Genomic DNA, 56695 nt, shown 5'->3' with positions numbered 1-56695 from the left:
ATGCTGGTGACGCCAGAATCCGAGTTGGTGGTTGCACCAGCCGGGTACAACTTGGCGGCGTGCACAAAACCGCTGGCCTTGGCTTCACGAATTTCTTCGGGCTGGGTGCGGTCGGTGAGGTAAAGCACCATCAACGGTTCGAAACGGCTGCCGGCCGGACGTGCAGCGAGAATCCGCTGGCGATAGCCGTCGGCTTCAGCGGCGTTGCGCACCGGAGGTACCAGGTTGGGCATGATGATGGCGCGACCAAAGGTGCGCGCGACATCCGCAACGGTATTGGTCAACACGGCACCATCGCGAAGATGAATATGCCAGTCGTCGGGACGCAGCAGGGTCAGGCGGTCGGACATGAGGGGATTCCAGGCGGGTCAAACTGAGGGGAATGCTACCGGAAAAGACTCTCTCAGGCACTCGCTATCAAGTTTTGCAGGAAGCTTCCGATATCCAACAGGTATGCCGTAAACATGTGTGTGTCGGTCTTTTTGTTGTAGAAGCCAGTGGAGCCTCCCGTGCGCCAGCGTTATTTAGCCTTGCTCAGCGTGTTTGCCAGCCTTCCCGCGATGGCGCTCACTTTCCAGACCCGTCTGGAGAGCATCGAGTGGACGGTCGAAGGGGACAAGTTCGAGTGCCGCCTGATTCAACCGATCACCGATTTCGGTTCGGGTGAGTTCGTGCGCCGCGCCGGCGAGCAGGCGACGTTTCGTCTGAAAGCCTACAACTCGATGGTTGGCGGCGGCTCGGCGACCTTATTGGCGGCCGCTGCACCCTGGCAGCCGGGGCGTGGCGACATCAACCTGGGTTCCGTGCGGATCGGCAGCGGCAACGTTCTGTTCAACAGCTCACAAGTTCAGGCCGGACGCCTGATCAGTGGTCTGATGGATGGGCGCAGCCCGGTTGTCCGACATTCTTCGGGCGATGGCCGGGTCTCGGAAGTGCGGCTGTTGCCGGTCAAGTTCAGCAAGGCGTTCAACGATTATCAGGGCTGCGTGGCGAAACTGCTGCCGAAGAATTTCGAGCAGGTTAAACAGACGCAGATCGGCTTTCCCGGTGACGGCCTGGATCTCGACGCGCAGGCCAAGTCTCAGTTGCAGGTGATGCTGGAGTTCATGAAGGCCGATCCGACGGTCAATCACATCGAGCTCGACGGCCACTCCGACAACAGCGGCAATCGCCTGACCAATCGTGACCTGTCACGACGTCGAGCCCTGGCGGTCATGGAGTTCTTCAAGGCCAACGGTGTGCAGGAGTCGCAGATTACCGTGCGCTTTCACGGCGAGCGTTATCCGTTGGCACCCAACACCAATGCGGCCAATCGGGCGAAGAACCGTCGGGTCAATGTGCACCTCGCACGGGTCGCGCCCACCGAGCAACCGGCGCCCCAATCAACAGCATCGGCGAGCGCGGCGAAGACTTCCTGACCCGTCGGTCATCGTCGCGCGCTCGACATAATCTGTCGCTTCGTCGTCATAAGCTGTCGCGCCTCTGTAAATTATTCTGCATGACCGGTAGACTTGACGGCTTTCCGTAGAACCCCGTGGAGTGATGGCATGGCGGACGTAAACAAGGTCGTTCTGGCGTATTCCGGCGGCCTGGACACTTCGGTGATCCTCAAGTGGCTGCAGGATACTTATAACTGTGAAGTGGTGACCTTCACCGCTGACCTGGGGCAGGGCGAAGAGGTCGAGCCGGCCCGCGCCAAGGCTCAGGCCATGGGCGTAAAAGAAATCTACATCGACGATCTGCGCGAAGAAGTCGTGCGTGACTTCGTGTTCCCGATGTTCCGCGCCAACACCGTTTACGAAGGCGAGTACCTGTTGGGTACTTCCATCGCTCGTCCGTTGATCGCCAAACGCCTGATCGAAATCGCCAACGAAACCGGCGCTGACGCCATTTCCCACGGCGCCACCGGCAAGGGCAACGACCAGGTTCGTTTCGAACTGGGTGCGTACGCCTTGAAGCCAGGTGTGAAAGTGATCGCTCCGTGGCGCGAATGGGACCTGCTCTCCCGTGAAAAGCTGATGGATTACGCTGAAAAGCACAACATCCCGATCGAGCGTCACGGCAAGAAAAAATCCCCGTACTCGATGGATGCCAACCTGCTGCACATCTCCTATGAAGGCGGCGTGCTGGAAGACACCTGGACCGAGCACGAAGAAGACATGTGGAAGTGGACCGTCTCCCCGGAGAAGGCTCCAGACAAGGCCCAGTACCTGGAACTGACCTACCGTAACGGCGACATCGTTGCACTGGATGGCGTCGAAATGACTCCGGCCACTGTGCTGGCGACCCTGAACCGTATCGGTGGCGAGCACGGTATCGGCCGTCTCGACATCGTCGAGAACCGTTACGTGGGCATGAAGTCCCGTGGCTGCTACGAAACCCCTGGCGGCACCATCATGCTGCGCGCCCACCGTGCAATCGAATCGATCACGCTGGACCGTGAAGTGGCTCACCTCAAAGACGAGCTGATGCCTAAATACGCCAGTCTGATCTACACCGGTTACTGGTGGAGCCCTGAGCGTCTGATGCTGCAACAGATGATCGATGCGTCCCAGGCTCACGTGAATGGCGTTGTGCGCCTGAAGCTGTACAAGGGCAACGTGATCGTCACCGGTCGCAAGTCCGACGAATCGTTGTTCGATGCCAACATCGCGACCTTCGAGGAAGATGGCGGCGCCTACAACCAGGCCGATGCGGCGGGCTTCATCAAGCTCAACGCGTTGCGCATGCGTATCGCAGCAAACAAAGGCCGCAAGCTGTTCTGAGCCCTTTGACACGCTGATGGAATGTGTGGCCTTGTCCTGGACAAGGCCACACATTTGAAAACAGGGATTTTCTGTCTGACATTGCGATTCAACATTCTTGTTGTTTTGAAGATCTTCCTGTCTGCTTCTCTCCCATTGATCTTAAAGAGCGACTGCCTGCTGTGTGTCAGCCCGGCAACGTTGATCAATGACCGTCACGTCATGTGAACTCAAATTGTAAGCAATACAGAACGTTGCGCTGCTGCGTTTTTTCGCGTTTCTGCAAACCTTGAGTGCGCTTTCTTTCAGTAATGTCTCCGATTCGCCAACAACGAGAAACACGACAACGTGTGCCTGATTCCCCTTGGGCTGGCGAAGCTTTTCCAGAAGGGCGCGGAACTCATTTTTTTTGTTCATCCATCGCGCATCAACGATGTGCAGGTCCTTGATCAACTCTGGCAGCCGAATAGGGTTTTGAGTCGAGAGATTTGGCTGCAGGCCGATCTTGTCGGGCTGATCTTGTGCGTGACCTGAACGCTCTGCCTTGTCCATGACCTTTATGAAGTGCTTCCCCTTTTCAAAATCGGATGGCGCATAAAGCGATCGATAGTTGAAATTAAGTGTGGCGAAGAAAAGAAGAAGCAAATAAAAGGGAAAGCTGATCAAGAACCATATATAGATCTCTTTATCTTTGTCGTCGAGGAAGGGCAGTGAGATGGCAGCCGACGTTTCAGACAGTGTTGCGAATATCGCGATGACTGTCATGGGGGTGGTGATTCTTTGTTTTGGTTTTATCATAATTATTGCTCATATTGATTTGTCTTTTCTCATTGGATTAGCGAGTTGTTTTTTGGGGTGTGAAGTTAATAGGGTGGCGGTGGATTTATAATTCGGATGTGTCTGTTTTGCTATTCATTTGTTGTTAATTGACTTTTGCTGCAAGGCTTTATGTTTGATATTTATGGTGCAAGGGCCAAGCCGAAAATATCGGTTATCTTCACAAGGGTAGCTCAATCGTTGAGGTGTGTCGGATCATCTTGGTCAACTGTTATTGTGGGACGCGCCGGTTGTAAGTCGAAACAAAAAACTGTTGAAAGTTGAAATATCATGAGACAGATAAAGTTTCTGGTTCGCTGTTTTTCAAGATTTTTTGTAAGAATATTCCGCGTTGTTTGTAGGGAATGTCTCTCGGTGCGGGTGGCCGGGGGGGGCGGCATGCCATGGGTGAAACGACTAGGCTATTGTGCGGGCTCTAAAAATTCGAACAGCGAAAATTGGACTTGCCCATGAATAAAGTGCTGATCGTGGATGATCACCCCGTCATTCGTCTTGCGGTACGTATGCTGATGGAGCGTCATGGCTACGAGGTCATTGCAGAAACAGATAATGGCGTGGATGCCTTGCAACTGGCGCGTGAACATATGCCGGATATTGTCATACTGGATATTGGAATACCAAAACTGGATGGGCTGGAAGTCATTGCACGTTTGGCATCGGCAGCGATGCCAATGAAAGTACTGATATTGACCTCACAGGCGCCCGGCCATTTTTCGATGCGTTGCATGCAATCCGGTGCTGCCGGATATGTTTGCAAACAACAGGACCTCACTGAGTTGCTCAGTGCAATAAAGGCTGTATTGTCAGGCTACAGTTACTTTCCCAATCAAGCCTTGCATACCGTGCGCTCCAGTCTGGGGAATGCCAGTGAAGCCGATATGGTGGATCGCCTTTCGGGGCGGGAGATGATGGTTTTGCAGCAGTTGGCCCGTGGCAAGACCAACAAGGAAATTGCTGATGGAATGTTCCTCAGCAATAAAACCGTGAGTACTTACAAGACTCGGTTGTTGTTGAAACTTAATGCGCGGTCCCTGGTAGACCTGATCGAACTGGCTCAACGCAATGGGCTGGTATGACGGGGCCAGGGATTGACGGGGCGTAAAGAGTGGGCGTTTTCAAGGTTTCGCACCTAGTAAAAAGCCTCCGTTTAGGGAGGCTTTCAGGGGTCACAGGTCAAAATCGTAATCAGCCAACTGCTTTTGCAATCGGCGCTCCTCGAGCAGATTGTCGATGGTGCGGCGTTTGCTCAGGTTGGTCTTTGCCACTTCAACCACCGGTTCCACGTCATCGGCCTCAACGGGTGTGAAGTCGTCTTCTACGTCCAATTGCTCTTTGCCAGTGCTCATAAGGTTAACTCCAGGCTAAGACTGCCTTTGGCGCCCCTTATATCGACAATCGCCTCGCGGGTAAAAAAGATTTTTTCAATCGATATATCAAAAAACCTAATAGTGCCTCAATCGTCCGAAGTCTTTTGCTTGTATTCACACAGGTCTTCTATCCTGCAACTGCCGCAGCGAGGCTTGCGGGCCAGGCAAACGTAACGTCCATGAAGAATCAGCCAGTGATGGGAGTCGAGCAGATATTCCTTCGGCACGAACTTCATCAGTTTTTTCTCGACCTCGACCACATTCTTGCCGGGAGCGATACCGGTACGGTTACTGACCCGGAAAATATGGGTGTCCACGGCCATGGTCAGTTGGCGAAAAGCAGTATTGAGCACCACGTTGGCAGTCTTGCGGCCGACACCGGGTAACGCTTCCAGTTCTTCACGGGTTTGCGGCACTTCCCCGCCATGGCGTTCCACCAGCAAGCGGCAGGTCTCGATCACGTTTTTTGCCTTGCTGTTGAACAGGCCGATGGTCTTGATGTACTCGGACAGACCTTCCACGCCCAGCGCGTAAATCGCCTGCGGCGTATTGGCCACCGGGTAGAGTTTGGCGGTGGCTTTATTGACGCCGACATCGGTCGATTGTGCCGAGAGGATCACCGAGATCAGCAATTCGAATGGCGAGGAGTAGGCCAGTTCGGTCTTCGGCTCGGGGTTGTCTTCATGCAGCCTGCGGAATATTTCCAGACGTTTTGCGGCATTCATGGGCAGTGCGTTTCCTCGAAAGCGATCAATGTGAGGGCGTCGGGCGGGGCCAGGCCTGCCAGGCGGCGATCAGCAGTCCCAGCAAAATGAATCCGCCAGATGCCAACGTGGCCAGGCGCACGCCTGCGTCGCCGAGGAGCTCGCGCAGCAGGCCCAGGCCGACCATCAACACGCCGAACAGGACACACAGGCGCAGGCGCTCACGCCATGCACTCTGGAAAAAACCGGTGTGTTCCAGCACGACGCATTGCAAAGCGATCAGTCCTGCATAAAGCCCCGAATGTTGGTGCCATTGAAGTGACCAGACCTGGGCGACGAGTTCCACACAACTGGTCAGCGTGGCCGCCAACAGGACGCCGGCGAGCAAGCGGGATGCCGGGATCAGTCGGGATCGCAAGACCGCCATGCTCGCACCAAATGCACTGATCACCACGATGAACATCAACCACACACCCAGCGCGGTCATTAACGAGTCTGTGGCGCCGATCAATGGTGCGAGCATCAGCGAGTTCTGTAAATTTGCAGACTTACTCATGGAGACTGCTCCCGATCAACTGGCGCGAGTGTTCATCGAAGTAGCGCAATGCCTCGTGGATCGCGTTGATCACGGCTCTGGAGGTTATCGTCGCGCCAGCGATTTGATCGAATTGACCCTGATCCTTTTTCAAGGCCCAGCCGCTGTCGGCGGGCTCGTTCAAGGATCTGCCGGTGAAACCCTGAAGCCAGGCATTGGGCCATTCGGCGATTCGCGCACCCAAGCCCGGAGTTTCCGATTGTTTCAGGGTTTTGACCCCCAGCAGTTTGCCGTTCGTGTCGATGGCAATCAGTAAATCGATGGCGCCCGCATACCCGATGGTCTGGCTGCGCAGCAGGACAGCAGCGGGTTGGCCGGCCCTGGTAGCGAGGTAGCCGCCCAGCAAGGTGCTGTTGGTCAATGCCGTGTTGTCGACGTGCAGCGGCTGCTCCAGCGGTTGATTGTCGTAACTGTCTGAGGGCAGCAGATCCAGCAGGTTGCGGCTGTCGATCCGTCGCTGTTCGGCTGCGATACGTGGCGCGCTGCTGTACTGCACAAGCCAGGTCGCGCCAATCCCCAGGCCTGCCAGTAACAGCAGAATCAAAGCGCTCGATGTCCGGCTCATGACGAAATCTGCTCCTGCCTGGCCGCGACAAACCGCTCCAGCGCCGGCACGCAGAGGTTCATCAACAGCACCGCGAACGCCACGCCGTCGGGATAGCCGCCCCACGTGCGAATCAGATAGGTCAGCAGTCCCACGCCCGCGCCGAACAGCAGTCGGGCGCCGGGGCTCTTTGCGCCGGACACCGGTTCCGTAACGATAAAGAATGCTCCGAGCATGCTCGCGCCACTGAGCAGATGAAACAACGGCGAGCCATGGGAATCGGAGCCCGAGCCGTTCCAGCACAGCAGGCTGATGACGAACAGGCTGGTAAGCATGCCCACCGGCGCATGCCAGCTGAATACTTTCCGTTGCAGCAGAAACAAACCGCCCGCCAGAAACGCCAGGTTGACCCATTCCACACCACGCGCGCCGTAGTGACCGAACGCCGGATTGCCGGCGAAGAGTTCGTCCATGGTCAGGCTTTTGTTGATTCGCAGGCTATCCAGCGCCGTGGCCTGGACCCACGCATCCGGCGTCTGGCTGAGGCTGAAACCGAACACTTGCTGCAGACCCCCGAGCAGGTCCATGCCGTGCGACGAAGGCCAGTGAGTCATTGGTTGGGGAAAGGTCACCAGCACCAGAGCGAAACCAAGCATCGCCGGGTTGAACGGGTTTTTCCCCACGCCGCCATACAGCTGTTTACCGAACATCGCGAATGCCACGGCGCAGACGGTCAACCACCACGGGCAATACGGTGGCAAGGCCAGGGCCAGCAGCGTTGCACTGACCAGCGCGCTGCCGTCGCTCAAGGTCGGTTTGAGCGGGCGTTTGCGCAGCCACAACACCGCCGCTTCAACGGCCAGCGCGGTAATGCCGGCCAGCATCAGATTGATCAACACGCCCCAGCCATACAACCAGAACAACACCAGCATCCCCGGCACGGTGGCCAGCAATACCAGCTTCATGGCCTGTTGAAGGCGCTCGTCGACCGATTCAAGGGGTGACATAGGCCTCCACCTGACGCTCGGCTTCTTGCAAGCGGGCGCGCGCCTTGTCCATTAACTCGGCGGGGGTGTCGGTGCGACGTTCGAGTTTGCTGACATCGGCGCGAGCGTAGGCCAATTCGGTTTTCAGCTGTCGAAGCTGGCTGTCGATGGGGCGTTTTTCGACACGCGTCAGGGCAGGTAACGGCTGCTCGCTTGCAGTTTCTGCCGCGTGCAGGGCTTTTTCAGCGTCGCCCAAGGCCTGCTCCAGGGCTTCGATCTGCTCGGCTGGCGCGTCACTGGTTTGCGCTTTCTTGAGTTCGGCGCGGCGCATGGCTAACTGGATTTTCGCCCGTTTCAGCTCGGCATCCTTCATGGGCGCCGCAGGCGCAGCGGCAGGTGGTGCGCTGCTTTCCAACTGCGCCAAGGAGTGTTCGGCGGCGTCGAATTGCTGTTGCAGGACGATCAGTTGCGACTGCTGTTCGAAGGTTGGCGGATGGCCGAACGCCTTGAGCGATTTGTTCAGTTGCGCGCGGCTCATCGCCAGATCGATTTTGGCTTTTTTCAACGCTGCGTCGGCATTGGCCGCTTTCTGCGCACGAACTCTCTCCAGCGCGGCTTGAACCGGGTCAAGCGTTGTCACTTCACTTTGCTGCTGTGCAGTGCGATGTGCCCGGGCCTGACGTTCGACGAGTTTCTGTTCTTCTTCGCGGTGCAAGCGCGCGTTGCGTTGTTCAAAGCGACGTCGCGCGTGATTGCGTTTGGCGGCGCGCGCCTGTTGTTCTTCAGGGCTGGCCGCCAGGCCACCGACAATCGGCAGCACCGAGGCCAGCGGCAATGGCCGCATTTCAATGCAGTCCACCGGGCAGGGGGCAACGCAGAGGTCGCAACCGGTGCATTCGTCGATGATGACCGTGTGCATCAATTTCGCTGCGCCGACAATGGCGTCTACCGGGCAGGCCTGAATGCACTTGGTGCAACCGATGCACTCGGCTTCGCGGATGTAGGCGATTTGCGCCGGGGCCGAACCACGACTGACGTCCAGCTCCAGCACCGGTATTTTCAGCAATTCAGCCAAGGCCGCGATAGTTTCGCTGCCCCCAGGCGGGCACTTGTTGATTGGCTCGCCGCTGGCGATGCCTTCGGCGTACGGCTTGCACCCGGGATGACCGCATTTGCCGCACTGGGTCTGCGGCAAGAGGGCGTCGATGCGTTGAATCAGACTCATGTTTTGATCAGTCCGCTGAATCCGAGAAAAGCCACTGCGATCAGTCCGGCGCCGATCAGGTCGATCGGCAGGCCGCGAAAGGGCAGGGGAACATCGTTATCGAGGGTGCGCTGGCGCAAGTCGCTGAACAGACTCAGCACCAGCCAGAACCCCAGCCCGGCGCCGAGACTCAGGGCTGTGGCGTGGAAAAACCCCTGGTTTTCCTGGGTGTTGATCAGCGCCAGACCGAGCACTCCAGCATTACCGAGCAGCAGCGGCCAGAGCCCTTCGAACGAAAGCGTCGAAAACACTTTCGGCAGCAGCTTCAGCAGTGGCGTGATCAACAACACGCTCAGTGGCAGGAACACGAACAACCGCAGCGAAGTCAGCTCCAGCGGCGCCAGTAGCCAGTGATAGAGCGCATAGCCGAGTATTGCGACGATCAGCATCAGGCATGTCGTCGCAATGCCCAGCGCATGCACCTGACGGCGTTCGGTGCCCAGCAGCGGATCGACGCCCAGCGGCCAGTGCAACACGACGTTGTTGATCAGGGCAGCACTGATAAGCGTAAGAAGCATCTCGGTCATGATCGTGCCGGAAGAAAGAAGGCTCTTTAACGGGGTGGTCTAAAAAGCTTAGGCATTATCCGGCAAGGAAGGAGGGGGGGCCAGACATGAAAATCCCACAGTCGCGCCGGGCACGACTGTGGGATCGGTTTACCGCTGGCGCTTACTTGATGCGCTGACCCGGTTTGGCACCGCTATCAGGGCTGAGCAGGTAGATTTCTTCGCCGCCAGGGCCGGCCGCCATCACCATGCCTTCGGATATACCGAACTTCATTTTCCGTGGCTTGAGGTTGGCGATCATCATGGTCAGGCGACCATCGAGCTTGGACGGATCCGGATAAGCGCTCTTGATGCCGGAAAACACGTTGCGTTGCTCATCACCGATGTCGAGGGTCAGGCGCAGCAGCTTGTCGGCACCTTCCACGTGTTCGGCCTTGACGATCAGGGCGACGCGCAGGTCGACGGCGGCAAACGCATCGAACTCGATTTCCGGCGACAGCGGATCCTTCGCCAGTTCGCCGTTGCCGGCAGGTGCAGCTTCGCCGGTGTCGGTCTGGCTCGCGGTCAGGTCTTCTTTCGAAGCATCGGTCATGGCTTGCACTTTCACCGGGTCGATACGGGTCATCAGCGGTTTGAACTCGTTCAGCTGATGGTTGCTGAGCAAGGTCGCATGATCGTTCCAGGTCAGCGGCGCGACGTTGAGGAATGCCTCTGCGTCGGCGGCCAGCAGTGGCAGCACCGGTTTGAGGAAGATCACCAGCTGGCGGAACAGGTTGATGCCCAGCGCGCAGATCGCCTGGACTTCGTCGTGCTTGCCTTCCTGTTTGTTCAGCGACCACGGGGCCTTGTCGGCGATCCAGGCGTTGGCGCGGTCGGCCAGGCCCATGATTTCGCGCATGGCGCGGGCAAAGTCGCGAGCCTCGTAGGCTTCGGCGATGCTTGGCGCTGCGGCGAGGAAGGCTTCGGTCAGTTCCGGTGCGGCGTTACCGGCCACCAGCACACCGGCGTTGCCTTTCTGGATGAAGCCGGCGCAACGGCTGGCGATGTTGACGACTTTGCCGACCAGGTCGGAGTTGACCTTCTGCACGAAGTCTTCGAGGTTCAGGTCCAGATCGTCGACGCCACGGCCCAGTTTGGCCGCGTAGTAGTAGCGCAAGTATTCCGGCGACAGGTGATCGAGGTAAGTCCGGGCCTTGATGAACGTGCCACGGGACTTGGACATTTTCTGACCGTTGACGGTCAGGTAGCCGTGCACGTTGATGCCGGTCGGTTTCCGGAAACCGGCGCCTTCGAGCATCGCGGGCCAGAACAGCGCGTGGAAGTTGACGATGTCCTTGCCGATGAAGTGGTACAGCTCGGCGGTGGAATCCTTGTTCCAGAACGCGTCGAAATCCAGCTCCGGCGTGCGGTCGCAAAGGTTCTTGAAGCTGGCCATGTAGCCGATCGGCGCGTCCAGCCAGACGTAGAAGTATTTGCCTGGCTCGCCTGGAATCTCGAAACCGAAGTACGGCGCATCGCGGGAGATGTCCCACTGTTGCAGGCCGGCATCCAGCCATTCGGCGATCTTGTTGGCGACGGCGTCTTGCAATGTGCCGCTGCGGGTCCAGGTTTGCAGCATCTCCTGGAAGTCCGGCAGCTTGAAGAAGAAGTGCTGGGAATCCTTGAGCACCGGGGTGGCGCCAGAGATCGCCGACTTCGGATCTTTAAGGTCGGTCGGTGCGTAGGTTGCACCGCATTTTTCGCAGTTGTCGCCGTACTGGTCTTCAGTGCCGCATTTCGGGCAGGTGCCCTTGATGAAGCGGTCGGCCAGGAACATTTTCTTTTCCGGGTCGAAATACTGCGTGATCGAGCGCGTGGCGATGTGCCCGGCGTCGCGCAGCTTCAGGTAGATCTGGCTCGACAGCTCACGGTTTTCTTCGGCGTGAGTGGAATGGAAGTTGTCGAAGTCCACCAGGAACTCGGCAAAGTCGGCGCTGTGTTCAGCCTGGACGTTGGCGATCAGTTGTTCCGGGGTGATGCCTTCCTTTTCCGCGCGCAGCATGATGGCCGAACCGTGGGCGTCGTCGGCGCAGACATAGATGCATTGGTTGCCGCGGTGCTTCTGGAAGCGCACCCACATATCGGTCTGGATGTATTCCAGCATGTGGCCAAGATGGATCGAACCATTGGCATAGGGCAGGGCGCTGGTGACGAGGATCTTGCGTGGCTCGGACATGGGGCTCGGCTACTTGATGAAACGGAGGTCGGCCACTATAAAGCGCCGGCGCATATTTTTCACCCCGTGCGCCTGTTTCATTGGATGAGTAACAGGGATTCGCGCAACGGCACATGTCCCTGCAGGAGCCCGGCTTGCCGGCGATGGCTGACGTGAGGACACCATCGCCGGCAAACCGGACTCCTGCAAATCTTTTCGGCATCCCGCCAAACCATCAGAACAGGTACGATACCCGCCTGATTTTCCAGTCTTGCTATCGGAGTTGCCCATGAGCGCCGTCAATCGCGCAGCGGTGGAAGCCGTCCTTCGCCAATACACCGACCCTTACCTGAACCAGGACCCGGTCAGCGCCGGGTGTGTGCGCAATATCGAGATCCAGGGCGATCGCGTCAGCGTCCAGCTGGAACTGGGTTACGCCGCCGGCCTGTTCAAGAGTGGCTGGGCGCAGATGCTGCAAATGGCCATCGAAGGCCTCGACGGCGTCAGCAGCGCCCGCGTTGACATCACCAGCGTGATTGCCGCGCACAAGGCTCAGGCACAGATTCCGGGCCTGGCCAACGTCAAGAACGTCGTCGCCGTAGCGTCCGGCAAAGGGGGCGTGGGCAAATCCACCACCGCCGCCAACCTCGCGCTGGCCCTGGCCCGCGAAGGCGCCAAGGTCGGGATTCTGGACGCGGACATTTACGGTCCGAGCCAGGGCATCATGTTCGGCATTCCCGAAGGCACCCGACCAAAGGTCAAGGATCAGAAGTGGTTTGTGCCGATTGAATCCCATGGCGTCGAAGTGATGTCCATGGCGTTCCTGACCGACGACAACACGCCGATGGTCTGGCGCGGGCCGATGGTCTCCGGCGCGCTGTTGCAACTGGTGACACAAACCGCCTGGGGCGATCTGGATTACCTGGTCATCGATATGCCGCCCGGCACTGGCGACATCCAGCTCACCCTGGCGCAGAAAGTCCCGGTGGCCGGCGCGGTCATTGTCACCACCCCGCAAGACCTGGCGTTGCTGGACGCGCGCAAAGGCGTGGAGATGTTCCGCAAGGTCAACATCCCGGTGCTGGGCGTGGTGGAAAACATGGCCGTACACATCTGCTCGAACTGCGGGCATGCCGAGCATCTGTTCGGTGAGGGCGGGGGTGTGAAGCTGGCCAGCCAGTACGGCGTCGAACTGCTGGCCTCGTTGCCGCTGGCAATGGCCATTCGCGAACAGGCCGACGGTGGCAAGCCAACGGTGATCGCCGAGCCGGACAGCCCGATTGCGATGGTGTATCAGGAACTGGCCCGTCATGTCGGCGCGCGGATCGTGTTGCAGGAAGCGGTGTCGCCGGCGATGCCGAACATCACCATCAGCGACGATTGATGATCTGAAACACAATCAACTGTGGGAGCTAGCCTGCTAGCGATAGCGGATTTACATGCAACAAATATGTTGGCTGAACCACCGCAATCGCTAGCAGGCTAGCTCCCACATTGATCTATGGGGGCTTCAGATCCGCAACCCGCCATCCATTTCCAGTATCCGGCCGGTGTAGTAGTCGTTCTCGAAAATGTACGCCGCCGAATGCGCGATCTCTTCCGGTTTGCCCATGCGTTTGAGCGGAATTCCGGAGGTCATTTTCTCCAGCGCTTCCGGCTTCATGCCCAGCGTCATCTCGGTTTCGATAAAGCCCGGCGCAATACCCGCCACACGAATGCCATAGCGCGCCAGTTCCTTGGCCCAGGTCACGGTCGCCGCAGCGACACCGGCCTTGGCCGCGGAGTAGTTGGTCTGGCCGACGTTGCCGGCACGGGAAATCGAGGAGATATTGATGATCGCGCCGCTGTTGTTCAGCTCGACCATTTTCGCCGCCACTTCCCGGGTGCACAGGAACACGCCGGTCAGGTTGACGTCGATGACCGCCTGCCATTGGGCCAGGCTCATCTTGGTCATCTCGCCGTCCTTGACCTTCAACAGCAGCCCGTCGCGCAGGATGCCGGCGTTGTTGATCAAGCCATGGATCGCGCCAAAATCGTCGGCCACCTGAGCGACCATGTGCGTCACTTGCTCTTCATTGGCGACGTTGCACAGATAGGCGCGGGCCTCGACACCCTTGGCTTTGCACGCGGCAACGGCGTCGTCGAGTTTTTCCTGGTTCAGGTCAACCAGCGCAAGCTTCGCGCCTTTGCCGGCGAAATACTCGGCCATGGAACGGCCTAAACCCTGGCAACCGCCAGTGATAATGATTACTTTGTCAGTGAGTTGCATTCGCATGCCCCGGTAACAGGTTGGAGTGGTCTTCCTTCAAGAGAGCCTCTCGATCTGCACCGGATGTGCACATGAGAACTGCCCGATGGCGGACTGGAACTTTCACCAGTCGCCTGTCCGTTTTTTCGACGGATTCTATATAAGGAGTCATAAATTGAGCGTTGAAGCGGCCAAGAATGCCCGAGAATTGCTTCTCAAGGAATACCGCGCAGTGCTGTCGACGCACTCCAAGGCGATGCCCGGTTTCCCGTTTGGCTCCGTGGTTCCGTACTGCCTGGACGAGCAGGGCCGGCCGCTGATCCTGATCAGTCGCATCGCCCAGCACACCCACAATCTGCAGAAAGATCCGAAATGTTCGCTGTTCGTCGGTGAGCGCGGGGCTGAAGACGTGCAAGCGGTCGGCCGCCTGACGTACCTCGCCGAAGCAGAGCAACTCGAGGACGCGGCTGCGATTGAAGCGGCCGCCGAGCGCTACTACCGTTACTTCCCTGATTCGCAGAATTATCACAAGGCCCACGATTTCGATTTCTGGGTGCTCAAACCCGTGCGGCACCGTTACATCGGTGGCTTCGGCGCGATTCATTGGGTTGATCAACTGACGTTGGCCAATCCGTTCGCCGGCAAGGCTGAGGTGAGCATGGTCGAGCACATGAACGCCGATCACGCCAAAGCCATCGCCCACTACGTCGAACTGGCGGGCCTGCCGAACACCGAGCCGGCACAACTGGTCGGGATCGACGCCGAAGGCATGCACCTGCGCATTGGTCAGGCGCTGTACTGGCTGCCGTTTCAAGCGCCATGTAATACGCCGACACAAGTCCGCGAAGCCTTGGTTTTTCTGGCTCACGCCGAACATTGGCCGAAAAATGAAGTGGCCGACGCTTGAATTCACGAAAGGGCGACGTCATCTAGGGAAGACTGGCAAGGCATTCTTGCGTTGAGGAACCATTTGATGCGCCCTTTTTTATTGCTCTTTGTACTGTTTCCGGTGTTGGAGCTGTTCGTATTCGTCAAGGTGAGCGGAGCGATCGGGTTTTTCCCGGCGCTGCTGCTGGTCATTCTCGGCTCGATGCTCGGCGTGTTTGTGCTGCGCATCGCCGGCCTGGCAACCGCGCTGCGTGCGCGTGAAAGTCTGAACCGCGGCGAGCTGCCGGCTCAGACCATGCTCGAAGGCCTGATGCTGGCCCTGGCCGGTGGTCTGTTGATTCTGCCGGGCTTTGTCACCGACGTGCTGGGCCTGATCATGTTGCTGCCGATCTCCCGTCGACTGCTGGCCAATAAAATGCGCCAGCGTGCCGAAGAGGCGGCGATCCGTCAGCGTGCGTTCGCCGATGATCTTCAGCCACGTGGCGGCCCTGCTCCGCGCGAGCCGCTGGGCCGTGAGCCGAACGTGATCGAAGGTGAGTTCGAACACCGCGATTCCAAATAAATCGTTTCACCTGCGCGGCACCTTCGGGTGCCGTGTTTGTTTTCGGGGTATCAACGCAAAAAATTTCGATCCCCGCCCTTGTAATAAGCTTATGCGCCCTTATGTAACGGTCACCGCAAGGTTTCTGGCAATCACGCCAGACAGACTTCCGCGTCTCGCTTGTCGAGTCGCACCCGGCACCGCCGGATTTGTTAAACCCGCCGGGAATACACCGGCCGATGAAAACCACAATTAGGAGAGATCGACAATGAAGCTTCGTCCTCTGCATGACCGCGTCGTCGTCCGTCGCAGCGAAGAAGAAAAGAAAACCGCTGGCGGTATCGTCCTGCCAGGTTCGGCTGCTGAAAAGCCAAACCAGGGCGAAGTCCTCGCTGTAGGCCCAGGCAAAGTTCTGGAAAACGGTGAAGTGCGTGCGCTGTCCGTGAAAGTGGGTGACAAGGTTGTTTTCGGCCCTTACTCCGGCAGCAACACTGTGAAAGTTGACGGCGAAGACCTGCTGGTTATCGGCGAGAGCGAAATCCTCGCTGTAGTCGAAGGCTGATTCCCCGCTCATTTTCCCGCTACTACAAAGTATTTAAGGAATATCGATCATGGCTGCTAAAGAAGTAAAATTCGGCGACTCCGCCCGCAAAAAAATGCTCGCCGGTGTAAACGTCCTGGCTGACGCAGTAAAAGCGACCCTGGGCCCTAAAGGCCGTAACGTGATCATCGAGAAGAGCTTCGGCGCTCCGACCATCACCAAGGACGGCGTTTCCGTAGCCAAAGAAATCGAGCTGAAAGATCGCTTCGAAAACATGGGCGCGCAGCTGGTCAAAGACGTTGCCTCCCGTGCCAACGATGACGCAGGCGACGGCACCACCACCGCTACCGTTCTGGCTCAATCGATCGTCAACGAAGGCCTGAAAGCCGTCGCTGCCGGCATGAACCCGATGGACCTGAAGCGCGGTATCGACAAAGCGACCATCGCGATCGTCAAAGAGCTCAAAGCCCTGTCCAAGCCTTGCGCTGACACCAAGGCCATCGCTCAGGTCGGCACCATCTCCGCCAACTCCGACAACTCCATCGGCGACATCATTGCCGAAGCCATGGAAAAAGTCGGTAAAGAAGGCGTGATCACCGTTGAAGAAGGCTCGGGCCTGGAAAACGAACTGTCGGTTGTTGAAGGCATGCAGTTCGACCGCGGCTACCTGTCCCCGTACTTCGTCAACAAGCCAGAGACCATGACTGCCGAGCTCGACGGTCCGCTGATCCTGCTGGTCGACAAAAAAATCTCCAACATCCGCGAAATGTTGCCAGTACTGGAAGCCGTTGCCAAAGCCGGCCGTCCACTGCTGATCGTGGCCGAAGACGTTGAAGGCGAAGCCCTGGCGACTCTGGTTGTGAACAACATGCGTGGCATCGTCAAAGTCGCAGCCGTCAAGGCTCCAGGCTTCGGCGACCGTCGCAAGGCCATGCTGCAGGACATCGCTGTTCTTACTGGCGGTACCGTTATCTCCGAAGAGATCGGTCTGAGCCTGGAAAGCACTACCCTGGAACACCTGGGTAATGCCAAGCGCGTGATCCTGTCCAAAGAAAACACCACCGTGATCGACGGTGCCGGCGTTGAGGCTGACATCCAGGCTCGCGTTCTGCAGATCCGTCAGCAAGTGGCTGACACTTCGTCCGACTACGACCGTGAAAAACTGCAAGAGCGTCTGGCCAAGCTGTCCGGCGGCGTTGCAGTGATCAAGGTTGGCGCTGGTTCCGAAGTTGAAATGAAAGAGAAGAAAGCCCGCGTTGAAGACGCCCTGCACGCTACCCGTGCAGCCGTTGAAGAAGGCGTGGTACCTGGCGGTGGCGTGGCACTGGTTCGCGCTCTGCAGGCTATCTCCGAGCTGAAAGGCGACAACGATGACCAGAACGTTGGCATCCAGTTGCTGCGTCGCGCTGTTGAAGCGCCACTGCGCCAGATCGTTGCCAACTCCGGCGACGAGCCAAGCGTAGTTGTCGACAAGGTCAAGCAGGGTTCGGGTAACTACGGTTACAACGCTGCCACCGGCGAATACGGCGACATGATCGAAATGGGTATCCTGGACCCGGCCAAAGTGACTCGTTCGGCTCTGCAAGCGGCTTCGTCGATTGCCAGCCTGATGATCACCACCGAAGCCATGATCGCCGAGATCAAGGACGACGCACCAGCTGGCGGCGGCATGCCAGACATGGGCGGTATGGGCGGCATGGGCGGCATGATGTAAGCCAGCCTTACCCTGCACATAAAAACCCCGCCTGCGAAAGCAGGCGGGGTTTTTTATTGCCGTCGATTTGCTGGATCTTGAAATTGCATCGGACCACTGTGGGAGCGAAACCGGCTTGCCGGCGATAGCGGTCTATCAATCACCATCAACAGTGAATGTCATGGCCTCATCGCGAGCAAGCTCGCTCCCACATTGGTTTTGTATTTCAGGCGCTGACCGGCTGTGCTGCGGACTCTCTCTCAGCCTTGGAGGCCGGTCGATACAGGATGTAGTAATACGACCCCAGACAAATCAGCCAGCAGAAAATCGCTGTCCACACGTTGTGCGAGAAAAAGTGCGCGCCCTGCAGCATCCGGCCCACGGAAAACACCGTGCCCAGCGCGAAGGCAAAGATAAAGGCTTTACGCGCCAGACGCGGACGCCGATCCCGCAGGACAAAGAACAACGCAAACAACGTGAACCCGGTCGCGGCATGCCCGCCGGGCCAGCAACGACCGGGTTTATCGGTAGGGGGGCGTGGGCTGAGCAGTTCGCTATACGTCTCGTGCCCGCCGAATTGTTCAAGACTCCATGGGCATTGAACTGCCGTCACTGCTTTGACCGGCGTGACGAAGGATGTCGCCAGGCCCAGGGACAGCACCAGACAGCCCAGTTCCCGTTTGAACGGTTTGAGCCGGTCGATGAAAAAGGCACCGATGAAACCGAAGATGGAGAACACCGAAAAGGCGATAACTAATTGCTTGGCACGGTCATGCAGGATGTCTTCGAGGAAAAAACTGTGGCGTCCGATGAAGTCTCCGGCCACCGGGTCATAGAACAGCCGGGCCAGGTCCATGTCCACGGATGTCAGTTCCAGCAGCAACAAAATGATCGCGGCAACGGCGGGAACACCCAGGCACACCCAAAGGTTGAGAGGGCGAGAGGCGGGGCGGGCAGTGGTCGAAACCATGGCAGTTCCTTGGTCGGTTAAATGTTCTTGAGAGCGCAGCCGCGCGGAGTTTGGGCCTGTTTCTGTCACCGTCGTGTGAACCGATAGTGAAAAAATCGTCAACTTCACACCGGTTTATCAATGGGTTTGGCCACTGCACACAGTTCTGGCTCTGCGCCCCGCCAGGCCTTAAGCTGCGCGGGCCAAGACGGCCGTTACTGTGTACGGAGGAGGTGCCCATGCGAATTCTATTGGTTGAAGACAACCGCGATATCCTGGCCAATCTGGCCGATTATCTGGGGCTCAAAGGCTACACCGTGGATTGCGCGCAGGACGGTTTGTCAGGCCTGCACCTGGCGGCCACCGAGCATTACGACTTGATCGTGCTCGACATCATGTTGCCCGGCATCGATGGCTATACCCTGTGCAAACGCCTGCGCGAAGACGCTCGTCGCGACACCCCGGTGATCATGCTCACTGCCCGCGATCAACTGGACGATCGCCTGCAAGGCTTCAAGTCAGGGGCTGATGATTACCTGGTCAAACCCTTTGCCCTCTCTGAACTGGCCGCGCGGATCGAAGCGGTGATGCGCCGGGCCCAGGGTGGCGGTCGTCGCACCTTGCAGGTCGGCGACCTGAGCTACGACCTCGATACCCTGGAAGTCACTCGCGAAGGGCGCTTGCTGAAACTCAACCCGGTCGGCCTGAAACTGTTGGCGGTGCTGATGCAGAAAAGCCCGCACGTCTTGCGCCGGGAAATTCTCGAAGAGGCCCTGTGGGGCGATGACTGCCCGGACAGCGACAGCCTGCGCAGCCACGTCCACCAATTGCGCCAGGTGATCGACAAACCGTTCGCCAAGCCATTGCTGCAAACCGTGCACGGTGTGGGTTATCGCTTGGCCGAGGGCCGTGATGGAGTTTAAGCAGAGCCTTGCTCAACGGATCATCATTGCCTTTGCACTGATGAGCGCATTGGTGGCAGGCGCCTTCGCCATGGGCATTGTGGCGACCGTGCACCTGGTGGAGGAAAAACTGATATCGGCAGGTCTGGGCGGCGATCTGCAACGTCTGTTGTTGATGGACAGTGTCTCGGACTGGAGCCATCGCCCTGAGCCAGATCAGCTGTTTTATTTCAGCGGCGGGCCGGGCGATTTCGAGTTACCCAAGGATTTGCGTCATCTTGAGCCGGGTTTTCACGAGGTGTTCCGCGAGCAGCTGTCGTATCACGCGATGGTCGAAGTCGTCGACGGCCGGCGTTATGTGCTGCTGCAGGATCAGAGTGATTTCGAAGAGCGTGAGCGGGTGTTGTTCGCCGTGGTGCTGGTGGGCTTCGTCCTGAGTCTGGCGTTGGCGGTGTTCCTCGGCTGGATCCTCGCGCGCAAAGTGATGGCACCCGTGGTGCGTCTCGCCCGGCAGGTACGTCACCGCGATCAGCTCTTGGGGCTGGCGCCCCCGTTGGCACCGGACTACGCGGCTGATGAAGTGGGCGAGCTGGCGGTGGCGTTCGACGCCACCCTCGGCCGCCTGCGCCAGGCGTTGACCCGGGAGCGCTTGTTCACCAGCGACGTCAGTCACGAATTGCGCACCCCGTTGATGGTGCTGGCCAGTTCCTGTGAGCTGCTGCTGGAAAACCCCGGTATCGACCAGCGCGGTCGGGCTCAAGTCGAGCGAATCGCCCGTGCCTGCGAAGAGATGCGCGAGCTGGTGCAGACCTTCCTGATGTTGGCCCGCGCCCAACGTGAAGACGCCAGCATGGCGCCGCAGCAGTCCTTGAGCCAGGTCGCCGATGGGCTGCTCAATTTATGGCGAGAACCGATCGAGGCGAAAGGCTTGTCGCTGATGTTTGAACCGGGCAATCCGGCCAGCACCTGCTACAACGCCACCCTGCTGCACGCGGTCATGGGCAACTTGCTGCGCAATGCGCTGCATTACACCGAACGGGGCTTCATCCGTTTGACGCTGACGTCCACCGGTTTCACGGTCGAGGACAGCGGTGTGGGCATTCCCGAGGAAAAACGCGAGGCGATGTTCGAGCCGTTCGTGCGTGGCAACGAGAAACGCGGTGAAGGCCTGGGGTTGGGTCTGTCGTTGGTGCAGCGGATTTGCGAAAACCAGGGGTGGAGTGTCAGCCTGACGAACATGGAGCCCAATGGCTGCCGTTTTCAGGTGGAGTTGAGTCAGCGCGACAGTTGATTTCGTTGGTGGCCCTCGGCCACTGTTGTCCCCCTGTAAAACCTCGAAATACATCGGGGTTTTACACCACGATTTTTTCACGAAGGCATGACCTGACGCTGACACGCCACTCCCTAGGGTAGTGGTCAGCAGATGCTCAGGAGTTCTTCATGATGGCTGGCCCGATCAAACTTGATTTCTCCGAAAAATACGACGATCAACACGCACAGAAATACCTGCGCAAACATCAGGACGGAATCGGCCGCCGACTGTCCCACTGGCGTGACGAGCAACTGGCGCGCAAGGCGTTGACGCTGGCCGGCGAGCCTGGCCTGGTTCTCGATTTACCCTGCGGTGCCGGGCGCTTCTGGCCAGTACTGGCGGAAAAAACCAACCGGGTGATTGTCGGAGCGGACAACTCCGAGTCGATGTTGAGGATCGCTTTGAAAGCGCAACCGGCCGATGTGGTGAAACGGGTACAACCCTTGCACACTTCTGTGTTCGACATCGCCTTGCCTGATAACGCCGTCGACAGTATTTTTTGTATGCGCCTGATGCACCACATTGGTGAAGCCGAGCATCGACAGGCCATTCTGCGTGAATTCGAGCGCGTCACGCGTGACAGCGTGATCCTTTCGTTGTGGGTGGACGGCAACTTCAAAGCCTGGAAACGCAGGCGGCTTGAAACAACACGTGTGCATGTCGGTTACCAAAACCGATATGTGTTACCGGCTGCTACGATCGAAAAGGAGTTCGAACAGGTCGGGTTTCGTATTCAGGAACAACTGGATTTTCTACCGCTCTATGCCATGTGGCGGGTTTACGTTTTACGCAAGAGGTAACTTAATGGCAGTGCAATGTGCAGCAGAAAATGACGTTGCTTCCCAAGACCGTTTTGACTATTTCTGGAATCAACACGGTGAATGGGTTGAAGAACCCAACGTTCGTCGCGGTGGCGAAAGTGGTGTGCAGCGTATCAAGAGCAGCAATGGACAACTGCTCTACGCCAAACGTCAGACCGGACATATCTATCGTAGTTGGTTGCATCCTTTCGGTCGGCCGACGGTGTTGCGTGAGCGAGATGCGCTCATGGGAATGCGCCTGATCGACGTACGCGTTCCGGAAATCGTTTTCTGCGGTGCGCAGCACGACCCTGTTCACACGTGGCGTGCATTGCTGGTGACCAAGGCACTGGACGGTTTCGAAGAAATCGAACACTGGTATGCAGGCGGTGGTCGCGAGCGTCATGGCGAGGCAGTGCATGATCGGGTCCTGAAGGATCTGGCCGAGAATCTGGCCCGCATGCACAAGGGCCGGTGGCAGCACGGCTGTCTTTATCCCAAGCACATATTCGTGCGAATCACAGGCGAAGGCGAGGCCGCCAACGTCGAGGTTGCGTTGATCGATCTGGAGAAGTGTCGGCAGCGATTGACCGCCCGTCGCGCCGCTGCCCATGACATGAGGCAATTGCGTCGCCACTCGTCGTTCAGCGATACGGACTGGAAGAACCTCGTCTACCTTTATGAGACGGCGTTTGGCAGCGCTATCAAAGGTTTATAGCAATGAAACTCGAAATTGCACGAGGTTTGTTTTTGATAGGAGCCTTGGCAGTTGCTTCACTGGCGGTGGCGGCTTGGGAGCAGCCCCGCACGCAAGTCCTCGGTTCGGTGAACGGGGATGCGCGTTGTCCGATGCCGCGGGTCGCGAAGGCGACCGTTGCAACCCAACCGGATCATGATTTATTGCTGTTCATGTTCGGACTTTCTCAAGGACTGAGGCCGCAGAGTTGACCAGATTGAAGCCCAAATAAAAGGCCTCGCAAATGCGAGGCCTTTTTTGTGCCCGATGCCTCACGGCTTGCACCAATCCCTATAGGAGCCGGCTTGCTGAGGGCGGCTCCTACAGGAGTTAAGCGTTTACAGGCTTATCGGGTTTAGCCAGCAGCGTGTACACGCACGGCAACACAAACAACGTAAACAACGTCCCGATCGACATGCCCGTGGCAATCACCGTACCGATGTCGAACCGGCTGACAGCGCCCGCCCCCGTGGCGATGATCAACGGCACCATGCCGAACACCATTGCGGCGGTGGTCATCAGCACTGGTCGCAGGCGAATGGCCGCCGCTTCTTCCACCGCTTCGCGCGGCGTCAGGCCCTTGTCCTTGCGCAACTGGTTGGCGAACTCCACGATCAGGATCCCGTGCTTGCTGATCAATCCGATCAACGTCACCAACCCGACCTGGGTATAGATGTTCATGCTCGACCAGCCGAGGAACAGCGGAATCAACGCGCCGCAGATCGACAGCGGCACCGTCACCAGAATCACCAGCGGGTCGCGGAAGCTTTCGAACTGGGCGGCCAGCACCAGGAAAATGATCGCCAGCGCCAAGGCGAAAGTGACCCATAGCGCGCTGCCTTCCTGAACGTACTGCCGTGATGCCCCTGCGTAGTCGACGGCAAAACCCGCAGGCGCTTCTTCCCCGGCAATCTGACGCACGGCATCGAGTGCTTCACCCATACTCACCAGCGGAACCCCGGACAGGATGGCCGAATTGAGCTGTTGGAACTGATTCAGTTGTCGTGGTCGTGCCCGGTCGGTCACGGTAATCAGGGTCGACAGGGCCAGCAGTTCACCCTTGGAGTTCTTCACGTAATAGTTGTTCAGCCAGTCGGGGTTGTCCCGGAAGGGCCGTTCGACCTGCGCGATGACTTTGTAACTACGACCTTCAATGGTGAAGCGGTTGATCTCCGCCTCGCCCAGCAGCGTCGCCAGCGTGCCGCCCAGATCCTGCATCGACACGCCCATTTGCGCGGCCTTTGCCCGATCGATATCGACCACCACTTCAGGTTTGTCGAAGGCCAGATCAACGTCGACGAACGCAAACTTTCCGGACTCCATCGCACGCTTTTTCACCCGGTCCATCACTTGCAGCAACGACTCGTAATCGTTGGCGGTATTGACGACGAACTGAAACGGCAGCCCCTCACCGGTGCCCGGCAGGGAGGGCAGGTTGAAGCCGAACACCTGCAACCCTGGAATGCTTTCGAGTTTGCTCTGGACCGCGGGCAGGATTTCCATTTGCGTGCGGTCGCGCTCGTTCCACGGTTTGAGCAGGAAACCGCCAATCCCCGATTGCACGCCGTTGAAGCCGTTGATCTGGAACGAGGAGTAGTACTCGGGAAATGCCTTGAAGATGCCGATGAATTCGTCGGTGTAGGTGTTCAGGTAATCAAGGTTGGTCGGCTGCGGGGCGTTGGCCAGCATGAAAATGATGCCCTGATCCTCGTCCGGTGCCAGTTCCGACTTGGTGAAGGTGAGGAGCACCGGAATCAGGCACAGTACGATCACCGCGAACACCAGCACCACCGGCCGCGTGTTGAGCGTGCCGTGCAACAGGCGCTGGTAGCGGCGCTTGAGGCCTTCGAAAATCAGGTCCAGCCGGTGAGCGAGGCCGCTGGGGTTTTCGTCGTGGCGCAGCAGGAAGGCGCACATCATTGGCGACAGCGTCAGGGCGACAATGCCGGAGATCACCACCGCCCCGGCCAGGGTCAGGGCGAACTCCTTGAACAGCGCCCCGGTGAGGCCTGTCAGGAAGCCGATCGGTGCGTAGACGGCCGCCAGGGTGATGGTCATCGAAACCACCGGCATGGCGATTTCCCGGGCACCTTCGATGGCTGCATCCAGCGGGGTTTTACCTTCCTCGATGTGCCGGTGGATGTTTTCCACCACCACGATGGCGTCGTCCACCACCAGGCCGATGGCCAATACCATTGCGAGCAGAGTCAGCAGGTTGATCGAGTAGCCCATCATCTGCATGAAGAACATCACGCCGATCATCGACAACGGAATCGTCACCACCGGGATCACCACGGAACGCAGCGCCCCGAGGAACAGAAACACCACGACGATAACGATCAACACCGCCTCAAACAGGGTTTTCACCACTTCGTCGATCGAGGCCTGGATGAACAGCGTGGCGTCGTAGGCAATTTCACCCTTGAGGTTTGGCGGCAGCTGGGCCTCCAGGTCCGGCATGATCTTGCGCACTTCCTTGATCACGTCCAGCGGGTTGGCGCCGGGCGTGGCCTTGATGCCGATGTACACCGAGGGCGTGCCACCGAAGGAGCTGATCGTGTCGTAGTTTTCCGCGCCCATCTCGACCCGCGCGACATCGCTGAGCAGCACCCGACTGTCGCCCTCGACCTTGAGTGGAATCGCGGCGAAGGCTTCGGCGGATTTGAGCTCGGTGTTGGCGTTGATGCTGGTGACCACGTACTCGCCTTTCACTTCGCCGGCGGCGGAGAGGAAGTTGTACTTGCGCACGGCATCGGTCACATCGCTGGCGCTCAGGCCGAAACCGGCCAGTTTCACCGGGTCCAGCCACAGGCGCATGGCGAACACCTGGTTGCCGAGAATCTCGGCCTCGGCCATGCCCGGCAGGGTCGCCAGTTTTGGCTGGATGACCCGTGACAGGTAATCGGTAATCTGCGGGTTGCTCAGCTCCTTGCTGAAGAAACTGATGTACATCAGCGCCGACGCATCGGCGGCCTCTTTGCTCAGCACCGGGTCTTCGGCGTCCTGAGGCAACTGGTTTTTCACTTCGTTGGCCTTGGCCAGCAACTCGGTGAACAAGCGGTCGCTGTTGGAGCCGATGCGCGCGTAGATCGAGATCACCGAGAAGTTCTGGCGACTGACCGAGGTCATGTAGTCGATGCCGTCGGCACTCGCCAGGCTCTGCTGCATCGGTTGCGTGATGTAGCCCTGGATAGTTTCGGCGTTGGCCCCGGGGTACGCGGTGGTCACCGTGATCAGGGCGTTTTCCATTTGCGGGTATTGGCGCAGCGGCAGCTTGCTCCAGGCCTGGAAGCCCAGCAGCACAATCAGCAGGCTGACCACGGTGGCGAGCACCGGGCGGCGGATGAACGGGTCGGTAAAAGCCATGGGGATTCCTTGATCAGTCCGCGCGCGGCGGGCTGCTCTTCTCGGCTAGGGTCTTGTCGTCGCTGATGGCAATGTGTGCACCGTTGTCCAGTTTGATCTGGCCGGCCGTGACCACTTTTTCGCCGTTCTGCACACCTTTGGTGATCACCACCACACCGTCGCGGCGTTCGCCGGTTTCGATGAAGCGACGTTCGGCGATCAGGATGGGTTCACCCTTGGCATCTTTTTCCACTTGGCCGTCTTCGGTTTTTTTCTGCGCGACGACGTACAGCGAATTGCCGTACAGCGTGTACGTGATCGCACTTTCCGGCACAACGATGCGCGGCTGCGGGTCGGGCAACATCACCTGCAGGCTGGCGAACATGCCCGGCAACAGTTTGCCGTCGGGATTGGCCAGGGTCGCGCGGACCTGCATGTTGCGCGTGCTGTTCTCGAGTTTCGGATTGATCGCGCTGATGGTGCCGGGGAAAGTCTGCGCCGGGTAGGCCGCGACGATGATTTCAACCGGCTGGCCGATGGCGACCTTCGGCACCGACTGCTCGGGCACGAAAAAGTCGACGTAGAGACTGCTGAGGTCTTGCAGAGTGGCAATCATGGTGCCGCTGGCAAGATAGTCGCCAACGTCCACCTGGCGAATGCCGATGGTCCCGCTGAAGGGCGCGACGATGCTTTTTTTGCCGAGCGCAGCCTTGAGTTGATTGACCGTCGCTTTGCTCTTTTTCAGCACCGCCGAAAGTCGGTCGAATTCGCCTTTGGAAATGGCCTGGCTGCCCACCAGTTGGCTACCGCGACCGTAATCGAGCTGGGCCAGCCCGAGGTCGGCCTGGGCGGTTTCCAGCAAGGCAGTTTCCACGGCGCTGTCGAGACGCAGGAGGGGTTGGCCGGCCTTGACCTTCTGCCCTGACTCGAACTGCAAATCGATGACGGTGCCGTCGGTCTCCAGGCTCAGGTCCACGCCTTGCAGCGCCTTGAGCGTGCCGACGGTAGGCAGGCGGGCTTGCCAGGGCCGTTCGATGGCCGTGGCCACGGCAACGCTTATGGGTGGTTTAGGCGCGGAGAAGCCTTGAATCATCGTGTAGATGGAGAAGGCTTTATAACCGGCCAGGACCAGCACGATCAGCAGAACAACACCCAACATGATCAGCATGCGGCGACGCAGCATATTTCCACTTCCTTGGAGAAAATCAGGCGAGACAGTCGGGCACATTACTCCGAGTGCACAGGGTATTCCAATCGATGTTTTCGGGGTTTCCCCATCCTGTAGGAGCCGGCTTGCCGGCGATGGGGCCTTAAGCTATTGCGGTGATTTTCAGATCGCCATCGCTGGCAAGCCAGCTCCTACAGGGGGAATGCGTTTGCTGAAGGAGCTGCTCCATTACGCCATCAAATGCAGGTGGTTATCCCAGAGCCCCGCAGGCAGTTCGAGGGGGGTTGCAACAAGGTTTGTCTGGCGGCAATCGTAGTACCGGCATCGGCCTTGTCCCGACGTCACGACGAACCCGTCGGCCACCGCACCGACCCCTGCGCAATCGGGAAGCGGCGCATCCAGGCGCACTTCACCGCTGTCCAGGTCCCAGATGAAAAAGCGATTGCCCCGGGGCGCGGTCAACGCGACCAGCCGCAAATCACTGTGCACCGCGACGCTGGCGGTGTAATGCCCCATGGCCTGCAACTGATGCTCCGGCACCGGAAACGCCACGAACGGTTGACCCGGCCGCTTGATGGCCAACAGTTCCGAAGATTCGTGGGAAGGGCCCATGAATTGCTGACCGGCGACGATGGTGCCGTCGCTGGCGATCCCCAGATGCCGCACGCTGTTCATTGGCTGGGCGAGGGTTTCCTTACTCAGCAGCGTACCGTCGCGTTGCATCAGCACCAGGCTCGGCTCCATGGCGTCGAGGTTCATCTCGACCCGACTTTCAGCCTCGGTGCGGATGCCGCCGTTGGCCACCACCAGGGTTTCGCCATCGGGCATCCACGACACCTGATGCGGGCCGATGCCGTGGGTCGACATCTCGCCGCTGTGCACCAGACGCTCGCCTTCGAACTTATACACACCCAGCAAGCCACGACCGGGATCGGACGTGTCGTTCTCGGTGGCGTACAGCCAGTCGCCGCTCTGGTGAATCACCGCATGACCGTAGAAATGCCGGTTTGGCTGCGAGACCACGGTTTGCAGCAACGTGCCGTCGCGCAGGTCGATCAGGTAGCTTTCGGTGCCTGGACGCCGGGCAACGAACAGCGCGATCGGCCGCGTCGGGTGGTTGACGATGTCGTGGCAACGCTGGCCGACCTGGGTGGCGAACACCTGCGTGCCGTCCAGCCGATAACCGACGGCGTAGTGCTTTCCATCGCCATCGTCCCGCGCCGACAGCAGCAGCGGGCTCTTGTCCTTTTGCTTGAACAGCGTCCAGCCGCCCAGTGTCACTGCTCCCAGCAGCAAACTACCTAACGTCAGAGCCTGTCGTCGCAGCATGGCAGTCACCCTCATCAGTCACCGTCGTTGGCGTTGAAGCCCAGTTGGATGCCCAGCGCCTTGGCCAGCTCGCCTTCGTGCAGGCGGTGGACGACGTTGAGGCTGTCGTAGATATCGTTGAGCTGCTGGCGACCGGCGTCGTCGTTGAGCATCTCGGTCAGCGAGCGCTGGTTGCTGGCGAACAGTTTCAAGGACGCGGCGTAAGCGGCGTCGATCTTGTCGGCCAAGGGTTTCTGCTCGCTTGGCAACAAGCCGCGCAGGCCTTTGTTGTCGACGCCTTCCCAGACCGTTTTGGCGGCGGCGAGGCTGGCTTCAAGGCCGGCCAGGGACGACTGGCTACGCCATGCATCGGCCTGGAACGGTTGCGGCACACCCTTGCTCTGGCGGCCCATCGGCGTGCCGAGTTTCTTCTTCAGGGTGTCGAGCGCGGTGACCTGTACACGCAGCAAATCGGCGATCGCTTCGTGGGAATCGGCGTAGCGCTGGTTCGGGAATTTGCTCATCTGCGCGAGCATGCCGTCGGTGTTGTTCCAGCTTTTCAGAATGTCTTCGGCCAGCTGTTTCTGCCGTTCGCCAATGGCTTTGAGCAGTGGACAGTATTTGGCTTTCTGCGCGTCGTTGGCCACGTCAGGCTTGCTGTCGAACAGGATGTATTCGTAGGCCGAGAGACCCTGGACCACAACGCTGGAGTTGGCCAGGGCAGCGGCATCGATCTGCGGTTGGGCGCTGACCAGTTGCTCGACCTGACGGCCGACGAGGTTCTTCTTGTCCGGCCAGAACTGCACTTGCCAGGCACGGTTGCCCTCGGCCAGCGGCCCGATCAGCAACGGCTGCAACTCGGCCCAGGCTTTCTGCGCATGCAGGAAATCGGCGCGGGCGGTGTCGAGGTTTTCCTTGCCTTCGCAATAGGCCAGCGCACTGACGGCCAACTGGCGGTCGGCTTCAACCCAGCGCGTGTAGGTCGGCAGGATCACCGACTTGGCGATGGCGGCCGAGGTAACGGCCTGCGGATCCTGCGGTGAGCAAGCGCCGAGGGCGAGTGCGGCAAGGCTGGTGAACAACAGCTTGGGACGGAACATGTTGGGCTCCCGCTAAGGAATACGTTTAAAGGGAATTCAAAAATGCCAGCAACGCAGCGCGCTGCTCGGCATTGAAAGACAAAACCTGTTGCTGGGCCGCTTTTGCTTCGCCGCCATGCCAAAGCACGGCTTCGAGCAGATTTCGGGCGCGGCCGTCATGCAAGAATTGGGTGTGGCCACTGACGGCCTGCGTCAGGCCGATGCCCCACAACGGCGGCGTACGCCAGTCGCGGCCGCTGGCCCGGAATTCGCTGCGGTTGTCGGCCAGACCTTCGCCCATGTCGTGCAGCAGCAGATCGCTGTACGGGCGAATCACTTGATTGGCCAACTCGGGTTCCGCGGCGTTGGCGGCGGTGGTGTATTTCGGTGTGTGACAGGACTGGCATCCGGCCTGGTAAAACAGATTCTTGCCGGCCAGCACTTCAGGCGTGCTGACATCGCGGCGTGCCGGGACGGCGAGGTTGCGGCTATAGAACAGCACCAGGCGCAGGATGTTGTCGCTGACTTCCGGTTCGCCGTCCGGGCCGTTGCCATTCGGCGCCTGTTTGCAGGCGGTTTGCGCGTCGGTGCAGTCATCGATCGGTCTCAGGCTCGTGGTCAGGCCCATATCACCGGAAAACGCGTGGACGTTCTGTTGATTAAGGTTGGGTTGCCCGGCTTTCCAGCCGAATCGCCCAACGACCGTTTTCTGTTGCGCGTCGTCCCAGACCTGATTCGGCCGGCCATTGATGCCGTTTTTTTCTCTGGCCTGCGCGGCGGCATTGGCGAGGAGCGCTTCTTCCGGGATCGCCTCGAGCAGGCCGAGGCCAATCATCGGCGGGGCGATGCGCGCCGAGAAACGCGTGTCCGGGTGCATCGGGCCGTAGTTGAGCTGAGTCATCTGCAAGGTCGGTTTGCGCAACTCGACCTCGGTGCCGTCCTTGAAGCGCACCGGTACCGGCGTGTAGTCGACCCGAACTTTGCCTTCGGGGGCCACGCCGGGCACCGACATGTCCTGGAACTGGCCGCCGTAGACCGGCTCCGGCACGACACCGAGCTGCTCGATGACGCTGGCGTATTGCGGCGCGTCGGGAATCGACAGGCGCACCAGCATCGACACCGCGTTGGCCGCATCAGGCGTGGGCGGATGACCGCGACCGTCCTTGATGTGGCAGTTCTGGCAAGCATTGGTGTTGAACAACGGGCCGAGGCCATCCCGGGCGGTGGTGGTCGACGGGGCGATCACCCAGGGGTTGCGGAAGAAGCTGTTGCCGACGCTGAAGTCCACACGCCGTGACGGCGGCAGATTCGCGGAGGGCAGGGAGAAGGCGTTCTGATCGGTCTTGCGCACGGTCGCTGCGCCACCGGACCGGGCTTCACCGGGTTCGGCCTGGGTAAAACGCGGGGCGTCATCGCAGGCACTCAGGCCCAGGGCCAGAAACAGTGCGGACAAGCGAAGAGGCAGCGAGGGCATCAGACATCCTGCATGACGAGCAAAACAAGGGCGCAAAGTCTAACAGGGCAGGGGAGATTGAATAAGAGGAATTATCGTTTGGTTGATGTGGGGCAGGGTTTCACATGAGGTCGGGGCGCGGCTATCGCGGGCAAGCCCGCTCCCACAGGGTTTTGCATCGAACCTGTGGGCGCTTGGCTTGCCCGCGATGAGGCCATTGGCATCACCCCAAATATCGCGCATGAAAAAGGCGACCCGGAGGTCGCCTCTTGAATCACTCAGCCAGCGTTGATCAGAACTCGTGATCAGCGTTGTCCGGGTTCAGGTCGCTGATGCCCAGTTTGCCAGCGGCGGCTTCGATCGAACCGGTCTGCTTGACCAGCGAAGCGATGGCGTCACGAACGATCTGGTTGCCAGCGGTGTTGCCGGCGGCGATCAGTTGGTCGTAGTGCTCACCCTTGTTGGCGTGATCGACGATGACCTGCATCTTGGCTTCGGTTGCAGCCAGGTCGGCTTTCAGCGCGGTGTCGGCCGCCGGGTCAGCCTTGGCCACCAGGGAGGACAGGCTGGCACCGGTCATTTTGGTGCCGTCGACACGAGTGTATTCGCCCAGGTACACGTTACGAATGCCCTTGGCATCGTAGAACTGCGAGTTGTGGGTGTTGTCGCTGAAGCAGTCGTGTTCGTCTTCAGGGGAGTTGGCTTCCAGGGAAACCTTCATACGCTCGCCCGCCAGTTCGCCCAGGGACAAGCTGCCCATGCCGAACAGCATTTTGCGCAGGCCGGAATCCACCGGTTCTGCTTCCAGGGTGGCGCGGTAGTTGTCGGCCACGTTCGGCTTCCAGTTGCCGACCATTTCTTCCAGGTCGCTGACCAGCAGCTGAGTCACGGATTTCAGGTAAGCGCGACGACGATCGTTGTGACCGCCGGTGGCGCCTTTGCCTTCCAGGTAATCGGAAGCAGGACGGTTGCCGGCGCCAGGGCCGGTGCCGTTCAGGTCCTGGCCCCAGAGCAGGAATTCGATGGCGTGGTAGCCGGTCGCGACGTTAGCCTCGGAACCACCCAGCTCGTTCAGGCTGGCGAGTTTTTCCGGGGTGATGTCTTTCACGTCGATCTTGTCTTCGCCGACCTGAACTTCAGTGTTGGCGATGATGTTGGCGGTTGCGCCCGGGTTACCCAGTGCGTGCTCGTAGGATTTGTCGACGTAGTCGATCAGGCCTTCATCCAGTGGCCAGGCGTTCACCTGACCTTCCCAGTCGTCGATGATGGTGTTGCCGAAGCGGAACACTTCGCTCTGCAGGTACGGAACGCGAGCAGCGACCCAGGCAGCCTTGGCGGCTTTCAGGGTGTCGGCGTTCGGCTTCGCGAGGAAGGCATCGACAGCGGTTTGCAGGGTTTTCGCGGTGGATTCGGCATCGCTGTAAACGGCGAAGACGATGTCGGCGTAATGCGCGACAACGGCTTTGGCAGCGGCTTCGTCGACTTTGCCGGCAGCAGCAGGCGCAGCAGCCGGGGCCGTGGTAGTAGCGGCTGGCGTAGGCGCTGGAGCGGCAGCTTTGTCTTTGCCTTCGCCACAACCGGCGAGGGAAATAGCGATGGCCAACAGACTGGCGGTAGCCAGAGGCATACGAATCATGGCGAACATCCTGCTTCGAGAAGGGGGTGGAATAGCGCAACGAGGGCGCAAAGCTGCGACATAATGCAAATCTTTCGCATTATCTGTAAAGGGTTGTGCTTGGAAATATTTCTTATTCAGCCAACGGTTATGCCGTGGATCAAAAGATCGCCGCCTCGTTTCACTCTGTAGGAACGAGCAGGCTCGCTCCTACAAGATTGCGGCATTGCTGCGCTGAGCCTGTTTCAGATAGGCGCCCAGTTCTCGTGCCGGCAGGGGTTTGCTGTAAAAGTAGCCCTGACCTTCGTGGCAGCCTTCGGAAATGATGTAGGCCTCTTGCTCGACGGTTTCCACGCCTTCGGCAATGACCTGCATGCCAAGGCTCTTGCCCAGCTGAATGATCGCCCGAACGATGGTCGCATCGTCGTCGTCATCGAGCAGATCCTGTACGAAGCTCTTGTCGATTTTGATCTTGTCCAGCGGCAGGCTTTTCAGGTAACTCAGCGATGAGTAACCGGTGCCGAAGTCGTCGATGGCAATCAACGCGCCGGATCTACGCAGGCTCAGCAGATGCTGGGCGGCGGTGCTGATGTCTTCCATCAGGCCGGTTTCGGTGACTTCCAGCTCCAGGCTGCGCGGTGGCAGGCGGTACATTTGCAACAGGTTGTTGACCACCCGTGGCAGTTCGGCGTGGTGTAACTGCACCGTAGACAGGTTCACCGCCATGCGCAGGTCGGTGAAGCCCTGGTCATGCCAGTCGCGCAACTGTTTACAGGCCTGATCCAGCACCCATTCGCCAATGGCAATGATGGTGCCGTTCTGCTCGGCCAGCGGGATGAACAGGTCCGGCGGTACCAGCCCATGTTCGGGATGTTGCCAGCGAATCAATGCCTCGACGCCCACCACCCGATGATCGCGGTAGCTGATCTGCGGTTGGTAGACGAGGTAGAACTGGTCGCGGACCAAGGCGTCGCGCAGGTCCTTTTCCAGTTCACGACGGCGACGCATCTCGGTGTCGACACTGGCGATATAGAACTGATAACGGTTGCGCGAGCGAGTCTTGGCCAGGGTCATCGTCTGCTCGGCTTTTTGCAGCAGCTTTTCGGTGCTGTCGCCATCCTCGGGGAACAGCGTGATGCCGATGGTGGCGCGCAGGCGAATCTCTTGATGATCGAGGGCAAATGCCGCTTCCAGGTCATCGAGAATGCTTTGTGCCAGTTCGGCAGCTTCGTAGGGTTGTTCGATATCGGCCTGAACCAGTGCCAACTGATCGCCGCCGAGGCGGGCGAGAGCGCCGAGTCGACCACTGTGGGCTCGCAGGCGATCGGCCAGCGCCAGCAGCAGCTGGTCGCCGGTCTGATAGCTGAACTGTTCGTTGATGCCCTTGAAGTCATCGAGTCCGACGCACAACACCGCGACCCGACGTTGCAGTTTGCCGGCGTCGACGAGGATCTTGTCCAGTTGCTGTTGCAATTGCTGGCGGTTCGGCAGGCCGGTGAGGAAGTCGTACTGGGCCATGCGCAGCAGACTGTTTTCCGCTTCGTGGCGCAGGTGAGTGTTGCGCTCGATGGATTCGAGCAACTGGTTGGCAGTGTTGATCCAGATGCCCAGTTCGTTTTTCTCATGGCCCCTGATCTGTGGAATCTTGTGCGCGCTGGGGCGGTCCGGGTTGATTTCGGTCAGGTGCTCGATGATCCGCGACAGCGGTTTGGTCAGCAGCCAGTGGTAGACCAGATACAACACCAGTCCCATGGCGAGGGCGCGCAATACCCCGGAAATGAAGATGATTACCGAACTGACGATGAACCCTTGCCCGTAGGTGGCGGTGTCGAGGGTGATGCTCAGGTCGCCGTAGTACTCGCTGTAGGGGCCGCGACCCACCAGTTGAGTGGTGAAGGTGCGTTCCTTGCCGAGGATCAGGTCGGTCAGCCAGCGGCTGTTGGATTGCTGCAACTCGCGGGACTTTTGCGCCAGCATGGCTTCATTGGGGTGACCGATGGAGGCCTGGCGTACGGCGTCGTCCTGAAACAGGCCTTCAATCACCTGCATGCCCATCTCCCGGTCCAGGCTGTAGACGGCCTGGGTCGAGGGGTCGCGGAACATGTCGAGGATGCGCTGGGCATCGCCGGCCACGGCCTGGCGTGTTTTATAGGCATCGAAAACGATCTGCGCGCAGCTCAAGACCACGCCGACGATCAATGCCGACAGGAGCACGACCCGGAGCAACTTTACCGACAAGCTGTTCTTGAGTTCCAGCTTCAAAGAGTCATTCCTTGTTCCGTGCAGGTAGCATCAAGTTGCCATGAGTATTGGCAATCCGGTGATGGCAGTCAAAGGGACAATCGAACACAGGGGAATTTGCCTGTGGGGTTGGCCGAAATGCTGTTGCCTGGAGTCATTGCCCTATTAGTACTGTGTCGGTAGTCGAGTCCTTCAACTTGAGGGGGATTTGGACATATTTTCCTTTTGGTTGATGTTAGACGTCTGTGGCGTTGGGGCAAGGGGCTGATGGCTGGTTTCATTGTGGGAAATCGGCCTGCTTTCTGCTGATGTGCACCTTTCAATTGTGGGAGCGAGACCAGCTTGCCGGCGATGACGGCCTGACAGCCGACCTGATTTCACAGGCTCACCTCAATCCCTGTGGGAGCTGGCATGCCAGCGATGGCGGCCCAATACCCGAGAGATATTTTTCGGTTGTACTCGAATTCTGTAGGGGTTCTGGAACCCAAAAAAAACCCGGCAAAAGCCGGGTTTTTTGACTGGCGTCGATCTTAAGCAGTAAAGGTTTTACCTTCGAACTGCTCAGCCACGAATTTCCAGTTGACCAGGTTCCAGAACGCTTCGACGTATTTCGGACGAACGTTGCGGTAGTCGATGTAGTAAGCGTGTTCCCAGACATCGCAGGTCAGCAGCGGGGTGTCGCCGTTGGTCAGCGGGTTGCCGGCGCCGATGGTGCTGGCCAGGGCCAGGGAACCGTCAGCCTTTTTCACCAGCCAGCCCCAACCGGAACCGAAAGTGCCGATGGAAGTCTTGCTGAACTCTTCCTTGAACTTGTCGAACGAACCGAAGGAAGCATTGATGGCTTCAGCCAGTGCGCCGGTTGGTTGACCGCCGGCGTTTGGCGCTAGGCAGTTCCAGTAGAAAGTGTGGTTCCAGACTTGAGCGGCGTTGTTGAAGATACCGCCCGAGGAAGACTTGACGATTTCTTCCAGAGTCTTGCCTTCGAACTCGGTGCCTGGCACCAGGTTGTTCAGGTTCACGACGTAGGTGTTGTGGTGCTTGTCGTGGTGGTATTCCAGAGTTTCCTTGGAAATGTGCGGCTGCAGGGCATCGTGTGCATAAGGCAGCGGCGGCAATTCGAAAGCCATGATGATTCTCCTAATCAGGTCAGTTGCGGTGAGCGCAAGGCCGATCACGGGCGGCCATACAAGCGCCGGGGAGTTTGTACTCTTTGCGGCGCATCGAACCGGATCATAGCACCGGGGGTGCGGCATAACCACGCAACAACTGTGTGGAATAGAGGTTCCAGAGCCTTTTGGAATATCAGGAAGCGATGATCAGTTGGCCAGCCACGGTGAACATCATCACGGCGACCAACAGATCCAGAATCCGCCAAGTGCTCGGCCGAGCCAGCCACGGCGCCAGCCATGCAGCGCCGAGCGCCAGGGTGAAAAACCACAGCAACGACGCACTGGCCGCACCCACGACATAAGCCCCGGGCTCGGTTTGTTGCGCACCGAGAGAGCCAATCAGCAACACGGTATCCAGATAAACGTGCGGGTTGAGCAAGGTCACCGCCAGGGCGCTGAGCATCACCGCGCGCAGCGAACGTACTGTCTGGTTTTCACCTTGTTGCAGACTTTGCTTCGAGCAGGCCCGACGCAGTGCGAGGCTGCCGTACCACAGCAGAAATGCCGCACCACCCCAACGAGCGATGGCCAATAAAGTCGGGTTTTGCGCCAGCACGGTCGCCAGACCGAATACACCGGCCGCCACCAGCAACGCGTCGCACGTCACGCAGAGCGCCGCCACCGGCAGGTGATGTTCACGTCGCAGGCTCTGGGCCAGTACAAACGCATTCTGAGTACCGATCGCCATGATCAGCCCCGCGGCCACCAACAGGCCGTTCACATAGCTTTGCCACATAAGTTTTACTCCGCGTTGGTTGCCAGATCCCGAAGCACTTGCAGGGCGCGTTCGGCATCGGCCTGGCCGACAAATAAATGATCGTGGAAGTAACCGGCGATCACGTTGCAGCTGATTCCGGCCTGACCCAACGCGGTGGCGAACGCGGCGGTCAGGCCTACGGCGTCCAGGGCCGAATGCACGTTGAGGGTGATCCAGGCTGCGACGTAGTCGAAGCTGAAACCGGCCTGTTCAGCGTGGGAACGTTGCAGAATCACCGTCAGACCTTCCTGCTCGCGAAAGCTGCCGACAATTTCGAGGCCCGATGGCAACTGACCGTCACGCAGGGTGCAGAACACGTATTCGCCTGCGTTGAGTTGCGGGCTCATGCTGCGTAGCAATGTGGCCAATGAAGTTTCGCCAGCCATGTCGGTAATCCTTGTTCAAGAGTTCTTGCCGGGCATTCTCTGCTGCTAACCTGTATAAGAAAAACCAATCATGCTGATCGCTCATTAGGAAAACTGATGTTCGACTATAAATTGCTGTCTGCCTTGGCTGCGGTGGTTGAGCAGGCCGGTTTCGAACGTGCCGCGCAGGTGCTCGGGTTGTCGCAATCGGCGATCTCGCAGCGCATCAAATTGCTGGAAGCGCGGGTCGGCCAGCCGGTGCTGGTGCGGGTTACGCCGCCCGCGCCGACGGAAATCGGTCGGCGCTTGCTCAACCACGTGCAGCAAGTTCGCTTGCTGGAGCGCGATCTGCAGACGCTGGTCCCTGCGCTGGATGAAGAAGGTCTGCCGGAACGTCTGCGCATCGCCCTGAATGCCGACAGCCTCGCCACCTGGTGGGCCGAAGCGGTCGGTGACTTTTGCGCCGAACAACATCTGTTGCTGGATCTGGTGGTCGAAGACCAGACCGTCGGCCTCAAACGCATGCGTGCAGGCGAAGTGGCCGCGTGTGTCTGTGCCAGCGAACGTCCGGTGGCCGGGGCGCGCAGCGTCCTGTTGGGCGCCATGCGATATCGCGCACTGGCCAGCCCGGCGTTCATCGCCCGGCATTTTCCGCACGGCGTTCGCGCCGAACAGTTGTCGAAAACGCCGGCATTGGTGTTTGGCCCGGACGATTTCCTACAGCATCGCTACCTCGCTTCCCTCGGCGTCGACGGCGGTTTCGAACACCATTTATGCCCATCATCCGAAGGCTTCATTCGCCTGACGGAGGCCGGTCTCGGCTGGGGACTGGTGCCGGAATTGCAGGTGCGCGAGCAACTTGAACGCGGTGTTCTGGTGGAGCTTTTGCCAGATAAGCCCATCGATGTGCCGCTGTACTGGCATCATTGGCGCAATGGCGGTCAGTTGCTGGGGTTGCTGACCGATCAATTGGTGCGCTCGTCGAGGCAATGGCTGGTGCCGTTGACCTGACCGGCAGCGTCAAGACCTCACGCACTACGCAAAACGAAATATTCGGAGCACTACATGAAGATTCTGGTCACCGGCGCAAGCGGCTTCATTGGCGGGCGCTTTGCGCGTTTCGCCCTGGAGCAGGGCCTGGATGTACGGGTCAACGGTCGCCGGGCCGAAAGCGTCGAACACCTGGTGCGCCGTGGCGCCGAGTTCATTGCGGGTGACTTGAGTGACCCGCAACTGGCACGCGACCTGTGTTCCGATGTCGAAGCCGTGGTGCATTGCGCCGGGGCTGTCGGCGTGTGGGGGCGCTATCAGGACTTTCATCAGGGCAACGTGCAGGTCACCGAAAACGTGGTCGAAGCCTGCCTGAAACAACGGGTGCGACGACTGGTGCATTTGTCCTCGCCGTCGATCTACTTTGACGGCCGCGATCACCTCGGATTGACCGAAGAACAGGTGCCCAAGCGCTTCAAGCATCCCTACGCCGCGACCAAATTCCTGGCCGAGCAAAAGGTCTTCGGCGCCCAGGAGTTCGGCCTTGAAACCCTGGCCTTGCGCCCGCGTTTCGTGACCGGTGCCGGCGACATGAGCATCTTCCCGCGATTGCTGAAAATGCAACACAAAGGTCGCCTGGCAATCATCGGTAACGGTTTGAACAAGGTCGATTTCACCAGCGTGCAAAACCTCAACGAAGCCTTGCTCAGCAGCTTGCTGGCCAGTGATTCAGCCTTGGGCAAGGCCTACAACATCAGCAACGGCGCGCCGATTCCGTTGTGGGATGTGGTCAATTACGTCATGCGCAAAATGGACGTCCCACAGGTGACCCGCTACCGCTCCTACGGCTTGGCTTACGCCGTGGCGGCGCTCAACGAGGGCGCTTGCAAGCTGTGGCCGGGTCGCCCCGAACCGACCTTGTCGCGCCTGGGCATGCAGGTCATGAACAAAAATTTCACCCTGGACATCAGTCGCGCGCGGCATTATCTGGATTACGACCCGAAGGTCAGTCTGTGGACCGCCCTCGACGAATTCTGCGGCTGGTGGAAGGCTCAGGGCATTCACTGACAAATCCCGTTACTGAACGGAGAGTGAGGTTCAGGGTCAATCGATGCGGCCGACGGGTTTATACTTCACCGCATCAAGCCATCACCGCGTTCCACAAAGGTTGACTCAATGTCCATGCGTAACGATGCCAACGACGACTTCGACGATGTACCGAGCCTGCGTGCCGACAGCCTCGATGACGATGACTTTGTGCCCACCGCCCGCACCGCCGTGCATTCGCGCACGCCGCCGGTGGTCAAGGTCAAAGCTGCCAGTACCGGCCCGTTGTGGGCACTGGTCGGCGCCTTGTTCTTTGCGTTCGCTGGCCTTGCCTGGTGGAGCTTTCAGCAGATCTCGCTGATGGAACAGCAACTGGTGGCCACCCAGGAAAGTTTCGCGCGGATCAGTGAGGACGCTGCGGGGCGCTTGCAGGACATTTCCGGCAAGGTCGTCGCCAGCCAGACCAACGTCACCAGCGACAGCGAAGCGCTGAAACTGCAAATCAAGCAGCTGGAAAGCAAACTCCAGGACCAGAGCAAGCAGCAGCAAGGCGTTGTCGGCCAGACTTCGGACCTGGACAAGCGTCTGGCGCAAATGACCGCGCAAACCGCCGATCTGGACAAGCGCCTGGCGCAAGCCACCGCCCAGAACACCGAGCACCAGACCGCCAACACGCAATTGCAGGCCCAGGTCAAAGCCCTGAGCAGCGAACTGGCCGCCCTGAAAAGCGCGCCGGCGGACACTGAAAAATTCGACGCACAGCTGAAAAGCCTCGGCGCCGACATCGTTGCGCTGAAAAAACAAGGCAACCCGAGCGCCGCGATCGAGCGTCTGGAACAGGACATGATCGTGCTCAAAAGCGAGCAGGACAACCGCCCGGCCGCCGGGCCTGCCTCGTCCAACACCGCCGAGTTCGACGCTTTCCGTGCTTCGGTCACCCGCAACATCAACACCCTGCAGGCGCAGATTCAGAACTTGCAGCAGCAGTTGCGTGCCAGGCCTTGAGGGTGAGGACGCGGTAATTCGCTGCACTACCATTTTGCAGACTGCGGTTCGCTGAATATCCATACATGCCCCATTGCCGTCTACGCTCTTGAAACACTGACAAGAACGAGGGATGCGCAATGGGGTTTTTGCACAGGTTGGCCCTGCTGGGCGCGATGCTGTTGCTGTGTATGGGGCAGGTTCAGGCTGCCGGCACCGAAAAGGACGACAGCAAGGCTGCCATCGCCTTGCTGGAAAAAGCCCTGGCCTATTACCACGACAACGGTGACAAGGCGTTCGCGGCCTTCAGCCGACAGGGCGAGTTTGTCGACAAGGACCGCTACGTATTCGTGCTCGATACCAACGGCGTGATGCTCGCCAGCGGTGGGCCTTCTTCGGCGTTGATCGGGCGTGATGTGTCGGATGTGCTCGGGCCGGATTTGCAGAAGGCCTTCAAGGACGCGTTGAAGGTGCCGGAGGGCAATGGCATTCAGCAGGCGGAATATCGCTGGCAGAACTGGTCCGACGGAAAGGTCGAACGCAAGCATGTGTTCTATCAACGGGTCGGCCAGCGGATTCTGGCGGTGGGTTACTACTTGCCACGGGCGTCGGCGGAGCAGGCGATGGCGTTACTGAACAAAGCGGCGACCGATCTGGCCAAGGACGAGAAGGGTACGCTCACGGCGATCAACTCGCTGAAGGGCGGTTACTTGCAGGATGACCTGTATGTGTTTGTCGTCGATCTGGACACCCAGCGCTATGTCGCCCACGGTACCAACCTGCGGCTGATCAATACCGATTTCGGCAAGATCAAGGACCCTGAAGGCAAGCCGGTGGGCGAGCCGATCCTGGCGTTGATCGCCAAGCAGGATTCTGGCGAATATGAATATCGGTGGAAAAACCCGGTGACCGGCAAGGTCGAGGACAAGCATGCGTACCTGAAGAAGGTCGGGCATTTTCTGGTGGCGGTCGGGTATTACAGCCCTTGATGGTGGTGACTGACAGACCGCCATCGCGAGCAGGCTCGCTCCCACAGTAGATCTCCAGTGATTACAGAATTGTGTGCGACAGAGATCAAGTGTGGGAGCGAGCCTGCTCGCGATGGCAGGCGACTCGGTGTATCTATCGAGCCTTGTCCTCCCGCCCCCGCAACACCCGGTTCGGCATGGCAATCGCCGCCGCCAACCCCAGCAACGACACGGCGGCACTGACCATCAACAAATGCCGGAAGGTCAGCAGCAGCTCGGCGCGCAAGGCGTTCTGTGCATCCCCCGGCGCGGCGTTCAGGCCGTCCAGCAAGACGTTCCCCGAGCTGCCCTCGGCAATCAGCGTCGAGCCGGCCAGATGGGCGAAACTCGAGTCTTGCAGTAACGCCAGCAACAGCGCCGACATCAACGCCACGCCCACCGCGCCGCCCAGGGAGCGGAACAGGTTGGTGGTGCTGGTCGCCACGCCGATGTCCCGTTGTTCCACGGAGTTCTGCGTCCCGACCAATGACGTCGGGAACTGCATGCCGGAGGCGATCCCGCTGAGCACCATGAACAGACTGCTGAGTACCACGGCCTGTGGCGGGCTGAATGCCATCCCGAGAATGGCGATCGGCATGAGGAGGGCGCCCGCGAGGATCATCGGTTTATAGCGCCCTGTCACCGAGGTCCGGCGCCCGGCGAAATACGCACCGATCGGCAAACCCATGGCCAGTGGCAACAGGTGCAGCGCGGCGCTATCCGCTCCGGCGCCCGTCACGCTCTGGAAGCGCAGCGGCATCAGCACAATCAACGAAATCGCCTGGAAACTGGTGAAGAAAATCGTGCACCAGCACAGGATCGCATTGCGGTTGGCGAACAGGTGCATGGGCAGCAACGGCTCCCGCGCACGGCGCTCATGTCGGACGAACAAGGCCAGGACCACCACCGCACAGCCGAGCAAACCCAACACCTCGGCGCTGCGCCACGAGTGGCCCTGGCCGACCTGGGTGATACCGAGCAACAAGGCCGTCAGACCGATTATCATCAGCAGCGTGCCAAGGTAATCGATGATCGGCTTGCGCTGCGGTACGGGCAGCCCCACCAACGTGCGATTGGCCACCAGCCACGCGCCCAGACCCAGCGGCAGGTTAATCAGGAACACCCAGCGCCACGACAGGTATTCGGTCATGTAACCGCCGAGCACCGGACCGGCCACGCTGGCCACCGCGTACATGCTGCTGAAATAACCTTGATAGCGACCCCGTTCGCGGGGTGGCACGATGTCGCCGATGATCGCCTGGCTGACTGAAATCATCCCGCCGGCGCCAATGCCCTGAAGAATGCGCGCCAGTACCAGTTGCTCCATGCTCTGGGCCATGCCGCAGAACAACGAAGCTATCGTGAACAGCCCCATGCCGAACAGCATCAACGTGCGCCGACCGTACAGGTCGCCGAGTTTGCCGTAGATCGGCACCGCCACGGTCATTGCCACCATGTAGCCGGAAATCACCCAGGCCAACAGGCTGACATCCTTGAACTGCGCGGAAATGGCCGGCATCGATACGGCGACAATGGTCTGGTCCAGCGCGCCGAGAAAAATCGCCAGCATCAGGGCGATCAGCACGCTGCGAATGGCCGGTTTAGGCGTGTCAGGCTGGTTGAGATTGGTCACGTTGGAACCTGCGGGCAGTGAAAGTCCCGCAAGAGGTAATGGCGAGCGGGGATGCTCGCCAGTGTAAGTCGGTAGCAGGCTATTCGATAGCCTCATAAGGAAGCCCGACATAATTTTCTGCAATGGTTTTTCGACCTGCCTCAGAGCTGACGAAGTAGTCCAGCTCCGACTCACTGATGCGTTGGCTGAACTCGTCGTGATCGTCAAAGCGATGCAACATCGAGGTCATCCACCAGGAAAACCGTTCGGCTTTCCAGACCCGGCGCAGACAGACCTCGGAGTATTTTTCCAGCAAGTCGACGCGGCCCTCGCGGTAAACCTTCAGCAGGATATTGAACAATGTACTGACGTCACTGGCCGCCAGGTTCAGGCCTTTGGCGCCGGTCGGCGGGACGATGTGAGCAGCGTCGCCGACCAGAAACATCCGGCCGTATTGCATCGGTTCGACCACGAAACTGCGCAACGGCGCGATGCTTTTTTCGATGGACGGCCCGGTCACCAAAGACTCGGCCAACGCAGCAGGCAGCCGGGACTTGAGCTCATCCCAGAAACGCTGATCGGACCAATTCTCAACGTGTTCGTCAGCAGGCACCTGAAGGTAATACCGGGTTCGGGTCGCCGAGCGCATGCTGCACAGGGCAAAACCGCGTTCGTGACGGGCGTAGACCAACTCATCGTGAACCGGTGGCGTGTCCGCGAGAATCCCCAGCCAGCCGAATGGATAAACCCGTTCGAAGACCTTCAGTTGCTCGGCGGGAATCGATTGCCGCGCCACACCATGAAAACCGTCGCAACCGGCGATGTAGTCGCAATCGAGCCGAAAGGTTTCGCCGTCCTTTTCGAACGTCACGTAGGCTTCATCGGATTTCATGCCGTGGGGTACGACGTTGACGGCTTCGTAAATCGTCTGCGCACCGGCCTCCCGACGAGCGGCCATCAAGTCACGGGTGACCTCGGTCTGCCCGTAGATCATCACGGTTTTGCCCCCGGTCAGGGCTTGCAGATCGATGTGTACCTGACGCCCGTCGAGGGCCAGTTCGAAGCCGCCGTGAACCAGCCCTTCGGCGTCCATGCGCTGGCCGACACCGGCCTGACGCAGCAGCTCTACCATGCCTTGTTCGAGGACACCGGCGCGGATTCGCCCGAGCACATAGTCCGGGGTCTGGCGTTCGAGGATGAGGGTGTCGATACCGGCGTTGTGCAGTAATTGGCCGAGCAGCAAACCAGACGGACCGGCACCGATGATGGCGATTTGGGTTTTCAGCGTTTTCATTGTTTTTAGGACTCGCAAGCTCCACACGACCAGAGTCGGTGAATTATTTTTATGGATCGAGTGCTTGCATTTTTCACTTGCGGGTCTGTCAATTGAAGGTGAAAACTGAGCCGATAGCTGTACATTCTGCCAATCGGTGCGATTATCGCCCGCCACCTTCCGAGGCCTGGATTGAAGTTATGAACAAGCCTGCCCTGCCTTCGATACCGGTGTTCAAGCTCTATGGTGAAAGCCTGGACTGGCCGACCCCGGACTTGTTGCACTGCGAAACCATCTCCAAACGCAGCCGCGAACATCAGTGGGAAATCAAACCCCACCGCCACGCCGATTTGTGCCAGTTGCTCTTCGTGTTCAAAGGTCAGGCAGAGCTTGAAATCGAAGGCAAACGCACGCAGCTGAACGAACCGGCGATCCTGGTCCTGCCGCCGTTATCGGTGCACGGTTATCGTTTTTCCGAGGATGTCGAAGGATTCGTCCTGACGCTGGCCGCGCCGCTGGTCGCCCATCTTCAGGCGCAACTGGGCAACTCGGTGAACGCCCTGGCGCAGGCCGAAAGTTATCCGGCCGGCAATGACGGTGAGTACCTCAACAGTTTGTTTTCTGCGTTGCAAAACGAATACACCGGCCATCAACCGGCCCGGGAAATGCTCATGCATTCGCTGGTCAGCGTGATCATGGTGTGGGTCAGCCGGCAGGTGCTGCAGCGTCGCTCGGCCACTCAGCGACCGCAGCGCGCGCGGGAATATCTCAACGGATTTATTCAACTGGTGGAAGAGACCTATCGTCAGCACGTCAAGGTCGAAGATCTGGCGCATCGCTTGGGCATTTCGGTGTCGCACCTCAACGGCACGTGCCGTGAACTGGCGGGGCAACCGGCGTTGCAGATCATGCACGAGCGGCAATTGCTGGAGGCCAAGCGTTTGCTGACTTACACCAGCATGACCATTTACGAAATGTCCGATGTGTTGGGGTTTTCCGATCCGACCAACTTCACGCGCCTGTTCCGGCGTCGTGTGGGGATCTCGCCCAAGGCGTTCCGCGACCGCTTGAAGGCCGATCAGGACAACGAGGCCTGATCTTCGTCGTTATCGGAGGGCGTTGAGGGTGGCGTTGTGGGGAATGCAGCGCTCGAAGTTACAACTCGCGTACTCACGGGGCAGGTTTCGCAACTGCTCGACGCGCCAGGCCGCGGTGCCGTACAGCGCCAGCGTCGCCGCGCAGGTGATGAAAATGGCGAGGTATCTTCTTGTTTTCGTGTTCATGGCGTTGACCTCTGAACGAATACCCTTCGGTACTCCTTTCAGCATAGGTCAGCGGCAGTGAGTTGCCAGTCACGCGTTCTGCGCATGTAGGCCGACATTCAGAACACTGATGTTCCCTGGGGGAGCGGGCTTGCCCGCGATGACGGCCGTCCTGTCAACAATGATGTGACTGATAGATCGCTATCACGGGCAAGCCCGCTCCCACAGGGGCCTCTTAAAGTCCGATATCCCACGCGGGTTCTTCGGGGAATCTGAGCACCAGAAAATCCAGCACGCTGCGCAGCGCCGCCGGCATGTGTTTGCGTGAGGCATACACCGCGTAGATGTTCATCTGGCGCGGTTCGACCTGGGGCAGCAGGCGGATCAGTTCGCCGCTGTGGATATGCACACCCGCCTGATAACTCGGCAGCATCGCCACCCCGGCGCCGGCGATCGTTGCGCGTAGCAGCGTACTGGCTTCATTGGCGCTGATGTTGCCCTGCACCGGCACCGAGACCGGTTCGCCGTCCTGTTCGAAATGCCACAGACTTTTGCCGAAGTAGGAATGAGTCAGGCAGTTGTGCTGGCTCAGGTCTTCCACCTGTATTGGCGTCGGGTGTTCTTGCAGGTAGGCGGGAGAAGCGCAGATCACCGAGCGGCAGACCGTCAGCCGCCGCGCAATGAGGTTCGGGTCCAGGTCATTGCTGGTGCGAATCGCCAGATCGATGCGCTCATCCACCAGGTTCACCGTGCGGTCGAGCATCTGCAGGTCGATGCTGACGCCGGGGTAACGCTTGACGTAGGCGGCCATCGCATCGGCCAATTGCGCCTGGCCGAACGAGGTGCTGACGCTGATTCGCAGCAGGCCACGCGGTGCATCGTCCGGTTCGCTGACGGCTGCTTGCATGTCCGTGGACAGGTCGAGCATCTGCCGACAGCGCGGCAGTATTTCACTGCCGGCAGCGGTCAGGCTCAATTTACGTGTAGTGCGATGCATCAGGCGTGCGCCGACCCAGTCTTCCAGTTCCGCCAGATACCGCGAAACCACCGGCCGCGACAGGTCCAGATGATCGGCGGCGGCCGACTGGCTGCCGAGGTCGACCACTGTGACGAATACGCGCATTGCTTGTAGACGATCCATGATTTGCCCGCTTTCAGAAACAAACTATGTTCCAGCATCGCATTTTTTGTACTGAGTCAGGCAACTAAGCTCTGTTCCATCGCCAAGCATGGCACTCGGACAACGGAGCAACAGATGATCGGTTTCACTTCCCTCAAGCGTATTTTGCTGGCCACGGCTACCCTTGGTTTCGCGGCCCACGCGGCGGCATCGACGCTGACGCTGGATGTTTATAACCCCGGCGAGAAAGCGATCTTCCCGGTGACGTCGGTGCTGGTCAGCGGCGAGAAGGACGCGATTCTGGTGGACGCGCAATTCGGCAAGTCCCAGGCCGAGCAAGTGGTGGAAAAAATTCGCGCCAGTGGCAAGCAACTGACCACCATTTACATCAGCCACGGTGACCCGGATTACTACTTCGGCCTCGACACCCTGACCGCCGCGTTCCCCGATGCCAAAGTGCTCGCCTCGCAGCCGACCGTGGACCACATCAAGCAAACCGTCGACGGCAAACTGGCGTTCTGGGGACCGAAAATGGGCGCCGACGTGCCGGCCAAAACCATCGTGCCGAGCGTGCTCAAGGGCGACAGCCTGATGCTCGAAGGGCAGAAGCTGCAGGTAGTCGGTCTTGATGGCCGGCAACCGGATCGCACCTTTGTGTGGATCCCGTCGATCAAGGCAGTGGTCGGTGGCGTAGTCGTCGCAGAAAACATTCACGTGTGGATGGCCGATACCCAAACCGCGCAGTCCCACGCTGATTGGCTGGCTACGCTACATTCCATCGAAACCCTGAAACCGCACACCATCGTGCCGGGTCACTACCTTGGTGAGAGCGCCCGTTCCCTGGCCGCCGTGCAGTTCACTGCCGATTACATCAAGGCCTTCGACGAAGAAACCGCCAAGGCCAAAGACGCTGCCGCGCTGATCGCCGCGATGAAAAAACGCTACCCGAAGCTGGGCGAAGAAAGCTCGCTGGAGCTAAGCGCCAAAGTCGCCAAGGGCGAGATGAAGTGGTAACCCGATTGACCCACTCACACTGATCCACACTGGAGAACGTCATGAGCAACATCGCAATCATCGGTGCCACCGGCCGTGCCGGCAGCCAATTGTTGGAAGAAGCCCTGCGTCGTGGTCATAGCGTTACGGCCATCGCTCGCGATACGTCGAAAATCGGCCAGCGTGCCGGGGTGGTCAACAAGAACGTTGACGCCCTCGATGCCCAAGCGCTGCAAGCGGCAATCGCGGGTCATGACGTGGTGATCAGCGCCGCGCACTTCGCGACCCTGCCTGCGAGCGCCGTCATCGGGCCGTTGAAACAGGCCGGGGTGAAACGTCTGTTGGTGGTCGGCGGGGCGGGTTCGCTGTTACTGCCGGACGGTACTCGCGTTATCGACAGCAAAGGTTTTCCTGAAGAGTACAAAACCGAGGCCAGTGCCGGTGCTCAATTCCTGGAGAACCTGCGTAAGGAAAAAGAACTGGACTGGACTTTCCTGTCACCCTCGGCAGAGTTCGTCGAAGGTGATCGCACGGGGTCGTTTCGGATCGGCAAGGATGATTTGCTGGTGAGCGGGGCGGGGCGCAGCTGGATTACGTTTGCTGATTATGCGATTGCGATGCTGGACGAAGTCGAGACGCCGAAGCACTCCCGTCAGCGGTTTACTGTCGGGTATTGATGGCGCGGCTTATACCTTCGCCGGCAAGCCAGCTCCTACAGGGGGACAACATAAACCTGGTAGGAGCCGGCTTGCCGGCGATGCTTTTGGGCCGTCACCGACTCTGGGCCTGCTCGACCAACCACCCCATCAACTCGCGCAACTTCGGTGAAGGCGCGGGTTTCTCCGGGAAAACCAGGTAATACGCCAACCCGGTTTTTACCTTCAATTCAAACGGCATGACCAGCCGCCCGGCGCTCAGGTCGTCGCCAATCAACGACCAATCGCCAATCGCCACACCCGTCCCTTGGGACGCCATCGACATCGCCAGGTCCAGGGTTTCGAAGTGCTGGCCTTTGCTGACATTGCTCAAATGAAGGTCCGCCGCTTTCAACCAGGCATTCCAGTCGCGCTCATCCCGCGTCGGGTGCAGCAGCAAATGCTGTTGCAGATCCGCGGGTGCCTGCAAGGCCGTCGGGCCTTCCAGCATCGGTCGTGAACACACCGGGGTCAGTTGCTCATCGAACAGCAGATAAGACGTCAACGCACTGTCCGGCGGCGCGCCATACATCACCGCCGCATCGAATTGCTCGCGATGAAAATCCACGCCGTGCTTGACCGTGGTGGTCAACTCCACCGGCACATCCGGACGCTCCCGTTGCCACTGTAAAAGGCGCGGCAACAACCAGCGCATCACACAGGTCGGCGCCTTGAGTTGCAGGGTTTCGCGCTTCTCACCGATCTGCTCCACCGCCTCGTCGATCAGGCCGAAAATCTGCTGCACCCGTGGCAGCCACTCCCGTCCTTCAGCGGTCAAATCCAAGCCGCGGGCCTGGCGAATGAACAGCTCATAACCCAGATGCTCTTCCAGCCCGGCGATCTGCCGACTCACCGCGCCCTGGGTGATGAACAGCTGTTCGGCCGCACGGGTGAAGTTGCAGCACTGCGCGGTGATCAGAAAAGTGTACAGCGCCGGCAGGGGAGGCAATCGTTTCATTGGGATCCAAGGTATGACGTGAGGACATGGCTAGTATGACTTTTTATCCATTGTTGCGGCTACGTGTCGCCCGTTCCAATGAGGCCATCCCTGGACCTGCCCGCTCATCATAAACACTGCGCAGGCCCGGCGTCTCAAACGAACAAAAAGGGCAAAAGACATGGCGACGTGCGGCGAAGTATTGGTCAAGTTACTCGAAGATTACGGGGTCGAGCAGGTGTTCGGCATCCCCGGGGTTCACACCGTGGAGCTGTATCGCGGGCTGGCCCGTTCGAGCATCAACCACGTCACTCCGCGTCACGAACAGGGCGCCGGTTTCATGGCTGACGGTTATGCACGCACCAGCGGAAAACCGGGTGTGTGCTTCATCATCACCGGTCCGGGCATGACCAACATCACCACCGCCATGGGTCAGGCCTACGCCGATTCGATCCCGATGCTGGTGATCTCCAGTGTGCAGACTCGCAACCAGTTGGGTGGCGGTCGCGGCAAGCTCCATGAACTGCCGAACCAGAGCGCCTTGGTCGGCGGCGTGGCAGCGTTCTCCCACACGCTGATGTCGGCGTCCGAGTTGCCGGGCGTCCTGGCCCGCGCTTTCGCGCTGTTCCAGGCCGGTCGCCCGCGTCCGGTGCACATCGAAATTCCCCTGGACGTGCTGGTCGAAGAGGCCGATGACCTGCTCAGCAGCCTGCCGGTCAACATCGACCGCGCCGGCGCTTCGCCCAGCGCGATCAGCCGCATGACCGAGCTGCTCGCCGGCGCCAGGCGTCCGCTGATTCTGGCCGGTGGCGGTGCCATCGATGCCGCTGCCGAATTGACTGAACTGGCCGAACTGCTCGACGCGCCGGTGGCGCTGACCATCAATGCCAAAGGTATGCTCGAATCCGGCCATCCGCTGTTGATCGGTTCGACCCAAAGCCTGGTCGCAACCCGCGCACTGGTGGCCGAGGCCGACGTTGTTTTGGCCATTGGCACCGAACTGGCCGAGACCGACTACGACGTCACCTTCGCCGGCGGTTTCGACATCCCAGGCGTGCTGCTGCGCGTGGACATCGACCCTGACCAGACCGTGCGCAACTACCCGCCGAAGGTCGCCTTGGTGGCCGACTCGCGTAACGCAGCACAAGCCTTGCTGGGCGCGCTGTCTCACAAATCGCTGGCCGAGCGCCAAAACGATTGGGGCCAGGTCCGCGCCGCGCGCTTGCGCGAAGACCTCGCCGCCACTTGGGACGCGCCGACCCTGGCCCAGACCTGTTTCCTCGAAACCGTCCTGCACGAATTGCCGGACGCCGTGTTCGTCGGCGATTCGACCCAACCGGTGTACACCGGCAACCTGACCTTCAACCCTGAACGCCCGCGTCGCTGGTTCAACTCGTCCACCGGCTACGGCACCCTCGGTTACGCCTTGCCGGCGGCGATTGGCGCCTGGCTTGGCGGCAGCGCTGAAAACGGCGCGCGTCCTCCGGTGGTGTGCCTGATCGGCGACGGTGGCCTGCAATTCACCCTGCCGGAACTGGCCAGCGCGGTTGAAGCGCGTACCCCGGTGATCGTCCTGCTGTGGAACAACCAGGGCTACGAAGAGATCAAGAAATACATGGTCAACCGCGCCATCGAACCGGTCGGCGTGGACATCTATACCCCGGACTTCATCGGGGTCGCCAAGGCATTGGGCTGTGCGGCCGAAGCGGTCAACGGCGTCGATCAACTGCGCAGCGCCTTGCGCATCGCCGCCGATCGTCAGGGCCCGACCCTGATTGAAATCGATCAGACCCAGTGGATGAAGGCGGTGTCGAAATGACTTTTCCCACCACCCTCGACGGTCTGTTCATTGACGGAAAATGGTTGGCCGGCAGCGAACACCTGCGTGTGATCAACCCGGCCACTGAAGCGCTGCTGACCACCGTGAATGGCGGCGATGCAAGCGCGGTTGACCAAGCGGCAAACGCAGCGACCGAAGCCTTCAAGGCCTGGTCGCAAACCACCGGCGCAGAGCGTGGCGCGATCCTGCGCAACATCGCCGCCGGCGTACAGGCCGGTCGCGAGCAATTGATGCATTTGCAGTCGAGCAACAATGGCAAGCCGCTGTTCGAAGCGGCCATCGACGTCGATGACGTGATCGCCACATTCGAGTACTACGCCGGCCTGGCCGAAGGCCTCGATGCCAAGCAAGACAGCAACGTCGAGCTGCCGACCGACGACTTCAGTGCCCGTGTGCGCCGTGAACCTGCGGGTGTAGTCGGCCTGATCGTGCCGTGGAATTTCCCGATGGTCACCACTGCCTGGAAACTTGCGCCGGCCCTGGCCGCCGGTTGCTGTGTGGTGCTCAAGCCCTCTGAAGTGACGCCGCTGCCGGAGCTGGAGCTGGCGGCGATCATCGCTGACTCTGGTTTGCCGAAGGGCGTGTTCAACGTGGTCTGCGGCACCGGTCTGGCGGTCGGCGCGCCAATGTCGGCAGACCCGCGCATCGCCAAGATTTCCTTCACCGGCAGCAATGCGGTCGGTGTGCAGGTGATGCAACGCGCCGCCGAAACCGTGAAGGGCGTGAGCCTCGAACTGGGCGGTAAATCCTCGCTGCTGGTGCTGGCCGATGCCGACATCGAACTGGCCGTGGAAGTGGCCTGTGGCGGTGGTTTCTTCAACGCCGGGCAAATGTGCTCGGCCACCAGCCGTGTGCTGGTCGCCGATGAACTGGCCGACGAATTCCTCCTGCGCCTGAAGGCCCGCGCCGAAGCCATCCGCGTGGCCGACCCGTTCGACCCGAACGTGGAAATGGGCGCATTGGTCAACCAGGCGCAATACCAGCGCGTGCTCGGCCACATCGACCGTGGCTTGAGTATCGGCGCCAAGCTGATTTGCGGCGGCAATCGTCCGGCAGATCTGCCACGCGGTTATTTTTTGCAGCCGACAATTTTCACCGAAGTGCCCCTCGACAGTGCGTTGTGGTGTGAAGAGATTTTCGGCCCGGTGATCTGCGTGCGCAGTTTCACCTCCGAAGCCGAGGCGATTGCCCTGGCCAACGACAGCCAGTTCGGCCTGGTGGCCAGCGTGGTGACGCGTGATGTCGAGGCGGCGGATCGGGTCGCCAACGCTTTGCAGGCGGGGCTTGTGTGGATCAACGCGCCGCAAGTGATCTTCCCGCAGACCGCCTGGGGTGGCTACAAGCAGAGCAGCATCGGCCGCGAACTGGGGCCGTGGGGCTTGCAGGCTTTCCAGGAAATCAAACACGTGATTCGCGCCGTCTGACGGCACGAAAAAGGTGAGTGCATGCCTCGTATCGAGGCATGCACTGATGTCATGGCTTCGATGAGTTTTTATCGATAGTCAGCTTTTTTGCACGACCTCAGGATGAACTCACTGGTTCAGCCAAACCCCCGAAAATACGAGGGATAACGCTGGTCCGGCCGCGCGGATGCAACAGTTTCGACCTGCCTTATACCTACAAAAACAAAGGGAGTCCGTAATGGGCGAGCATGATCTGAACAGACGTCAATTTATCAAAACCGTGGGCGTGGCTTCGGTTGCAGCGGCGGCCATGAGCTTGCCCTTCGTCAAGGCCAATGCCAGCGATACCCGTTTCCAGGGCAAGACTCTGCGCTTGCTGACCTGGTCGGATGACACCGGCCTGGCTGCGCTGCGCAACATTGCGGCGACTTTCGAAGACAAGTACGGCTGCAAGGTCATCGCTGACCGCACCGGCAGCACCTCGGAAATGGTCGCTAAACTCAAGGCCGCGGGTGATCGTCCGCAGTACGACATCATCACCCTGGCCGGCGTCGGCGCCGAAGGTCTGGCCGCCGCCAACCTGCTGGAAAAACCCGACCTCAACCGCATTCCCAACCTGGTCGATGTCCCGGAGAAATACCGCACCGGGGCCAATGGCCACGGGATCGGTTACCTGCTCTGGTGCAACAGCCTGGTCTACAGCACTCGCACCATCAAGGAAGCGCCGGACAGTTACGCCGCCCTGTGGGACGCGGAGCTGTCGCCGAACATCTTCCTGCCGCCGCCGAACTGGACCGAGGCCATGGACCTGATCATCATCGCCGCCAAACTGGCCGGTGGTGACGAGCACAACATCGAGCCAGGCTTCAAGAAACTCGCCGAGCTGAAAGATCGTGTGGTGACCCTGGGTGAAAACCCGAACCAGATCGCCGAGCTGTTCCGCACCGGTTCCCTGGACATGGGCGGCCTGTACGCTCCGGCCTTCTTCCCGAAGCAGATCCGCGATCCGGCCTACGGCCTGGGTGCCACGTTCGGCATGAAGGAAGGTTTCTACACCGACCTGATGCTCTCGGTAATGCCGAAGAATCGTCCGGGCGATACCGACCTGACCTACGCCTTCATCAACCACTCTCTGGACCCGCTGGTACAGGGCAAGATGGCTGAAGACATCTACAACGGCCCGGTCAACGCCAAGGCGATCATCTCTGCCGAAGCGCGCAAGAGCCCGTACATCCTCACGCCTGAGCAGATTGCCGAGAAGGCGATCATGCACGACAACGCCTTTCTGGCCTCCGTGCATGACCAATGGATTCGTCGCTACACGGAAATCTTTTCTTCCTGATCGAGTGGCGAACACAGGATCTTCAACTCACAGAAGATCCCCTGTGGGAGCGAGCCTGCTCGCGATGACGGCCTACCTGTCACATTGATGTGACTGACAGATTGCTATCGCGAGCAGGCTCGCTCCCACAGGGGGCTGATGTGGATTCAAAGCCTGTGTTTGCCAGCTGCTTTCCATTGACGAGACCCTTGCTATGGAACACCAACCTCTGACTCATCCGGTCGCCGCCGCTGCATCGCGCGCCAATCGGGGTGTTTCGCCGACGACCCGCGCCTGGTTTTTCCTCACGCCGTCGATGCTGTTTCTCGGCGTGCTGATTGCCGCCAGCCTGCTGGTGCTGCGCATGAGCGTCGGTACCAAAGGCGCGGAATGGACCGGGTTCAGCCTGGCCAGTTACGCCCAGTTGCTGGAACCGTATTACCTCAAATCCTTGCTGCTGACCTTGCGCCTGGCGCTGATCAGCGCAGTGATCGCCGTGGTACTGGCGATCCCGGTGGCCTACACCATGTCGCGCCTGACTTCGCCGTTTGTGCGCAGGATCTTCCTCGCCGCGGTGCTGCTGCCGTTGCTGGTCAACCTGCTGCTGCAAAGCTACGGCTGGCTGGTGATTCTCGGCCCGGGCGGGATGCTCAATCAGGCCCTGATGGGCCTGGGCCTGATCAAGCGACCGATCATGCTCCTGTACAACCAGAACGGCGTGTTGATGGGCCTGGTGCAAACCGCGTTCCCGTTGGCCGTGTTGCCGATTGCCAGCGCCATGCGCGGCGTCGCCCGCACTTACGAAGAGGCCGCCGCCACCCTCGGCGCCAGTCGCTTTCAAGTGTTCCGCCAGGTGGTTCTGCCGATGAGTTTTCCGGGGATCATCACCGGCGCGACCCTTGTTTTCGCCTACAACGCCAGCAGCTTCGTGGTGCCGTTGCTGCTCGGTGGCCGGCGCGTGCCGATGCTGGCGGTGATGGTCCATGACCAGATCGCCCCGCTGATGAACTGGCCCGCCGCGTCCGCCGCCGGTGTGGTGCTGATTGTCACCACGCTCGCGATCATGACCCTGTCCGAATACATCACTGGCCGTCGTCGGCGCATGCTGGAGGCTTCGCAATGAGCGCTGTGATCAAGAAACGTTATGGGCTGCTGCCCGGCGAAACCGGCAAGTTTGCCGGCATCCTCTCAGGCTTCATTTTGCTGCTGGCGGTGTTGCCGATCCTGACCATGATCGTCATGTCGTTCAGCGGTGCGTCGAACCTCGACTTCCCGCCGAGCAGCTACAGCCTGCAATGGTACAAGGCCGCCTGGCACACCTTCGTGTCGCCGGATTCCAGCGATGTGCTGAGCCTCGGCAAAGCCATGACCACCAGCCTGATGGTCGCGTGCCTGACCATGGTCTTCGCCACCATCATCGCGGTGCCGGCGGCTTACGCGCTGACCCGGTGCGAGTTCCGCGGCAAAGCGGTGGCGCTGCAGCTTATGTCTTTGCCCTTGGTGTTTCCGATGGTGGTGTTGGGCCTGGCGTTGCTGCTGGTGTTCGACAGCCTGCCGTTCCAGATGACCACTTCGCGGCTGGTGATTGCCCACGTGATCCTGGCGCTGCCATTCGTGGTGAAAAACTGCACGGCGGCGATGCTCTCCATCGGCAGCGAAGTCGAAGAGGCCGCGCAAATGCTCGGTGCTTCGCCAACGCGGGCGATCATCGATGTGGTGGTGCCGCTGATGAAGTCGGGGATTCTCGCCGGGATGCTGCTGGCGTTCATCGTCTCGTTCAACGAATTCACCGTGACCTATTTCCTTTACACCATCGATGTCATGACCGTGCCGATCTGGATGTACAGCCGCACCGTGTCGTCGCTCGACCCCACCGTATTTTCGTTTGCCGTGCTGATCGTGCTGATCGACTTCGTCCTGATCTGGGCGTTGGAGAAGCTGGTCGGTGAAGGTGGCGTTTCGTTCTGATTCTTGAGGTGATTCATATGTCTGGTCTGATTCTGGAAAACGTCGAGAAACATTACGGCTCGGCCTGCGCGGTAAAGGATGTGAACCTGCATTTGCCGGAAGGCAAACTGGTGTGTTTCCTCGGCCCGTCGGGTTGCGGTAAAACCACCTTGCTGCGGATGATCGCTGGCCTTGAAACCCTGACCGGCGGCGAGATCCGCCTCGACGGCGAAGACATCGGCCACACCCCGGCGCATCAGCGTAATTTCGGCATGGTGTTTCAATCGTTGGCGCTGTTTCCGCACATGACGGTTGGGGAAAACATCGCCTACCCGCTGAAACTGCGCGGGGTCAGCAAGGCTGATCAACAGGCGCGAGTGGTGGAGCTGCTGGAGCTGATTCAGTTGCAGGAAATGATTGATCGCCCGGTGGCGAAACTGTCTGGCGGTCAACGCCAGCGCGTGGCGATTGCCCGGGCGATTGCCAACCACCCGAAAATCCTCCTGCTGGATGAGCCGCTGTCGGCGCTGGACGCCAAGCTGCGCGAGTCGATGCAGGTGGAGATTCGTCAACTGCAACAACGCCTGAACATCACCACCATCATGGTCACCCACGACCAGCGTGAAGCGATGACCATGGCCGATATCGTCGTGGTGTTGGGTGAGCATCGTGTGCAGCAGGTGGGCACGCCGATCGAGATTTACCGCCACCCGGCCAACGAGTTTGTCGCGGACTTTATTGGCTCGGGCAACATCTTCCCGGCGACCGCGCTCGGTAACGGCCAGGTCAGCCTGCCGGGGGGGGATGCCCTGCACGTGCCGATCTGCACGAGCATTGCGGCGGGGGAGAAGGTCAAGATGCTGATCCGCCCCGAGGACTTGCAACTGTCGCAGCCGCAGGCGTCGGCGGGGAATCGCTTGCTGGGCACCGTGACGTTCGTGCGTGATATCGGCGCGACGATCGAGACGACCGTGGAGTGTTCGGGCGTGTCGTTTACGGCGCTGAGCACCCCGTGTCAGGGTTTTGGGTTGAGCATTGGCAACCCGGTGTCGGTGACATTGCCGGCCGAGGCTTGCCGCGTACTCGGTGCCTGATCCGGACTGATGTGGGCCTTAATGGCCTCATCGCTGGCAGGCCAGCTCCCACAGGTTCATCGGTAGTCACACGATTTTGTGATCACCCGCAATCCTTGTGGGAGGCTTGTCGGGTGCTCGGCGCCTGATCCTGAATTTTTACAGCCTGACCTGGCCTCATCGCTGGCAGGCCAGCTCCCACAGGTTCATCGGTGTTCACACGATTTTGTGATCACCCGCAATCCTTGTGGGAGGCTTGTCGGGTGCTCGGCGCCGGATCCTGAATTTTTATAGCCTTACTGGCCTCATCGCTGGCAGGCCAGCTCCCACAGGTTTATCG

General features: G+C 59.6%; 53 protein-coding genes (1 of these 53 running past the window's edge). 26 read left to right on the top strand and 27 right to left on the bottom strand.

Translation table 11 applies throughout. From position 1 onward, the window contains the following. Nucleotides 1-350, bottom strand: partial view of a dihydroorotase gene (pyrC, locus tag Q7W83_RS22510; protein WP_150631197.1) — the beginning only. The gene continues 697 nt to the left of window position 1, outside the view; only the first 350 of its 1047 coding nucleotides appear in the window; the start codon lies at nt 348-350; its stop codon lies off the left edge, out of view. A 159-nt stretch (nt 351-509) separates the two neighbouring features. Between pyrC and Q7W83_RS22505 the strand changes: the two genes are divergently transcribed. Then, entirely contained in the window at nt 510-1418 is a 909-nt protein-coding gene (locus Q7W83_RS22505) for a flagellar protein MotY (protein WP_150631196.1), read from the top strand. A 129-nt stretch (nt 1419-1547) separates the two neighbouring features. After that, on the top strand, nt 1548-2765 hold the full coding sequence (locus tag Q7W83_RS22500) for an argininosuccinate synthase (RefSeq protein WP_473657053.1): 1218 nt from the start codon (nt 1548-1550) through the stop codon (nt 2763-2765). Between the two features lie 141 nt (nt 2766-2906). Here Q7W83_RS22500 and Q7W83_RS22495 read toward each other — a convergent pair whose 3' ends face one another. Next, nucleotides 2907-3542 carry a hypothetical protein gene (locus Q7W83_RS22495; RefSeq protein WP_150631195.1) on the bottom strand — a complete coding sequence of 212 codons (636 nt, stop codon included), beginning with the start codon at nt 3540-3542 and terminating at the stop codon, nt 2907-2909. A gap of 488 nt (nt 3543-4030) precedes the next feature. Here Q7W83_RS22495 and Q7W83_RS22490 point away from each other — a divergent pair, with 488 nt between their 5' ends. After that, nucleotides 4031-4657: a response regulator transcription factor gene (locus Q7W83_RS22490; RefSeq protein ID WP_008032148.1), complete on the top strand. Its 627-nt coding sequence runs from the start codon at nt 4031-4033 to the stop codon at nt 4655-4657. Between the two features lie 90 nt (nt 4658-4747). On the opposite strand, the gene Q7W83_RS22485 is transcribed toward Q7W83_RS22490, so the two are convergent. From Q7W83_RS22485 to metG, 8 genes are all read right to left on the bottom strand, one after another. Next, a complete protein-coding gene (locus Q7W83_RS22485) occupies nt 4748-4927 on the bottom strand; it encodes a PA3496 family putative envelope integrity protein (protein WP_150631194.1) in 180 nt (59 codons plus the stop codon). A 107-nt stretch (nt 4928-5034) separates the two neighbouring features. Beyond that, nucleotides 5035-5673: an endonuclease III gene (nth, locus tag Q7W83_RS22480; protein WP_150631193.1), complete on the bottom strand. Its 639-nt coding sequence runs from the start codon at nt 5671-5673 to the stop codon at nt 5035-5037. 25 nt (nt 5674-5698) lie between these two features. Continuing rightward, entirely contained in the window at nt 5699-6208 is a 510-nt protein-coding gene (locus Q7W83_RS22475; RefSeq protein ID WP_473657048.1) for an Rnf-Nqr domain containing protein, read from the bottom strand. Further along, nucleotides 6201-6812 carry an RnfABCDGE type electron transport complex subunit G gene (locus tag Q7W83_RS22470; RefSeq protein WP_473657046.1) on the bottom strand — a complete coding sequence of 204 codons (612 nt, stop codon included), beginning with the start codon at nt 6810-6812 and terminating at the stop codon, nt 6201-6203. Before Q7W83_RS22470 ends, Q7W83_RS22475 begins: the two co-directional genes overlap by 8 nt. Beyond that, nucleotides 6809-7798: an RnfABCDGE type electron transport complex subunit D gene (locus tag Q7W83_RS22465; RefSeq protein ID WP_150639458.1), complete on the bottom strand. Its 990-nt coding sequence runs from the start codon at nt 7796-7798 to the stop codon at nt 6809-6811. The genes Q7W83_RS22470 and Q7W83_RS22465 overlap by 4 nt, the downstream gene beginning before the upstream one ends. After that, nucleotides 7785-9002 (bottom strand): electron transport complex subunit RsxB, encoded by a 1218-nt coding sequence (gene rsxB, locus Q7W83_RS22460; RefSeq protein WP_473657043.1) that lies wholly within the window; start codon nt 9000-9002, stop codon nt 7785-7787. The genes Q7W83_RS22465 and rsxB overlap by 14 nt, the downstream gene beginning before the upstream one ends. After that, nucleotides 8999-9568, bottom strand: a complete 570-nt coding sequence (locus tag Q7W83_RS22455; protein ID WP_150631188.1) for an electron transport complex protein RnfA — start codon at nt 9566-9568, stop codon at nt 8999-9001. The genes rsxB and Q7W83_RS22455 overlap by 4 nt, the downstream gene beginning before the upstream one ends. A gap of 142 nt (nt 9569-9710) precedes the next feature. Then, nucleotides 9711-11762 (bottom strand): methionine--tRNA ligase, encoded by a 2052-nt coding sequence (gene metG / locus Q7W83_RS22450; RefSeq protein WP_150631187.1) that lies wholly within the window; start codon nt 11760-11762, stop codon nt 9711-9713. Nucleotides 11763-12030: 268 nt separating this feature from the next. On the opposite strand from metG, the gene apbC reads away from it, so the two are divergent. Further along, entirely contained in the window at nt 12031-13125 is a 1095-nt protein-coding gene (gene apbC, locus Q7W83_RS22445; RefSeq protein WP_150631185.1) for an iron-sulfur cluster carrier protein ApbC, read from the top strand. Nucleotides 13126-13251: 126 nt separating this feature from the next. Here the strand turns inward: apbC and Q7W83_RS22440 are convergent, their stop codons facing one another. Then, entirely contained in the window at nt 13252-14010 is a 759-nt protein-coding gene (locus Q7W83_RS22440; protein ID WP_150631184.1) for an SDR family oxidoreductase, read from the bottom strand. 154 nt (nt 14011-14164) lie between these two features. On the opposite strand from Q7W83_RS22440, the gene Q7W83_RS22435 reads away from it, so the two are divergent. The 4 genes from Q7W83_RS22435 (at nt 14165) to groL (ending at nt 17673) form a co-directional block, all read left to right on the top strand. Further along, nucleotides 14165-14896, top strand: a complete 732-nt coding sequence (locus tag Q7W83_RS22435) for a HugZ family pyridoxamine 5'-phosphate oxidase (RefSeq protein ID WP_473657040.1) — start codon at nt 14165-14167, stop codon at nt 14894-14896. Between the two features lie 66 nt (nt 14897-14962). After that, on the top strand, nt 14963-15439 hold the full coding sequence (locus Q7W83_RS22430; RefSeq protein WP_008032127.1) for an FxsA family protein: 477 nt from the start codon (nt 14963-14965) through the stop codon (nt 15437-15439). A gap of 247 nt (nt 15440-15686) precedes the next feature. Further along, a complete protein-coding gene (locus Q7W83_RS22425; protein WP_017340553.1) occupies nt 15687-15980 on the top strand; it encodes a co-chaperone GroES in 294 nt (97 codons plus the stop codon). Between the two features lie 49 nt (nt 15981-16029). Next, nucleotides 16030-17673: a chaperonin GroEL gene (gene groL / locus Q7W83_RS22420; RefSeq protein WP_027922861.1), complete on the top strand. Its 1644-nt coding sequence runs from the start codon at nt 16030-16032 to the stop codon at nt 17671-17673. Between the two features lie 205 nt (nt 17674-17878). On the opposite strand, the gene Q7W83_RS22415 is transcribed toward groL, so the two are convergent. Further along, nucleotides 17879-18622, bottom strand: a complete 744-nt coding sequence (locus tag Q7W83_RS22415) for a phosphatase PAP2 family protein (RefSeq protein ID WP_150631182.1) — start codon at nt 18620-18622, stop codon at nt 17879-17881. A 218-nt stretch (nt 18623-18840) separates the two neighbouring features. Here Q7W83_RS22415 and colR point away from each other — a divergent pair, with 218 nt between their 5' ends. From colR to Q7W83_RS22390, 5 genes are all read left to right on the top strand, one after another. Further along, the gene (gene colR / locus Q7W83_RS22410; RefSeq protein WP_150631181.1) at nt 18841-19524 is read left to right on the top strand and encodes a two-component system response regulator ColR; all 684 of its coding nucleotides are present in this window, start codon (nt 18841-18843) and stop codon (nt 19522-19524) included. Then, nucleotides 19514-20794: a sensor histidine kinase gene (locus tag Q7W83_RS22405; protein ID WP_150631180.1), complete on the top strand. Its 1281-nt coding sequence runs from the start codon at nt 19514-19516 to the stop codon at nt 20792-20794. The genes colR and Q7W83_RS22405 overlap by 11 nt, the downstream gene beginning before the upstream one ends. 152 nt (nt 20795-20946) lie before the next feature. Next, on the top strand, nt 20947-21615 hold the full coding sequence (locus Q7W83_RS22400) for a class I SAM-dependent methyltransferase (protein WP_150631259.1): 669 nt from the start codon (nt 20947-20949) through the stop codon (nt 21613-21615). Nucleotides 21616-21619: 4 nt separating this feature from the next. Next, nucleotides 21620-22333 carry a lipopolysaccharide kinase InaA family protein gene (locus Q7W83_RS22395; protein WP_150631179.1) on the top strand — a complete coding sequence of 238 codons (714 nt, stop codon included), beginning with the start codon at nt 21620-21622 and terminating at the stop codon, nt 22331-22333. Nucleotides 22334-22335: 2 nt separating this feature from the next. Further along, nucleotides 22336-22563, top strand: coding sequence for a hypothetical protein (locus Q7W83_RS22390; protein WP_032828991.1), 228 nt, complete (start codon nt 22336-22338; stop codon nt 22561-22563). Nucleotides 22564-22681: 118 nt separating this feature from the next. On the opposite strand, the gene Q7W83_RS22385 is transcribed toward Q7W83_RS22390, so the two are convergent. From Q7W83_RS22385 to Q7W83_RS22340, 10 genes are all read right to left on the bottom strand, one after another. Further along, on the bottom strand, nt 22682-25717 hold the full coding sequence (locus tag Q7W83_RS22385; RefSeq protein WP_473657035.1) for a multidrug efflux RND transporter permease subunit: 3036 nt from the start codon (nt 25715-25717) through the stop codon (nt 22682-22684). A 13-nt stretch (nt 25718-25730) separates the two neighbouring features. After that, entirely contained in the window at nt 25731-26879 is a 1149-nt protein-coding gene (locus Q7W83_RS22380) for an efflux RND transporter periplasmic adaptor subunit (RefSeq protein WP_473657033.1), read from the bottom strand. Nucleotides 26880-27092: 213 nt separating this feature from the next. Next, the gene (locus Q7W83_RS22375; RefSeq protein ID WP_458377082.1) at nt 27093-28193 is read right to left on the bottom strand and encodes a DUF1513 domain-containing protein; all 1101 of its coding nucleotides are present in this window, start codon (nt 28191-28193) and stop codon (nt 27093-27095) included. A gap of 14 nt (nt 28194-28207) precedes the next feature. Then, on the bottom strand, nt 28208-29272 hold the full coding sequence (locus tag Q7W83_RS22370) for an imelysin family protein (protein WP_150631174.1): 1065 nt from the start codon (nt 29270-29272) through the stop codon (nt 28208-28210). A gap of 25 nt (nt 29273-29297) precedes the next feature. Next, nucleotides 29298-30725, bottom strand: a complete 1428-nt coding sequence (locus tag Q7W83_RS22365; protein WP_473657030.1) for a di-heme oxidoreductase family protein — start codon at nt 30723-30725, stop codon at nt 29298-29300. Between the two features lie 271 nt (nt 30726-30996). Beyond that, complete coding sequence (locus tag Q7W83_RS22360; protein WP_150639453.1) at nt 30997-32340, bottom strand: imelysin family protein; 1344 nt, start codon at nt 32338-32340, stop codon at nt 30997-30999. A gap of 189 nt (nt 32341-32529) precedes the next feature. Then, complete coding sequence (locus tag Q7W83_RS22355) at nt 32530-34581, bottom strand: putative bifunctional diguanylate cyclase/phosphodiesterase (RefSeq protein ID WP_473657028.1); 2052 nt, start codon at nt 34579-34581, stop codon at nt 32530-32532. Between the two features lie 509 nt (nt 34582-35090). Next, complete coding sequence (locus tag Q7W83_RS22350) at nt 35091-35687, bottom strand: superoxide dismutase (protein WP_008034365.1); 597 nt, start codon at nt 35685-35687, stop codon at nt 35091-35093. A 175-nt stretch (nt 35688-35862) separates the two neighbouring features. Next, nucleotides 35863-36465, bottom strand: a complete 603-nt coding sequence (locus Q7W83_RS22345; protein WP_150631170.1) for a LysE/ArgO family amino acid transporter — start codon at nt 36463-36465, stop codon at nt 35863-35865. A gap of 5 nt (nt 36466-36470) precedes the next feature. Further along, on the bottom strand, nt 36471-36872 hold the full coding sequence (locus Q7W83_RS22340; protein WP_473657026.1) for an ACT domain-containing protein: 402 nt from the start codon (nt 36870-36872) through the stop codon (nt 36471-36473). Nucleotides 36873-36968: 96 nt separating this feature from the next. On the opposite strand from Q7W83_RS22340, the gene Q7W83_RS22335 reads away from it, so the two are divergent. The 4 genes from Q7W83_RS22335 (at nt 36969) to Q7W83_RS22320 (ending at nt 40861) form a co-directional block, all read left to right on the top strand. Continuing rightward, nucleotides 36969-37862, top strand: coding sequence for a LysR family transcriptional regulator ArgP (locus Q7W83_RS22335; protein ID WP_150631168.1), 894 nt, complete (start codon nt 36969-36971; stop codon nt 37860-37862). 54 nt (nt 37863-37916) lie between these two features. Then, a complete protein-coding gene (locus tag Q7W83_RS22330; protein ID WP_150654082.1) occupies nt 37917-38909 on the top strand; it encodes an NAD-dependent epimerase/dehydratase family protein in 993 nt (330 codons plus the stop codon). A 108-nt stretch (nt 38910-39017) separates the two neighbouring features. Further along, entirely contained in the window at nt 39018-39893 is an 876-nt protein-coding gene (locus Q7W83_RS22325) for an ATPase (protein ID WP_150631166.1), read from the top strand. A gap of 119 nt (nt 39894-40012) precedes the next feature. Then, entirely contained in the window at nt 40013-40861 is an 849-nt protein-coding gene (locus tag Q7W83_RS22320) for a cache domain-containing protein (protein ID WP_150631165.1), read from the top strand. Between the two features lie 133 nt (nt 40862-40994). Here the strand turns inward: Q7W83_RS22320 and Q7W83_RS22315 are convergent, their stop codons facing one another. After that, the gene (locus Q7W83_RS22315) at nt 40995-42512 is read right to left on the bottom strand and encodes an MDR family MFS transporter (protein ID WP_150631164.1); all 1518 of its coding nucleotides are present in this window, start codon (nt 42510-42512) and stop codon (nt 40995-40997) included. A 79-nt stretch (nt 42513-42591) separates the two neighbouring features. Further along, on the bottom strand, nt 42592-43776 hold the full coding sequence (gene pobA / locus Q7W83_RS22310; protein ID WP_191623668.1) for a 4-hydroxybenzoate 3-monooxygenase: 1185 nt from the start codon (nt 43774-43776) through the stop codon (nt 42592-42594). 188 nt (nt 43777-43964) lie between these two features. Here pobA and Q7W83_RS22305 point away from each other — a divergent pair, with 188 nt between their 5' ends. Beyond that, complete coding sequence (locus Q7W83_RS22305; protein WP_150631162.1) at nt 43965-44861, top strand: helix-turn-helix domain-containing protein; 897 nt, start codon at nt 43965-43967, stop codon at nt 44859-44861. 9 nt (nt 44862-44870) lie between these two features. On the opposite strand, the gene Q7W83_RS22300 is transcribed toward Q7W83_RS22305, so the two are convergent. Together Q7W83_RS22300 and Q7W83_RS22295 are read right to left on the bottom strand one after the other, a co-directional pair. After that, nucleotides 44871-45047, bottom strand: a complete 177-nt coding sequence (locus Q7W83_RS22300; RefSeq protein ID WP_191623667.1) for a hypothetical protein — start codon at nt 45045-45047, stop codon at nt 44871-44873. A 214-nt stretch (nt 45048-45261) separates the two neighbouring features. Next, a complete protein-coding gene (locus tag Q7W83_RS22295) occupies nt 45262-46167 on the bottom strand; it encodes a LysR family transcriptional regulator (RefSeq protein ID WP_224787835.1) in 906 nt (301 codons plus the stop codon). 114 nt (nt 46168-46281) lie between these two features. Between Q7W83_RS22295 and Q7W83_RS22290 the strand changes: the two genes are divergently transcribed. Further along, nucleotides 46282-47160 carry an MBL fold metallo-hydrolase gene (locus Q7W83_RS22290; protein ID WP_473657021.1) on the top strand — a complete coding sequence of 293 codons (879 nt, stop codon included), beginning with the start codon at nt 46282-46284 and terminating at the stop codon, nt 47158-47160. 41 nt (nt 47161-47201) lie between these two features. Then, entirely contained in the window at nt 47202-47816 is a 615-nt protein-coding gene (locus Q7W83_RS22285) for an NAD(P)-dependent oxidoreductase (protein WP_473657019.1), read from the top strand. 94 nt (nt 47817-47910) lie between these two features. Here Q7W83_RS22285 and Q7W83_RS22280 read toward each other — a convergent pair whose 3' ends face one another. Then, a complete protein-coding gene (locus Q7W83_RS22280; RefSeq protein WP_150654084.1) occupies nt 47911-48792 on the bottom strand; it encodes a LysR substrate-binding domain-containing protein in 882 nt (293 codons plus the stop codon). 160 nt (nt 48793-48952) lie between these two features. Between Q7W83_RS22280 and Q7W83_RS22275 the strand changes: the two genes are divergently transcribed. The 6 genes from Q7W83_RS22275 to Q7W83_RS22250 all read left to right on the top strand — a co-directional run bounded on the left by Q7W83_RS22275 (nt 48953) and on the right by Q7W83_RS22250 (nt 56376). Further along, a complete protein-coding gene (locus tag Q7W83_RS22275; RefSeq protein WP_473657017.1) occupies nt 48953-50590 on the top strand; it encodes a 5-guanidino-2-oxopentanoate decarboxylase in 1638 nt (545 codons plus the stop codon). Then, nucleotides 50587-52035, top strand: a complete 1449-nt coding sequence (locus Q7W83_RS22270) for an aldehyde dehydrogenase family protein (RefSeq protein WP_150631157.1) — start codon at nt 50587-50589, stop codon at nt 52033-52035. Before Q7W83_RS22275 ends, Q7W83_RS22270 begins: the two co-directional genes overlap by 4 nt. Before the next feature lie 217 nt (nt 52036-52252). Continuing rightward, complete coding sequence (locus Q7W83_RS22265) at nt 52253-53356, top strand: extracellular solute-binding protein (RefSeq protein ID WP_010457579.1); 1104 nt, start codon at nt 52253-52255, stop codon at nt 53354-53356. A gap of 193 nt (nt 53357-53549) precedes the next feature. After that, entirely contained in the window at nt 53550-54458 is a 909-nt protein-coding gene (locus tag Q7W83_RS22260) for an ABC transporter permease (RefSeq protein WP_150631156.1), read from the top strand. Beyond that, entirely contained in the window at nt 54455-55303 is an 849-nt protein-coding gene (locus Q7W83_RS22255) for an ABC transporter permease (RefSeq protein WP_458377085.1), read from the top strand. The genes Q7W83_RS22260 and Q7W83_RS22255 overlap by 4 nt, the downstream gene beginning before the upstream one ends. Before the next feature lie 17 nt (nt 55304-55320). Continuing rightward, the gene (locus Q7W83_RS22250) at nt 55321-56376 is read left to right on the top strand and encodes an ABC transporter ATP-binding protein (RefSeq protein WP_150631154.1); all 1056 of its coding nucleotides are present in this window, start codon (nt 55321-55323) and stop codon (nt 56374-56376) included. Nucleotides 56377-56695 lie beyond the last annotated feature (319 nt).

This window comes from Pseudomonas sp. 300 (assembly GCF_055803035.1).
The sequence above is the reverse complement of the archived record's forward strand: the minus strand, read 5'-3'. Positions and strand labels throughout refer to the sequence as shown.

Excerpts from the sequence above, each read along its gene's own strand:
- Q7W83_RS22500 (WP_473657053.1), top strand. The coding sequence starts at position 1,548 with ATGGCGGACGTAAACAAGGTCGTTCTGGCGTATTCCGGCGGCCTGGAC.
- Q7W83_RS22495 (WP_150631195.1), bottom strand. The coding sequence starts at position 3,542 with ATGATAAAACCAAAACAAAGAATCACCACCCCCATGACAGTCATCGCG.
- Q7W83_RS22490 (WP_008032148.1), top strand. The coding sequence starts at position 4,031 with ATGAATAAAGTGCTGATCGTGGATGATCACCCCGTCATTCGTCTTGCG.
- Q7W83_RS22485 (WP_150631194.1), bottom strand. The coding sequence starts at position 4,927 with ATGAGCACTGGCAAAGAGCAATTGGACGTAGAAGACGACTTCACACCC.
- nth (WP_150631193.1), bottom strand. The coding sequence starts at position 5,673 with ATGAATGCCGCAAAACGTCTGGAAATATTCCGCAGGCTGCATGAAGAC.
- Q7W83_RS22475 (WP_473657048.1), bottom strand. The coding sequence starts at position 6,208 with ATGAGTAAGTCTGCAAATTTACAGAACTCGCTGATGCTCGCACCATTG.
- Q7W83_RS22470 (WP_473657046.1), bottom strand. The coding sequence starts at position 6,812 with ATGAGCCGGACATCGAGCGCTTTGATTCTGCTGTTACTGGCAGGCCTG.
- Q7W83_RS22465 (WP_150639458.1), bottom strand. The coding sequence starts at position 7,798 with ATGTCACCCCTTGAATCGGTCGACGAGCGCCTTCAACAGGCCATGAAG.
- rsxB (WP_473657043.1), bottom strand. The coding sequence starts at position 9,002 with ATGAGTCTGATTCAACGCATCGACGCCCTCTTGCCGCAGACCCAGTGC.
- Q7W83_RS22455 (WP_150631188.1), bottom strand. The coding sequence starts at position 9,568 with ATGACCGAGATGCTTCTTACGCTTATCAGTGCTGCCCTGATCAACAAC.
- metG (WP_150631187.1), bottom strand. The coding sequence starts at position 11,762 with ATGTCCGAGCCACGCAAGATCCTCGTCACCAGCGCCCTGCCCTATGCC.
- apbC (WP_150631185.1), top strand. The coding sequence starts at position 12,031 with ATGAGCGCCGTCAATCGCGCAGCGGTGGAAGCCGTCCTTCGCCAATAC.
- Q7W83_RS22440 (WP_150631184.1), bottom strand. The coding sequence starts at position 14,010 with ATGCAACTCACTGACAAAGTAATCATTATCACTGGCGGTTGCCAGGGT.
- Q7W83_RS22430 (WP_008032127.1), top strand. The coding sequence starts at position 14,963 with ATGCGCCCTTTTTTATTGCTCTTTGTACTGTTTCCGGTGTTGGAGCTG.
- Q7W83_RS22425 (WP_017340553.1), top strand. The coding sequence starts at position 15,687 with ATGAAGCTTCGTCCTCTGCATGACCGCGTCGTCGTCCGTCGCAGCGAA.
- groL (WP_027922861.1), top strand. The coding sequence starts at position 16,030 with ATGGCTGCTAAAGAAGTAAAATTCGGCGACTCCGCCCGCAAAAAAATG.
- Q7W83_RS22415 (WP_150631182.1), bottom strand. The coding sequence starts at position 18,622 with ATGGTTTCGACCACTGCCCGCCCCGCCTCTCGCCCTCTCAACCTTTGG.
- colR (WP_150631181.1), top strand. The coding sequence starts at position 18,841 with ATGCGAATTCTATTGGTTGAAGACAACCGCGATATCCTGGCCAATCTG.
- Q7W83_RS22405 (WP_150631180.1), top strand. The coding sequence starts at position 19,514 with ATGGAGTTTAAGCAGAGCCTTGCTCAACGGATCATCATTGCCTTTGCA.
- Q7W83_RS22400 (WP_150631259.1), top strand. The coding sequence starts at position 20,947 with ATGGCTGGCCCGATCAAACTTGATTTCTCCGAAAAATACGACGATCAA.
- Q7W83_RS22395 (WP_150631179.1), top strand. The coding sequence starts at position 21,620 with ATGGCAGTGCAATGTGCAGCAGAAAATGACGTTGCTTCCCAAGACCGT.
- Q7W83_RS22390 (WP_032828991.1), top strand. The coding sequence starts at position 22,336 with ATGAAACTCGAAATTGCACGAGGTTTGTTTTTGATAGGAGCCTTGGCA.
- Q7W83_RS22385 (WP_473657035.1), bottom strand. The coding sequence starts at position 25,717 with ATGGCTTTTACCGACCCGTTCATCCGCCGCCCGGTGCTCGCCACCGTG.
- Q7W83_RS22380 (WP_473657033.1), bottom strand. The coding sequence starts at position 26,879 with ATGCTGCGTCGCCGCATGCTGATCATGTTGGGTGTTGTTCTGCTGATC.
- Q7W83_RS22375 (WP_458377082.1), bottom strand. The coding sequence starts at position 28,193 with ATGCTGCGACGACAGGCTCTGACGTTAGGTAGTTTGCTGCTGGGAGCA.
- Q7W83_RS22370 (WP_150631174.1), bottom strand. The coding sequence starts at position 29,272 with ATGTTCCGTCCCAAGCTGTTGTTCACCAGCCTTGCCGCACTCGCCCTC.
- Q7W83_RS22365 (WP_473657030.1), bottom strand. The coding sequence starts at position 30,725 with ATGCCCTCGCTGCCTCTTCGCTTGTCCGCACTGTTTCTGGCCCTGGGC.
- Q7W83_RS22360 (WP_150639453.1), bottom strand. The coding sequence starts at position 32,340 with ATGATTCGTATGCCTCTGGCTACCGCCAGTCTGTTGGCCATCGCTATT.
- Q7W83_RS22350 (WP_008034365.1), bottom strand. The coding sequence starts at position 35,687 with ATGGCTTTCGAATTGCCGCCGCTGCCTTATGCACACGATGCCCTGCAG.
- Q7W83_RS22345 (WP_150631170.1), bottom strand. The coding sequence starts at position 36,465 with ATGTGGCAAAGCTATGTGAACGGCCTGTTGGTGGCCGCGGGGCTGATC.
- Q7W83_RS22340 (WP_473657026.1), bottom strand. The coding sequence starts at position 36,872 with ATGGCTGGCGAAACTTCATTGGCCACATTGCTACGCAGCATGAGCCCG.
- Q7W83_RS22335 (WP_150631168.1), top strand. The coding sequence starts at position 36,969 with ATGTTCGACTATAAATTGCTGTCTGCCTTGGCTGCGGTGGTTGAGCAG.
- Q7W83_RS22330 (WP_150654082.1), top strand. The coding sequence starts at position 37,917 with ATGAAGATTCTGGTCACCGGCGCAAGCGGCTTCATTGGCGGGCGCTTT.
- Q7W83_RS22325 (WP_150631166.1), top strand. The coding sequence starts at position 39,018 with ATGTCCATGCGTAACGATGCCAACGACGACTTCGACGATGTACCGAGC.
- Q7W83_RS22320 (WP_150631165.1), top strand. The coding sequence starts at position 40,013 with ATGGGGTTTTTGCACAGGTTGGCCCTGCTGGGCGCGATGCTGTTGCTG.
- Q7W83_RS22305 (WP_150631162.1), top strand. The coding sequence starts at position 43,965 with ATGAACAAGCCTGCCCTGCCTTCGATACCGGTGTTCAAGCTCTATGGT.
- Q7W83_RS22300 (WP_191623667.1), bottom strand. The coding sequence starts at position 45,047 with ATGAACACGAAAACAAGAAGATACCTCGCCATTTTCATCACCTGCGCG.
- Q7W83_RS22295 (WP_224787835.1), bottom strand. The coding sequence starts at position 46,167 with ATGGATCGTCTACAAGCAATGCGCGTATTCGTCACAGTGGTCGACCTC.
- Q7W83_RS22290 (WP_473657021.1), top strand. The coding sequence starts at position 46,282 with ATGATCGGTTTCACTTCCCTCAAGCGTATTTTGCTGGCCACGGCTACC.
- Q7W83_RS22285 (WP_473657019.1), top strand. The coding sequence starts at position 47,202 with ATGAGCAACATCGCAATCATCGGTGCCACCGGCCGTGCCGGCAGCCAA.
- Q7W83_RS22280 (WP_150654084.1), bottom strand. The coding sequence starts at position 48,792 with ATGAAACGATTGCCTCCCCTGCCGGCGCTGTACACTTTTCTGATCACC.
- Q7W83_RS22275 (WP_473657017.1), top strand. The coding sequence starts at position 48,953 with ATGGCGACGTGCGGCGAAGTATTGGTCAAGTTACTCGAAGATTACGGG.
- Q7W83_RS22270 (WP_150631157.1), top strand. The coding sequence starts at position 50,587 with ATGACTTTTCCCACCACCCTCGACGGTCTGTTCATTGACGGAAAATGG.
- Q7W83_RS22265 (WP_010457579.1), top strand. The coding sequence starts at position 52,253 with ATGGGCGAGCATGATCTGAACAGACGTCAATTTATCAAAACCGTGGGC.
- Q7W83_RS22260 (WP_150631156.1), top strand. The coding sequence starts at position 53,550 with ATGGAACACCAACCTCTGACTCATCCGGTCGCCGCCGCTGCATCGCGC.
- Q7W83_RS22255 (WP_458377085.1), top strand. The coding sequence starts at position 54,455 with ATGAGCGCTGTGATCAAGAAACGTTATGGGCTGCTGCCCGGCGAAACC.
- Q7W83_RS22250 (WP_150631154.1), top strand. The coding sequence starts at position 55,321 with ATGTCTGGTCTGATTCTGGAAAACGTCGAGAAACATTACGGCTCGGCC.